This is a genomic window from Pseudomonas sp. JR33AA, from assembly GCF_021378985.1.
In the GTDB taxonomy this organism is placed as follows: Bacteria; Pseudomonadota; Gammaproteobacteria; order Pseudomonadales; family Pseudomonadaceae; genus Aquipseudomonas; species Aquipseudomonas alloputida.
In genome coordinates, this window is record NZ_JAJSAW010000001.1 from 57,672 (window position 1) to 114,372 (window position 56,701).

General features: G+C 63.2%; 55 protein-coding genes (1 of these 55 running past the window's edge). 29 read left to right on the forward strand and 26 right to left on the reverse strand.

Annotated features, from left to right (window positions below; translation table 11 throughout):
• Window positions 1-42, forward strand: partial view of an HlyC/CorC family transporter gene (locus LVS58_RS00250; RefSeq protein ID WP_003249762.1) — the end only. Its footprint begins 798 nt before the window's first position; the window shows 42 of its 840 coding nt (coding positions 799-840); its start codon lies off the left edge, out of view; the stop codon is at window positions 40-42.
• Between the two features lie 8 nt (window positions 43-50).
• Window positions 51-1,568: an apolipoprotein N-acyltransferase gene (gene lnt / locus LVS58_RS00255; protein ID WP_233689428.1), complete on the forward strand. Its 1,518-nt coding sequence runs from the start codon at window positions 51-53 to the stop codon at window positions 1,566-1,568.
• Window positions 1,569-1,714: 146 nt separating this feature from the next.
• Here lnt and LVS58_RS00260 read toward each other — a convergent pair whose 3' ends face one another.
• A complete protein-coding gene (locus tag LVS58_RS00260; protein WP_233689429.1) occupies window positions 1,715-2,476 on the reverse strand; it encodes a YdcF family protein in 762 nt (253 codons plus the stop codon).
• 134 nt (window positions 2,477-2,610) lie between these two features.
• Window positions 2,611-2,925, reverse strand: a complete 315-nt coding sequence (locus LVS58_RS00265) for a hypothetical protein (RefSeq protein ID WP_233689430.1) — start codon at window positions 2,923-2,925, stop codon at window positions 2,611-2,613.
• 227 nt (window positions 2,926-3,152) lie between these two features.
• Between LVS58_RS00265 and leuS the strand changes: the two genes are divergently transcribed.
• The 5 genes from leuS to LVS58_RS00290 all read left to right on the forward strand — a co-directional run bounded on the left by leuS (window position 3,153) and on the right by LVS58_RS00290 (window position 9,257).
• On the forward strand, window positions 3,153-5,759 hold the full coding sequence (gene leuS / locus LVS58_RS00270) for a leucine--tRNA ligase (RefSeq protein ID WP_233689431.1): 2,607 nt from the start codon (window positions 3,153-3,155) through the stop codon (window positions 5,757-5,759).
• A 61-nt stretch (window positions 5,760-5,820) separates the two neighbouring features.
• Entirely contained in the window at window positions 5,821-6,426 is a 606-nt protein-coding gene (locus tag LVS58_RS00275) for an LPS-assembly lipoprotein LptE (RefSeq protein ID WP_233689432.1), read from the forward strand.
• Between the two features lie 39 nt (window positions 6,427-6,465).
• Window positions 6,466-7,503: a DNA polymerase III subunit delta gene (holA, locus tag LVS58_RS00280; RefSeq protein ID WP_233689433.1), complete on the forward strand. Its 1,038-nt coding sequence runs from the start codon at window positions 6,466-6,468 to the stop codon at window positions 7,501-7,503.
• A gap of 212 nt (window positions 7,504-7,715) precedes the next feature.
• Entirely contained in the window at window positions 7,716-7,880 is a 165-nt protein-coding gene (arfA, locus tag LVS58_RS00285; protein ID WP_003249747.1) for an alternative ribosome rescue factor ArfA, read from the forward strand.
• Window positions 7,881-7,940: 60 nt separating this feature from the next.
• Window positions 7,941-9,257, forward strand: a complete 1,317-nt coding sequence (locus tag LVS58_RS00290) for a lytic murein transglycosylase (protein ID WP_233689434.1) — start codon at window positions 7,941-7,943, stop codon at window positions 9,255-9,257.
• A 30-nt stretch (window positions 9,258-9,287) separates the two neighbouring features.
• Here the strand turns inward: LVS58_RS00290 and LVS58_RS00295 are convergent, their stop codons facing one another.
• From LVS58_RS00295 to LVS58_RS00360, 14 genes are all read right to left on the reverse strand, one after another.
• Window positions 9,288-10,226, reverse strand: coding sequence for a S66 peptidase family protein (locus LVS58_RS00295; protein ID WP_233689435.1), 939 nt, complete (start codon window positions 10,224-10,226; stop codon window positions 9,288-9,290).
• Between the two features lie 98 nt (window positions 10,227-10,324).
• Complete coding sequence (lipA, locus tag LVS58_RS00300; protein ID WP_003249742.1) at window positions 10,325-11,341, reverse strand: lipoyl synthase; 1,017 nt, start codon at window positions 11,339-11,341, stop codon at window positions 10,325-10,327.
• A gap of 2 nt (window positions 11,342-11,343) precedes the next feature.
• On the reverse strand, window positions 11,344-11,991 hold the full coding sequence (gene lipB, locus LVS58_RS00305) for a lipoyl(octanoyl) transferase LipB (protein WP_233689436.1): 648 nt from the start codon (window positions 11,989-11,991) through the stop codon (window positions 11,344-11,346).
• Window positions 11,991-12,266 (reverse strand): DUF493 domain-containing protein, encoded by a 276-nt coding sequence (locus LVS58_RS00310; protein WP_233689437.1) that lies wholly within the window; start codon window positions 12,264-12,266, stop codon window positions 11,991-11,993. Before LVS58_RS00310 ends, lipB begins: the two co-directional genes overlap by 1 nt.
• 73 nt (window positions 12,267-12,339) lie before the next feature.
• Window positions 12,340-13,500, reverse strand: coding sequence for a D-alanyl-D-alanine carboxypeptidase family protein (locus tag LVS58_RS00315; RefSeq protein WP_233689438.1), 1,161 nt, complete (start codon window positions 13,498-13,500; stop codon window positions 12,340-12,342).
• Between the two features lie 220 nt (window positions 13,501-13,720).
• Window positions 13,721-14,722: a septal ring lytic transglycosylase RlpA family protein gene (locus LVS58_RS00320; protein ID WP_233689439.1), complete on the reverse strand. Its 1,002-nt coding sequence runs from the start codon at window positions 14,720-14,722 to the stop codon at window positions 13,721-13,723.
• Entirely contained in the window at window positions 14,722-15,732 is a 1,011-nt protein-coding gene (gene mltB / locus LVS58_RS00325; RefSeq protein ID WP_233689440.1) for a lytic murein transglycosylase B, read from the reverse strand. The genes LVS58_RS00320 and mltB overlap by 1 nt, the downstream gene beginning before the upstream one ends.
• Window positions 15,733-15,749: 17 nt before the next feature.
• On the reverse strand, window positions 15,750-16,853 hold the full coding sequence (gene rodA, locus LVS58_RS00330) for a rod shape-determining protein RodA (protein ID WP_233689854.1): 1,104 nt from the start codon (window positions 16,851-16,853) through the stop codon (window positions 15,750-15,752).
• 38 nt (window positions 16,854-16,891) lie between these two features.
• Window positions 16,892-18,781, reverse strand: a complete 1,890-nt coding sequence (gene mrdA / locus LVS58_RS00335; protein ID WP_233689441.1) for a penicillin-binding protein 2 — start codon at window positions 18,779-18,781, stop codon at window positions 16,892-16,894.
• A 16-nt stretch (window positions 18,782-18,797) separates the two neighbouring features.
• A complete protein-coding gene (gene rlmH, locus LVS58_RS00340; protein WP_003249722.1) occupies window positions 18,798-19,265 on the reverse strand; it encodes a 23S rRNA (pseudouridine(1915)-N(3))-methyltransferase RlmH in 468 nt (155 codons plus the stop codon).
• Window positions 19,266-19,275: 10 nt separating this feature from the next.
• Window positions 19,276-19,695 (reverse strand): ribosome silencing factor, encoded by a 420-nt coding sequence (gene rsfS / locus LVS58_RS00345; RefSeq protein ID WP_233689442.1) that lies wholly within the window; start codon window positions 19,693-19,695, stop codon window positions 19,276-19,278.
• A 43-nt stretch (window positions 19,696-19,738) separates the two neighbouring features.
• The gene (nadD, locus tag LVS58_RS00350) at window positions 19,739-20,431 is read right to left on the reverse strand and encodes a nicotinate-nucleotide adenylyltransferase (RefSeq protein WP_233689443.1); all 693 of its coding nucleotides are present in this window, start codon (window positions 20,429-20,431) and stop codon (window positions 19,739-19,741) included.
• Window positions 20,400-21,671, reverse strand: a complete 1,272-nt coding sequence (locus LVS58_RS00355; RefSeq protein ID WP_233689444.1) for a glutamate-5-semialdehyde dehydrogenase — start codon at window positions 21,669-21,671, stop codon at window positions 20,400-20,402. Before LVS58_RS00355 ends, nadD begins: the two co-directional genes overlap by 32 nt.
• 201 nt (window positions 21,672-21,872) lie before the next feature.
• Window positions 21,873-23,303, reverse strand: a complete 1,431-nt coding sequence (locus LVS58_RS00360; RefSeq protein ID WP_233689445.1) for a hypothetical protein — start codon at window positions 23,301-23,303, stop codon at window positions 21,873-21,875.
• Between the two features lie 169 nt (window positions 23,304-23,472).
• Here LVS58_RS00360 and LVS58_RS00365 point away from each other — a divergent pair, with 169 nt between their 5' ends.
• Window positions 23,473-24,162: a DNA-3-methyladenine glycosylase gene (locus LVS58_RS00365; protein WP_233689446.1), complete on the forward strand. Its 690-nt coding sequence runs from the start codon at window positions 23,473-23,475 to the stop codon at window positions 24,160-24,162.
• A 2-nt stretch (window positions 24,163-24,164) separates the two neighbouring features.
• Window positions 24,165-25,481, forward strand: coding sequence for a bifunctional DedA family/phosphatase PAP2 family protein (locus LVS58_RS00370; RefSeq protein WP_233689447.1), 1,317 nt, complete (start codon window positions 24,165-24,167; stop codon window positions 25,479-25,481).
• A 94-nt stretch (window positions 25,482-25,575) separates the two neighbouring features.
• Here LVS58_RS00370 and LVS58_RS00375 read toward each other — a convergent pair whose 3' ends face one another.
• The 3 genes from LVS58_RS00375 to LVS58_RS00385 are packed head-to-tail and all read right to left on the reverse strand — an operon-like array spanning window position 25,576 to window position 27,251.
• The gene (locus LVS58_RS00375) at window positions 25,576-26,166 is read right to left on the reverse strand and encodes an LON peptidase substrate-binding domain-containing protein (RefSeq protein WP_233689448.1); all 591 of its coding nucleotides are present in this window, start codon (window positions 26,164-26,166) and stop codon (window positions 25,576-25,578) included.
• A 9-nt stretch (window positions 26,167-26,175) separates the two neighbouring features.
• Window positions 26,176-26,892: an LrgB family protein gene (locus LVS58_RS00380; RefSeq protein WP_233689449.1), complete on the reverse strand. Its 717-nt coding sequence runs from the start codon at window positions 26,890-26,892 to the stop codon at window positions 26,176-26,178.
• Window positions 26,889-27,251 carry a CidA/LrgA family protein gene (locus LVS58_RS00385; RefSeq protein ID WP_233689450.1) on the reverse strand — a complete coding sequence of 121 codons (363 nt, stop codon included), beginning with the start codon at window positions 27,249-27,251 and terminating at the stop codon, window positions 26,889-26,891. Before LVS58_RS00385 ends, LVS58_RS00380 begins: the two co-directional genes overlap by 4 nt.
• 143 nt (window positions 27,252-27,394) lie before the next feature.
• On the opposite strand from LVS58_RS00385, the gene LVS58_RS00390 reads away from it, so the two are divergent.
• The 9 genes from LVS58_RS00390 to LVS58_RS00430 all read left to right on the forward strand — a co-directional run bounded on the left by LVS58_RS00390 (window position 27,395) and on the right by LVS58_RS00430 (window position 38,487).
• Window positions 27,395-27,850 carry a MaoC family dehydratase gene (locus LVS58_RS00390; RefSeq protein ID WP_233689451.1) on the forward strand — a complete coding sequence of 152 codons (456 nt, stop codon included), beginning with the start codon at window positions 27,395-27,397 and terminating at the stop codon, window positions 27,848-27,850.
• 116 nt (window positions 27,851-27,966) lie between these two features.
• Window positions 27,967-28,845, forward strand: coding sequence for a 50S ribosomal protein L11 methyltransferase (gene prmA, locus LVS58_RS00395; protein WP_233689452.1), 879 nt, complete (start codon window positions 27,967-27,969; stop codon window positions 28,843-28,845).
• Window positions 28,846-28,887: 42 nt separating this feature from the next.
• A complete protein-coding gene (locus tag LVS58_RS00400; protein ID WP_233689453.1) occupies window positions 28,888-30,249 on the forward strand; it encodes a DUF3426 domain-containing protein in 1,362 nt (453 codons plus the stop codon).
• Window positions 30,250-30,456: 207 nt separating this feature from the next.
• On the forward strand, window positions 30,457-31,470 hold the full coding sequence (dusB, locus tag LVS58_RS00405; protein WP_233689454.1) for a tRNA dihydrouridine synthase DusB: 1,014 nt from the start codon (window positions 30,457-30,459) through the stop codon (window positions 31,468-31,470).
• Window positions 31,467-31,787 (forward strand): DNA-binding transcriptional regulator Fis, encoded by a 321-nt coding sequence (fis, locus tag LVS58_RS00410; RefSeq protein WP_012274390.1) that lies wholly within the window; start codon window positions 31,467-31,469, stop codon window positions 31,785-31,787. Before dusB ends, fis begins: the two co-directional genes overlap by 4 nt.
• A gap of 81 nt (window positions 31,788-31,868) precedes the next feature.
• Window positions 31,869-33,476: a bifunctional phosphoribosylaminoimidazolecarboxamide formyltransferase/IMP cyclohydrolase gene (gene purH / locus LVS58_RS00415; protein ID WP_233689455.1), complete on the forward strand. Its 1,608-nt coding sequence runs from the start codon at window positions 31,869-31,871 to the stop codon at window positions 33,474-33,476.
• Between the two features lie 136 nt (window positions 33,477-33,612).
• Window positions 33,613-34,908, forward strand: a complete 1,296-nt coding sequence (gene purD / locus LVS58_RS00420; RefSeq protein WP_233689456.1) for a phosphoribosylamine--glycine ligase — start codon at window positions 33,613-33,615, stop codon at window positions 34,906-34,908.
• A gap of 135 nt (window positions 34,909-35,043) precedes the next feature.
• Entirely contained in the window at window positions 35,044-37,815 is a 2,772-nt protein-coding gene (locus LVS58_RS00425) for a hybrid sensor histidine kinase/response regulator (RefSeq protein WP_233689457.1), read from the forward strand.
• A gap of 75 nt (window positions 37,816-37,890) precedes the next feature.
• Entirely contained in the window at window positions 37,891-38,487 is a 597-nt protein-coding gene (locus tag LVS58_RS00430) for a MarC family protein (protein ID WP_010955434.1), read from the forward strand.
• A gap of 17 nt (window positions 38,488-38,504) precedes the next feature.
• Here the strand turns inward: LVS58_RS00430 and LVS58_RS00435 are convergent, their stop codons facing one another.
• The 7 genes from LVS58_RS00435 to cobG all read right to left on the reverse strand — a co-directional run bounded on the left by LVS58_RS00435 (window position 38,505) and on the right by cobG (window position 45,057).
• Window positions 38,505-39,161: a hypothetical protein gene (locus LVS58_RS00435; protein WP_233689458.1), complete on the reverse strand. Its 657-nt coding sequence runs from the start codon at window positions 39,159-39,161 to the stop codon at window positions 38,505-38,507.
• The gene (locus tag LVS58_RS00440) at window positions 39,154-39,843 is read right to left on the reverse strand and encodes a hypothetical protein (protein ID WP_233689459.1); all 690 of its coding nucleotides are present in this window, start codon (window positions 39,841-39,843) and stop codon (window positions 39,154-39,156) included. Before LVS58_RS00440 ends, LVS58_RS00435 begins: the two co-directional genes overlap by 8 nt.
• 51 nt (window positions 39,844-39,894) lie before the next feature.
• Window positions 39,895-40,578 carry a hypothetical protein gene (locus LVS58_RS00445; protein ID WP_233689460.1) on the reverse strand — a complete coding sequence of 228 codons (684 nt, stop codon included), beginning with the start codon at window positions 40,576-40,578 and terminating at the stop codon, window positions 39,895-39,897.
• A gap of 112 nt (window positions 40,579-40,690) precedes the next feature.
• Entirely contained in the window at window positions 40,691-42,388 is a 1,698-nt protein-coding gene (gene cobJ, locus LVS58_RS00450) for a precorrin-3B C(17)-methyltransferase (protein WP_233689461.1), read from the reverse strand.
• Window positions 42,376-43,110, reverse strand: coding sequence for a precorrin-2 C(20)-methyltransferase (locus LVS58_RS00455; protein ID WP_233689462.1), 735 nt, complete (start codon window positions 43,108-43,110; stop codon window positions 42,376-42,378). Before LVS58_RS00455 ends, cobJ begins: the two co-directional genes overlap by 13 nt.
• Window positions 43,107-43,733, reverse strand: a complete 627-nt coding sequence (locus LVS58_RS00460) for a precorrin-8X methylmutase (protein ID WP_233689463.1) — start codon at window positions 43,731-43,733, stop codon at window positions 43,107-43,109. The genes LVS58_RS00455 and LVS58_RS00460 overlap by 4 nt, the downstream gene beginning before the upstream one ends.
• Complete coding sequence (gene cobG, locus LVS58_RS00465; RefSeq protein ID WP_325175971.1) at window positions 43,726-45,057, reverse strand: precorrin-3B synthase; 1,332 nt, start codon at window positions 45,055-45,057, stop codon at window positions 43,726-43,728. The genes LVS58_RS00460 and cobG overlap by 8 nt, the downstream gene beginning before the upstream one ends.
• A 243-nt stretch (window positions 45,058-45,300) precedes the next feature.
• On the opposite strand from cobG, the gene cbiE reads away from it, so the two are divergent.
• The 11 genes from cbiE to cycA all read left to right on the forward strand — a co-directional run bounded on the left by cbiE (window position 45,301) and on the right by cycA (window position 56,516).
• Window positions 45,301-46,512, forward strand: a complete 1,212-nt coding sequence (gene cbiE / locus LVS58_RS00470) for a precorrin-6y C5,15-methyltransferase (decarboxylating) subunit CbiE (protein WP_233689465.1) — start codon at window positions 45,301-45,303, stop codon at window positions 46,510-46,512.
• Window positions 46,505-47,599: a cobalt-precorrin-5B (C(1))-methyltransferase gene (locus tag LVS58_RS00475; RefSeq protein WP_233689466.1), complete on the forward strand. Its 1,095-nt coding sequence runs from the start codon at window positions 46,505-46,507 to the stop codon at window positions 47,597-47,599. The genes cbiE and LVS58_RS00475 overlap by 8 nt, the downstream gene beginning before the upstream one ends.
• Window positions 47,596-48,315 (forward strand): cobalt-precorrin-6A reductase, encoded by a 720-nt coding sequence (locus tag LVS58_RS00480; RefSeq protein WP_233689467.1) that lies wholly within the window; start codon window positions 47,596-47,598, stop codon window positions 48,313-48,315. Before LVS58_RS00475 ends, LVS58_RS00480 begins: the two co-directional genes overlap by 4 nt.
• Before the next feature lie 124 nt (window positions 48,316-48,439).
• Window positions 48,440-48,877, forward strand: a complete 438-nt coding sequence (locus LVS58_RS00485) for an NfeD family protein (RefSeq protein ID WP_233689468.1) — start codon at window positions 48,440-48,442, stop codon at window positions 48,875-48,877.
• Window positions 48,878-48,903: 26 nt separating this feature from the next.
• Window positions 48,904-49,758 (forward strand): SPFH domain-containing protein, encoded by an 855-nt coding sequence (locus LVS58_RS00490; RefSeq protein WP_233689469.1) that lies wholly within the window; start codon window positions 48,904-48,906, stop codon window positions 49,756-49,758.
• 200 nt (window positions 49,759-49,958) lie between these two features.
• The gene (locus tag LVS58_RS00495; protein ID WP_233689470.1) at window positions 49,959-50,348 is read left to right on the forward strand and encodes a DUF2946 domain-containing protein; all 390 of its coding nucleotides are present in this window, start codon (window positions 49,959-49,961) and stop codon (window positions 50,346-50,348) included.
• Window positions 50,349-50,395: 47 nt separating this feature from the next.
• A complete protein-coding gene (locus LVS58_RS00500; protein WP_233689471.1) occupies window positions 50,396-50,881 on the forward strand; it encodes a copper chaperone PCu(A)C in 486 nt (161 codons plus the stop codon).
• Between the two features lie 22 nt (window positions 50,882-50,903).
• A complete protein-coding gene (locus LVS58_RS00505) occupies window positions 50,904-51,335 on the forward strand; it encodes a DUF2946 domain-containing protein (RefSeq protein WP_233689472.1) in 432 nt (143 codons plus the stop codon).
• Between the two features lie 66 nt (window positions 51,336-51,401).
• Window positions 51,402-53,468, forward strand: a complete 2,067-nt coding sequence (locus tag LVS58_RS00510; protein WP_233689473.1) for a TonB-dependent copper receptor — start codon at window positions 51,402-51,404, stop codon at window positions 53,466-53,468.
• A 58-nt stretch (window positions 53,469-53,526) separates the two neighbouring features.
• Window positions 53,527-54,894 carry a PepSY-associated TM helix domain-containing protein gene (locus LVS58_RS00515; protein ID WP_233689474.1) on the forward strand — a complete coding sequence of 456 codons (1,368 nt, stop codon included), beginning with the start codon at window positions 53,527-53,529 and terminating at the stop codon, window positions 54,892-54,894.
• Window positions 54,895-55,109: 215 nt separating this feature from the next.
• On the forward strand, window positions 55,110-56,516 hold the full coding sequence (cycA, locus tag LVS58_RS00520; protein WP_233689475.1) for a D-serine/D-alanine/glycine transporter: 1,407 nt from the start codon (window positions 55,110-55,112) through the stop codon (window positions 56,514-56,516).
• Window positions 56,517-56,701 lie beyond the last annotated feature (185 nt).

The following is a 56,701-nucleotide window of genomic DNA, read 5'->3' on the forward strand; positions in this document are numbered from 1 at the left end:
CGGCGGATACACTTGCTGCGCCTGACCCCGATCACCCGTTAAGGACAAACATGCGTTGGATCACCCGCCCCGGCTGGCCCGGTAACCTGCTGGCCCTGGCGGCCGGTGCTTCCACCCTCCTGGCCCTGGCGCCGTTCGACATCTGGCCGTTGGCGGTGTTGTCCATCGCGGTGCTCTACCTTGGCCTGCGCGAGCTCAGCCCGCGCCAGGCCATGTGGCGCGGCTGGTGGTTCGGGTTTGGCCTGTATGGCGCCGGTACCTGGTGGATCTACGTCAGCATGAACACCTACGGCGGCGCCTCGCCGCTGCTGGCAATCGTGTTGTTGCTGGCGTTCTTCGCCGCACTGGCCTGGTTCTTCGCCCTGCCCACCTGGCTGTGGGCGCGCTGGCTCCGCCGCAACGAAGCGCCACTGGCCGACGCCCTGTGCTTCGCCGCCCTCTGGCTCCTGCAAGAGGCCTTCCGCGGCTGGTTCCTGACCGGTTTCCCCTGGCTCTACGCCGGCTATAGCCAACTGGACGGCCCGTTGGCCGGCCTTGCGCCGCTGGGCGGCGTATGGCTGATTTCCCTCACCCTCGCCCTCACCGCCGCCCTGCTGTGCAACCTGCACCGCCTGCGCTCCCGCCCTTCGTTCCTGGCCGTGGCCAGCGTGCTGTTGCTGGCCCCCTGGGGGCTGGGCCTGGCGCTCAAGGGCCATGCCTGGACCAGTCCGGCAGGCGAGCCGCTGAAAGTGGCGGCGATCCAGGGCAACGTCGAACAGGACTTGAAATGGGACCCTGCGCACATCGACGCGCAACTGGCGCTATACCGTGACCTGAGCTTCAGCTCCAGGCCGGTGGACCTGCTGGTGTGGCCGGAAACCGCCGTTCCGGTGCTCAAGGACCAGGCCCAGGGCTACATCGACGTGATGGGCCGCTTCGCTGCCGAGCGCCATTCGGCGCTGATCACGGGCGTACCGGTGCGCGAGGAAATCCACCACCAGCGCCGCTACTACAACGGCATCACCGTCACTGGCGAAGGCGATGGCACCTACCTCAAGCAGAAGCTGGTGCCATTTGGCGAGTATGTGCCGCTGCAAGACGTGCTGCGTGGCGCCATCGAGTTCTTCAACCTGCCGATGTCGGACTTCGCCCGCGGCCCGGAAGATCAGCCGCTGCTGCAGGCCAAGGGTTACCAGATTGCGCCTTACATTTGCTACGAGGTGGTCTACCCCGAGTTCGCTGCCGGTCTGGCTGCGCGCAGCGACCTGCTGCTGACCATCAGCAACGACACCTGGTTCGGCAAATCGATCGGCCCCTTGCAGCACCTGCAGATGGCGCAGATGCGCGCGCTGGAGGCCGGCCGCTGGATGATCCGCGCCACCAACAACGGCGTGACTGCGCTGATCGACCCGTTTGGCCGCATTACCACGCAGGTTCCGCAGTTCCAGCAGGCCGTGCTGTATGGCGAGGTGGTGCCGATGCAGCAGTTGACGCCTTACCTGCAATGGCGCTCATGGCCGCTGGCAATTGTCTGTGCATTGCTGCTGGGCTGGGCGTTGCTGGCAGGGCGTATCGCAAAAACCGTCTGATTGGCGATATGCGGCCACTGTAGGAGCGGGTTTACCCGCGAATACGGTGGTGGCGGCAACGGTGAACGGCCGGTGGAGATTGCCCAGCAGGGCAGGCCCTTTCGCGGGCAAGCCCGCTCCTACAGGGGATTATGTAAACCGGTGAATCAGTAGAACACCCGATACCCCACCAGCCCCACCACTTCATTGAACAACTGCCCGCTCTGCCACATCGCCCGGCTCTCGGGCAGCAGCCCGCCAAACGGCCGCGCATGATCGCGCCCAAGGAACCCCACCGGCGCCGGCACCACCTCGAACCCCGCCTGTTCAAAACTCCAGCGTGAGCGCTGCATGTGCCAGGCCTGGGTCACCAGCACCACCCGGCGAAATCCCAGAGGCTGCAGCACCTTGGCCGTCAGCTGGGCATTTTCCCAGGTCGTGCGGCTGGCCTCTTCGCGCCATTTCACCTCGACAGCGAAATCTTCATGCAAGCGTTCCGCCATTAGCCTCGCCTCGCTGGGCGGTGTGCCGTAATGCAACCCGCCACTGGTCAACACCGGCAGGCCCGAGGCCTTGGCCAGCCGCGCGGCAAAGCGCATACGTTCCAGTGCCGTGGCAGTGGGCTGATCACCACCACCCCAGGCCGGGTCACCGCGCTCGCGGCCGGCGCCCAGCACCACAATGGCATCCGCCCGGCTCGCCAGGCCGGCCCAGTCGCTCACCGCCAGCGGCGGCTCACTTTCCAGCACACGGGCGGTTTCCTGCACCACCAGCGGCAGGCTCATCAACCACAGGCCACCCAGCCCTGCCGCAAAGCAAAGCGCCGCCAACCGCGGCCGCCGCGTACGCAGCCACCAGGCCGCAAGCAGCAGCAAGAACAGCACGCCGGGCGGCATCAGCCATTGTTTGATGAAGAATCGGATCGGCATCGGCCACACCTCCTTGGCAGGCGTGCAGCCTAGAAGGATCGACGCCGGTCAACAAGTGCGTACCGGCGTCGATCTTGAGTTGTGGGATTGTGAAGAACCGGCGCGCGATGGCCTGCGCCTGGCGTCCTGAACGGCTAGCGATGTGGCAGCGTCCTGGATCTCGCCGTACTGGCGGGGCGTTTCTTGTCCTTGAGCCAGATGATCTTGGCCGATGTCGGCTCCGCTTGTGGGTAACTGCCGACAGAGGCATTGTGGCGCTCCGGGAGGGCATCCAGGTAGGCCTTGATCACTTCGAACTCTGCGTGGCTCAAACCACGCAACTCAAGCTCAGCTGGCATCTCGTCGCGCAATCGAACCGAGGTCCTGGCGGTTTCCAGTGCCAGGCCAAGACGGTCGATCAGGCGCTCGTAAAGCTCCGGTCTGATTGCGGGTAGCTGCGTCTCTCCCATCCGTTCACCTCATTGAAGGTAAGAATATCTCCCCCCACACCTGAGCTTAGCGTCGCTGCAAAAAGCAGCCGTGCGCCGCGACCAGCGGGCATTCGCAACGAAGGTTTCCCACGATGCGCGGCGCTGCTGTATGCTACGGCGTTCACTCTAAACGACACCGGAGTGCCGGACGCAGCGAGGTTCCGCTGCCTGGAACAAGGTCTCTTCTCTCTCAGCCAAAAGTAGCCATGCACGAACAATACACGCCCCGTGATATCGAAGCCGCCGCCCAGAAGTTCTGGGACGAGCAACAATCGTTCGCTGTTACCGAACAGCCAGGCAAAGACACCTACTATTGCCTATCGATGTTCCCGTACCCGAGCGGCAAGCTACACATGGGCCACGTGCGCAACTACACCATCGGTGACGTGATTGCCCGCTACCAGCGCATGCTGGGCAAGAACGTCCTGCAACCGATGGGCTGGGACGCTTTCGGCATGCCCGCGGAAAATGCGGCGATGAAAAACAACGTCGCCCCGGCCAAGTGGACGTACGAAAACATCGACTACATGAAGACCCAGCTCAAGAGCCTGGGCCTGGCCATCGACTGGGCACGTGAAGTCACCACCTGCAAGCCCGACTACTACCGTTGGGAGCAGTGGCTGTTCACCCGCCTGTTCGAAAAAGGCATCATCTACCGCAAGAACGGTACGGTGAACTGGGACCCGGCGGACCAGACCGTACTGGCCAACGAACAAGTCATCGACGGCCGTGGCTGGCGTTCGGGCGCGCTGATCGAGAAGCGCGAAATCCCGATGTACTACTTCCGCATCACCGATTACGCCGACGAGCTGCTGGAGAGCCTCGACGAGCTGCCGGGCTGGCCTGAGCAGGTCAAGACCATGCAGCGCAACTGGATCGGCAAATCGCGCGGCATGGAAGTCCAGTTCCCGTACGACCAGGCCAGCATCGGCCACGAAGGCGCCCTCAAGGTCTTCACCACCCGCCCGGACACGCTGATGGGCGCCACCTACGTCGCCGTCGCCGCCGAGCACCCGCTGGCCACCCAGGCTGCGCAGGGTAACCCGGCGCTGCAGGCGTTCATCGATGAGTGCAAGAGCGGCAGCGTTGCCGAAGCCGACATGGCCACCCAGGAGAAGAAGGGCATGGCCACTTCCCTGCTGGTCGAGCACCCACTGACTGGCGAGAAGCTGCCAGTATGGGTCGCCAACTACGTGCTGATGCACTACGGCGATGGCGCGGTTATGGCCGTGCCGGCCCACGACGAGCGCGACTTCGAGTTCGCCCACAAGTACAACCTGCCGGTCAAGGCCGTGGTGCGCACCAGCGCTGGCGATGAAGTCGGCAGCGAGTGGCAGGCCGCCTATGGCGAGCACGGCCAGCTGATCAACTCCGCCGAGTTCGACGGCCTGGACTTTGCTGGCGCCTTCGACGCCATCGAAGCGGCCCTGATCCGCAAGGGACTGGGCAAATCGCGTACCCAGTTCCGCCTGCGCGACTGGGGTATCAGCCGCCAGCGCTACTGGGGCTGCCCGATCCCGATCATCCACTGCCCGTCCTGCGGCGACGTCCCGGTGCCGGAAGACCAGCTGCCGGTCACCCTGCCGGAAAACGTGGTGCCGGACGGCGCCGGTTCGCCACTGGCGCGCATGCCCGAATTCTACGAATGCAGCTGCCCGAAATGCGGTGCTGCGGCCAAGCGCGAAACCGACACCATGGACACCTTCGTCGAGTCGTCCTGGTACTTCGCCCGCTACGCCTCGCCCAACTACGACAAAGGCCTGGTCGACCCCAAAGCCGCCAACCACTGGCTGCCGGTGGATCAGTACATCGGCGGTATCGAACACGCGATCCTGCACCTGCTGTACGCGCGCTTCTTCCACAAGCTGATGCGTGACGAAGGCCTGGTCACCTCGAACGAGCCATTCAAGAACCTGCTGACCCAGGGCATGGTGGTCGCCGAGACCTACTACCGTGTTGCCAGCAACGGCGGCAAGGACTGGTTCAACCCGGCCGATGTCGAAATCGAGCGTGATGCCAAAGCCAAGATCATTGGCGCCCGCCTGAAGACCGACGGCCTGCCGGTGGAAATCGGTGGCACCGAGAAGATGTCGAAGTCGAAAAACAACGGCGTCGACCCGCAGTCCATGATCGAAGCCTACGGCGCCGATACCTGCCGCCTGTTCATGATGTTCGCCTCGCCGCCCGACATGAGCCTGGAATGGTCCGACTCCGGCGTCGAAGGTGCCAGCCGCTTCCTGCGCCGTGTCTGGCGCCTGGCTCAGGCTCACGTCAGCCAGGGCCTGCCAGGCAAGCTGGATGTCGCCGCCCTGGACGACGCGCAAAAGGCCATCCGCCGCGCCATTCACGCGGCCATCAAGCAGGCCAGCACCGACGTGGGCCAGTTCCACAAGTTCAATACCGCCATCGCCCAGGTGATGACCGTGATGAACGTGCTGGAAAAGGCCCCGCAAGCCACCGAACAGGACCGCGCCCTGCTGCAGGAAGGCCTGGAAGCGGTCACCCTGCTGCTGGCGCCGATCACTCCGCACATCTCTCACGCGCTGTGGCAGCACCTGGGCCACGCAGGCTCGGTGATCGATGCCGCCTGGCCAAGTGTCGACGAACAGGCGCTGGTTCAGGACTCCATTACCTTGGTGGTTCAGGTCAACGGTAAACTGCGCGGTCAGATCGAGATGCCTGCCGCTGCCAGCCGCGAAGAAGTCGAAGCCGCTGCCCGCAGCAACGAGAATGTCCTGCGCTTCATCGATGGCCTGACCATCCGCAAGGTCATCGTGGTACCGGGCAAGCTGGTCAACATCGTCGCCAACTGATGAAAACGCCCACCGGCATTGGCTACGGGTGGGCGGAACAGGCCCAAAAGGGAGCAACAACATGATCAAACGCAATTTGCTGGTAATCGGCCTGGCGGTCATGCTCAGCGCCTGCGGTTTCCAGCTGCGCGGCACCGGCGCCACCGAGCTGAGCGTGAAGGAAATGGACGTCAGCGCGCGCAATGCCTATGGCCCGACCGTGGTCCAACTGCGTGAAGTGCTGGAACGTAGCGGCGTCAACGTGCACGCCGGCGCACCGTATCGCCTGGTGCTGACCAACGAGCAGGAGCGCGAGCGCTCGGCTACCTACAACAGTGGCAACCGTACCGCCGAGTACGAGCTGACCACCAAGCTGGACTACAGCATCCTGGGCCTGAACAACCTGGAGCTGATGAGCGACAAGCTGGAGGTGCGCAAGGTCTACGTGCGTGACGGCTCGAACATCACCGGCTCCGAGCAGGAAGCCAAACGCGCCCGCGAAGAAATGCGCCGCGACCTGGTCAACGCCATGATCGTACGTTTGCAAATGCTGTCCCCGTCCCAGCTGGATGAGCTGCAGCGTAAAGCCGACGAGCGCGCCAAAGCCGAAGCTGACGCGCTGGAGGCTGCCCGCCGCCAGCAAGCCGAGACGCCTCAGCAATCGCCACTGGAAGTACCGGGCAACTAAGCCCGCGAGGGGCGCCCTCGGGCGCCCCGCCTGTTCCCCATGAAACTCGCCCCCGCCCAACTCGGCAAGCACCTGCAAGGCGCCCTGGCACCGGTCTACGTGGTCAGCGGCGACGACCCGCTGCTGTGCCAGGAAGCCGCCGACGCCATCCGCAATGCCGCGCGTCAGCAAGGTTTCGATGAACGCCAGGTATTCAGTGCCGACGCCAACTTCGACTGGGGCACCCTGCTCCAGGCCGGTGCAAGCCTGTCGCTATTCGCCCAGCGCCGCCTGCTGGAACTGCGCCTGCCCTCGGGCAAGCCCGGTGACAAGGGTGCCGCCGCACTGATGGAGTACTGCGCCAACCCCGCCGAAGACACGCTGCTGCTGATCAGCCTGCCCAAGCTCGACAGCAGTGCGCAGAAGACCAAGTGGGGCAAGGCATTGATCGAAGGCGCCCATTGCCAGTTCATCCAGATCTGGCCGGTGGATGTGCAGCAGCTCCCACAGTGGATCAACCAGCGCCTGCAACAGGCCGGCCTGTCAGCCCAGCGTGATGCCGTCGACCTGATTGCCGCGCGCGTGGAAGGCAACCTGCTGGCAGCCGCCCAGGAAATCGAAAAGCTCAAGCTGCTGGCCGAAGGCAGCCAGATCACCGTGGAAACCGTGCAGGCTGCCGTCGCCGACAGCGCCCGCTTCGATGTCTTCGGCCTGGTCGATGCCATTCTCAACGGCGAGGCTGCGCATGCCCTGCGCATGCTCGAAGGCTTGCGCGGTGAAGGTGTGGAGCCGCCAGTCGTCCTCTGGGCCCTGGCCCGTGAGCTGCGCCAACTGGCGGGGCTAGCCCAGCAATTCAGCCAAGGCGTGCCATTGGACAAAGCGTTCAGCCAGGCCCGCCCGCCCATCTGGGACAAACGCCGACCGCTGGTCAGCAAGGCTCTGCAGCGCCTCTCGGCGCAGCGCTGGGCGCAGCTGCTGCAGGATGCCCAGCGTATCGATGCGCAGATCAAAGGGCAGGCTGAAGGTTCGCCCTGGATTGGCCTGGCGCGGCTGTCGCTGTTGATGGCTGGCCAGCGCCTGGCACTCCCTCCCGAATAACTGCGGCCACTGTGTGCGGGCGTGTCCGCGAAGGGGCCGGGCCTGCTGGCCAATCTACACCCGCAGCTCACCGTTGCCGCCGCTACCGTATTCGCGGGTAAACCCGCTCCTACACAGGCACCAGAGCCTCGACCATATACACAATCAATTGGCCCCCACCCCTCGGGGGGCCTACAGTGCGCGCGAAACCCACCCAACCCGGGAACCCCGCCATGAGCAAAAAGCCGAAAAAGCACGGCCCCAACAAGGCCAAGTCCATCGTTGCCCAGCCACTGTTCCGCTGCCGCCAGGAACAACCGAACAAGGGCAAGGGCAGCTACCGCCGCGAAGCCTTCCAATCGAGAGATTGGGAGGCTTCCTACTTTTTGGCTGCATGAAAGCATCGCAAGCGCAGGCATGGTATGGTCGTCACCTGACCTGCAACTCTGGATCTGTGCATGCTCTTCCGTCTTATCCCCCGCTGGGAAACCCGCCAGCTGATCGCGGCCTCCAGCTTCATCCTGCTCGTGGCCTGTGCGGAAAAGCCCACCGCCGCCGACGCGCTGCCGCTGGCCCCTGCCCAACCCAATCCCGTGGTGACCGTGCCCGGCGCAACACCCGACGTCAGCACTGACATCCAGCCCCTGCAAACCTTCGCTCAATGGCAAGCGGGCTTTCGCGAGCAGGCCCTGCAAGCCGGCATTTCGCCGAGCACCTTCGACCGCGCCTTCCTCGGTGTCACTCCCGACCTGGACGTGATCAAGGCAGACCGCAGCCAGCCGGAGTTCACCCGCCCGGTGTGGGAATACCTCGAAGGCGCCCTATCGCCCCTGCGTGTGCGCAACGGCAAGAAGCTGCTTGAGCAGAACGCCGAGCTGCTGACTCGCCTTGAGCAACGCTATGGCGTGGACCGCCAGGTACTGGTCGCAGTGTGGGGCATGGAAAGCAACTTCGGCCAGTTTCAGGGCAGCAAGTCGGTGATCCGCTCGCTGGCCACGTTGGCCTATGAGGGCCGCCGCCCACAGTTCGCCCAGGACCAGCTGATTGCCGCGCTGCAGATCATCCAGCACGGTGACATCCAGCCTGAAGCCATGCGTGGCTCGTGGGCCGGCGCCATGGGCCAGACCCAGTTCATCCCGACCACCTACAACACCCATGCCGTGGACTTCGACGGCGATGGCCGCCGCGATATCTGGAACAGCACACCGGATGCCCTGGCCTCGACGGCGCATTACCTGCAAAGCTCCGGCTGGAAGCGTGGTCAGCCATGGGGCTTCGAGGTACAAGTGCCGGCTGGCTTCGATTTCTGGCAAGCTGATGGCGCGCTGCGCAAACCGGTCAGCGAGTGGCTGGCGATGGGTGTGACACTGCCTGCAGGCACGCAGTTGCCGGCCAACAGCAACCAGTTGTCTGCTGCCCTGCTGCTGCCGGCCGGGGCACGCGGCCCGGCGTTCCTGGTGCTGGACAACTTCCGCGCCATCCTCAAGTACAACAACTCGTCGTCCTATGCCTTGGCGGTGAGCCTGCTGGGGGATCGCTTCAGTGGTTGGGGCTTCATTGCCGGCAGCTGGCCGAAAGAGGATCTGCCGCTCAGTCGCAGCGAGCGCATGGAGTTGCAGAACTTGCTGAACAGCCGCGGGCATGATGCGGGTAATGCCGATGGCATTATCGGGGCCAATACCCGCAAGGCGATCCGCAATGCCCAGCAAGGGTTGGGGTGGCCAGCCGATGGCTACCCGACCCACAAGCTGCTTGAGAGCCTGCGTCAGCCGTGAGATTGCTGGGGGCGCGTTGCGCCCCTTTTCTCAAGCCTTGAACAGATCCTGCTCCAGCACCAGTGTTTGCTGAACACTGTCCAGCCTCACCCGAGCCCCCAACGGCAAGCATACATTCGGGTCACAATGCCCGCTGCGCCAGCCCGCCAGCACCGGCACACCCAGCGGTGCAAACGTGTCCTCCAGCAACGGCGTCAGCGCCGCGGTGGTAATCCCGGCAAAGTCGCCCACCAGCACGCCTTTGATCCCCTCCAGTTTGCCTGCCAGGCGTAACTGGGTCAGCAGCCGATCCACCCTGTACAACGGCTCGTTGACGTCCTCGATAAACAGGATGCAGCCCTGGGTATCCAGCTCGGCAGGCGTCCCCATGGTCGCCCCCAGCATCGACAGGTTGCCCCCCAGCAGCGGCCCGCTGGCCACCCCCGGCAGCACGCAATCCAAAGCGAAGCCCGCCGGGTGCACGACCTGCTCGCCTGCCCTCACATGCCCACCCAGTTGCGCCAGCAACGACGACTCGGTCGGTGGCAACTTGGCCCCCAACAGGTCGGCATTGAGCATCCCCCCATGGAAGGTCAGCAGCCCGGCATGCCGGTAGATCGCCGTATGCAGCGCGGTGATGTCGCTGTAGCCGATCAGCGGCTTTGGGTTGTGCCTGATCAGTTCAAAGTCGAGCCGGTCAAGCAGGCGCATGCTGCCGTAACCCCCACGCATGCACAGGATGGCGTCGATGGCCGGATCGGCAAAAGCGCCATGCAAGTCCTGCAGGCGTTGCTGGTCCGACCCGGCCAGGTAACCCTGCGCCTGCAGGGCACCTGGGTAGATACGGCAACGGTAGCCGCGGTCATCGAACCACTGGCTAACCTTGTGCGCATCAAGCCGCGCCGCGCCCGCCGGGGCGACAATGGCAAAACAGGCGTTGGCCGGCAGCGCGGCTGGCAGGATGGGTTGGAAGGTTTTGGCGCAGTACATCGCGGCTCCTTGCAGCGCATGGGACACAAACAAAAATGCCGATGCCGCCCTTGGGCGCGCATCGGCATCTGTGGCTCTGCTCTAGGCTAAAGCATAGCTCAGAGCTTGATTTTGGCTTCGTGAGCCTGCTGGTCGGCGTGGTACGAAGAACGCACCAGCGGGCCAGAAGCAACGTTCTTGAAGCCCATCTTGTAACCTTCTTCGGCGAACCAGGCAAAGGTGTCCGGGTGAACGAAACGCTGCACCGGCAAGTGGCTACGCGACGGCTGCAGGTACTGGCCAAGGGTGAGCATGTCGATGTCATGCTCGCGCATGCGGTGCATCACTTCGATCACTTCCTCGTCGGTTTCGCCCAGGCCGAGCATCAGGCCCGACTTGGTCGGTACGTGCGGCACCAACTGCTTGAACTTCTGCAGCAAGTCCAGCGACCAGTCATAGTCCGAGCCCGGGCGCGCGGCCTTGTACAGGCGCGGTACGGTCTCGAGGTTGTGGTTGAACACATCCGGCGGCTCTTGCGCGGTGATTTCCAGGGCAACGTCCATACGGCCACGGTAGTCCGGCACCAAGGTCTCCAACTGCACGCCCGGCGACAGCGCGCGGATTTCCCGGATGCAGTCAGCAAAGTGCTGGGCACCGCCGTCACGCAGGTCGTCGCGGTCCACCGAGGTGATCACCACATACTTCAGGCGCAGGTCGGCAATGGCAACAGCCAGGTTTTTCGGCTCGTCCAGATCCAGCGGCTTCGGTCGGCCGTGGCCAACGTCGCAGAACGGGCAACGGCGGGTGCAGATGTCCCCCATGATCATGAAGGTGGCGGTTCCACCCGAGAAGCACTCGCCCAGGTTCGGGCAGGAGGCCTCTTCGCACACGCTGTGCAGTTTGTGCTTGCGCAGCAGTTGTTTGATGCGGTCTACCTCGGGCGACACCGGGATACGCACGCGAATCCAGTCGGGCTTCTTTGGCAGCTCATCGGTAGGGATGATCTTCACCGGGATGCGCGCGACCTTGTCGGCACCACGCAGCTTGACCCCAGCTTCCACCTTCTTCGGCGCTGGGCGCGGGGTGGCATCCTGGGTAGGTATCAGGTTCGGCACGGCTTCTTGCACAGTTGTCATATTCAGTCGATTCCGCCCGTGAGGGTCGTCTGCTCAGCGTAGTCGAGGTGCTTGACCAGCTGTCCGCGCAGCCTTGTCCTGACCTCGTCGAGTTCGATCGGACCTGCCAGATCGCGCAGCTGGGTCATCGCCAGCCCCGCATAGCCGCAGGGGTTGATTCGGCGGAATGGCGCAAGGTCCATGTCCACGTTCAGGGCAAGGCCGTGAAACGAACGGCCGTTGCGAATTCGCAGGCCGAGGGAGGCGATTTTCGCTCCGTCGACATAGACACCCGGGGCATCGGGCTTGGCAGACGCCTCAACAGCATAGCTGGCGAGCAGGTCGATGAGGGCCCGCTCGATACGGCTAACCAGCTCACGCACGCCAAAGCCCAGCCGGCGCACATCCAGCAGCAGGTAGGCCACCAGCTGCCCGGGGCCATGGTAGGTGACCTGGCCGCCGCGGTCGGTCTGCACCACCGGGATGTCGCCCGGTACCAGCAGGTGCTCGGCCTTGCCAGCCTGCCCCTGGGTGAAGACCGCAGGGTGCTCGACCAGCCAGATTTCATCCTGGCTGTCCGGGCTGCGCTGCTCGGTAAAACGACGCATGGCCTCCAGCACTGGTTCATAGGGCTGCAGGCCAAGCTCGCGAAAACCGAGGCAGGTGGACATCAAAGCACCATTTTCACGATGCCGGTAGCGCGCAGGGCGCTGTTGATATCGTGCAGTTGGTTCTCGCTTTCGGCAACGATGTGCAATTGCACGGTGGTGTACTTGCCTTCCTTGCTCTGGCGTTCGGCCAGGGTGGAAAGGTCGACTTTGGCGTGCTTGCTGAGAATCTCGATGACCGTGTCCCTGAAACCGACAACGGTGTCACCAATGACCTTGATCGGGTAATCGTCGCAAGGGAATTCGATCTTGTGCGACTTGACGTCTGCTTCGCTCATGGCGGAAACGGCCTCGTAAGCCGTGGCAACAACAACACCCCCGCGGTATGCGCGGGGGCATGCAGGTCACGTATCAGTTGAACAACCCGTAGAAGAATAGACGGATGCTATCCCACATACGGCGGAAGAAACCACCTTCCTCGACGCCATCAAGGGCAATCAGGTCGGCGCTGTGAACCACTTTCTCGTCCAGTTTGACTTCCACTTTGCCGATCACGTCACCTTTGGCGATCGGTGCAGTGAGCTGCGGGTTCATGGTCATCGAAGCCACCAGACGTTTAAGCTGGCCTTTAGGCATGGTCATGGTCAGGTCGTCAGCCAGGCCAGCCTTGATCTGGCTGGTTGCGCCCTTCCAGACCGGGGCCTGGGTCAGCTCGGTGCCCTTCTGGTAGAAGGTCTGGGTTTCGAAGAAGCGGAAACCGTAGGTCAGCAGCTTCTGGGTTTCGGCTGCACGCGATTGCTCGCTGTTGGTACCGAACACCACGGCGATCAGGCGCTGGCCGTCACGAACGGCCGAAGCCACCATGCAGTAGCCGGCTTCGTCGGTGTGACCGGTTTTCAGGCCATCGACGGTCTTGTCACGCCACAGCAGCAGGTTGCGGTTGGGCTGCTTGATGTTGTTCCAGAAAAACTCTTTCTGCGAGTAGATGGCGTAGTGGGCCGGGTCGACGTTGATGATCGCCCGGGCCAGGGTTGCCATGTCGTGCGCCGACGAGTAGTGCTCGGGGTGCGGCAGGCCAGTCGGGTTCATGAAGTGGCTGTTGGTCATGCCCAGGTCGGCAGCCGTCTTGTTCATCATGTCGGCAAAGGCGTCTTCGCTGCCGGCGATGTGCTCGGCCAAGGCGACCGAGGCGTCGTTACCGGACTGGATGATGATGCCGTGCAGCAGGTCGCTGACCGTTACCTGGCTGCCAACCTTGATGAACATGCGCGAACCGCCGGTACGCCATGCGTTTTCGCTGACGGTAACCGGGTCGCTTTCACCGATCTGACCGCGGCGGATGTCCAGGGTGGCGATGTAGGCGGTCATCAGCTTGGTCAGGCTGGCTGGCGGCAGGCGCTCGTCACCGTTGTTCTCGACCAGCACGTTGCCGCTGGACGCGTCCATGAGTACGTAGGACTTGGCTGCCAGTTGCGGTGGCGCAGGCGTCATCTGCTCCGCCGCGAAGGCGGCAGGCGTGATCAGCAGCAGTACAGGCAGGCAAAGTCGTTTGGCAAGGTTGGTGATGTTCATCCGTCTCTCGAAAATCGCTAATGGTCTGAGATGTTCCCTGGGCAAGATCGTGTGCCCAGCGCCAGTCAGTCTAGTTTTATGGCCTTAGGCCTGGCCCGCGAACGTGCGGCGTTATGTCGCTGCGGGCAAAAGCGGTCATTGTACATGGCCGCGACCGGCAATTCATGACAAAACCGACAGTTTGGTGTTGCCGTCCTTGCAGACGCGCCCGCTCCCACAGTCAGTCTGCTGTGACCAGCTTTGCCTGCCCCAAGTTCGCCAGGCGAATGCTGTCCTGTGCTTGCTGGATCTCGCCCTGGCTGCCGATCGGCCCCAGCCGCACGCGGTGCAGGGTCTGCTGGTTACGCACGATCGAGCTGATGAACACGGGGGCATTGACCATGGTGCTGAGCTTGGCGCGCAGCAACTCGGCAGCGTCCGGGTTGGCGAACGCGCCTACCTGCAAGAAACTGCCACCGTTACCGCTGGGCACGTTGTTGCCACCCAGCTGCACCGGTACCACGGGCGCGGCGTGCTGCTGTGGCGGCGGGGTCCATTGCTCTACACGCCCGGTACTGGCCGGTATCGCCTGGGTCTGCGCCACTTGCGGCTCTTTGAGCACCATAGGCGGGGTCTGGCCACGTTGGGCCCACCACTGCTGCGGGTCGATGCCCTCGACGCGCACGTGCGCGGTACCGATCTCGGCATAACCGAGCTTTTTTGCCGCGGCGTAGGACAAATCGATGATGCGGTCTGAATAGAACGGGCCACGGTCGTTGACCCGCAGGATCACGCTGCGGTTATTGGCGAGGTTGGTGACCTTGACGTAGGCCGGCAGAGGCAGGGTCTTGTGAGCCGCGCTCATGCCATACAGGTCGTACAGTTCGCCGTTGGCGGTGTTCTGCCCATGAAACTTAGTGCCGTACCACGACGCCGTGCCCTCGGCGCGGTAGTTGCGCGAGTCCTGCATCGGGTAGTAAGTCTTGCCAAGCACCGTGTACGGGTTGGCCTTGTAGTTGCCGGTGTGCACGGTCGGGGTGGCATCGGGGATCTTGTTGACATCCACGTCCCACCACGGTGCGCCGTCCTTGTGCGCCCGGTTGATGTCCAGGCCCGGCTGGCTGCGCACGACGTTACCACTGCTTTTCGGGGCCGGGCGGTTGGAAGAGCAGCTGGCCAGCGCCACACCGACGGCGAGGCAGGTGAGCAGCTTGAAAGCGTTGCCAGAGATGATTGCGCGCATTACTTGACGCCCCGTACTTGAACCAGCTGTTCCGCAAGCTGATGTACCGCCATGGCATACATCACGCTGCGGTTGTAGCGAGTGATCGCGTAGAAGTTCTTCAGGCCCATCCAGTACTCGGGGCCGCTCTCGCCCTCGAGACGGAAGGCGGTAACCGGCAGATCATCGCGCAGCGAATCATGAACCGACCAGCCAAGCGTACGCAACTCCCCAACCGTTTTCACCGGCTCGATGCCGGTGGTCAGGCCTTCGTCGGCGCGCTTGCCGTCCACCCAGGCGCGACTGACCACACCCTCACCAGCCACCCAGCCGTGGCGCTTGAAGTAGCTGGCCACGCTGCCGATGGCATCGTCAGGGTTGTTCCAGATATTGATATGGCCGTCCCCGTCGAAGTCAACCGCGTAGTTGCGGAAGCTGCTTGGCATGAACTGCGGCAGCCCCATGGCGCCGGCGTACGAACCCTTGAGCGTCAAGGGATCGAGCTGCTCGTCGCGGGCCAGCAGCAGGAACTCACGCAGCTCCTTGCGGAAGAACTCGGCCCTTGGCGGGTAGTCGAAGCCCAGCGTCGACAGGGCGTCGATCACCCGGTAGTTGCCGGTATTGCGGCCAAAGAAGGTTTCCACGCCGATGATCGCGACAATGTACTGCGCAGGTACGCCGTATTCCTGCTCGGCACGTGCCAGTACAGCCTCGTGCTGGCGCCAGAAATCCACACCCCGAGCGATACGCGCATCGGTGATGAACATCGGCCGGTAGTCCTTCCACGGTTTTACCCGCTCGGCCGGGCGCGATATGGCGTCGAGGATCGACTGCTTGCGCTGCACTTCACGAAACACACCCATCAGTTGCTCAGGCGCAAACCCATAGTCGCGACTCATTTCGCCAACGAACGCGGCGACCTGGGGCGAGCCTTCGTATTCGCCGGCATGGGCCAGCTGTACAGCGCCGAACAGGCCCACCGCGCCGATCCAAGGCGCACAACGGGCAGCCCAGTTACGCACTGCTTGCATGAAATTGTTCACCTTATTCAAACCTGCGCGATCCATTTGCGGTGCGTATGGATCGACATCAAAACGCCAAACGCTGAGAGCAGCGTCACCAACGATGTTCCGCCGTAGCTGATGAAGGGTAGCGGCACGCCCACCACGGGAAGAAGGCCGCTAACCATTCCGATATTGACGAACACGTATACAAAAAAAGTCATGGTCAGGCTGCCCGCAAGCAGCTTGCCGAACAGGGTCTGCGCCTGGGCGGTGATCACCAGGCCACGGCCGATCAGCAGCAGGTAGACAATCAGCAGCAGGCAGATGCCGACCAGGCCGAACTCCTCGCCGAGCACGGCGATTATGAAGTCGGTGTGGCTTTCTGGCAGAAAGTCCAGGTGCGACTGTGTGCCAAGCAGCCAGCCTTTGCCAAACACCCCGCCCGAGCCGATCGCCGCCTTGGACTGGATGATGTTCCAACCGGTACCCAACGGGTCGCTTTCAGGGTCGAGGAAGGTCAATACCCGCTGCTTCTGGTAGTCGTGCATGACGAAGAACCACATTGCCACCGCCACTGGCACTGCTGCCGCCAGCACGCTGACGATCCAGCGCCAGCGCAAGCCGCCCATGAACAGCACGAAGGCACCGGAGGCCAGGATCAGCAGCGCGGTCCCCAGGTCGGGCTGACGTACGATCAGCATGAACGGCACGCCGATCAGTACCAGGCTGATCGCCACATGCTTCAAATGGGGCGGCAAGGTGCGCTTGGAAAGGTACCAGGCGATGGTCGCCGGCATGATGATCTTCATGAATTCCGAGGGCTGGAAGCGGATCACCCCAGGAATGTTGATCCAGCGTGTGGCACCCATGGCGTTGTGACCCATCACGTCCACCACCACCAGCAGCAGCACCCCGACCAGGTAGGCCAGTGGCACCCAACGCGCCATGAAGCGCGGCTCCAGCTGGGCGATGACGAACATCGACACCAGACCGATGCCAAACGAGGTAGCTTGCTTGAGCAGCAGGTCCCAGTTCTTGCCACTGGCCGAATACAGTACGAACAGGCTGCCGGCTGCAAGGGTCAGCAGAATGATCAGCAAGGGGCCGTCGATATGGATGCGTTGCAGAAAGCTCGCACGCCGACGCATCACATCCTCGCTGGAGAGCATGCGATCGAAATTGTTCATCACAGGGCCGATTCCTGGGTAACGGTGGCGGGCGCGAACTCGGGTTTGAGTCGGCCATTTTCGTCGAGCAGCCAGGCGTCCATGATCTGGCGTACCACCGGAGCGGCGACACCCGAGCCGGACTCACCGTTCTCGACCATCACCGAAACCACGATTTTCGGGGCTTCGGCCGGTGCAAAAGCGACGAACAGGGCATGGTCGCGGTGGCGCTCCTGAAGTTTGTTGCGGTCATACTTCTCGCCCTGCTTGATCGCCACCACCTGGGCGGTACCGCTCTTGCCGGCAATGCGGTACTGGGCACCAGCAGCTGCCTTGCGCGCGGTACCGCGGGCGTTGTGCATCACCTGTTCCATGCCATGGGTGACCTTGGCCCAGTCGGACTTGTCACGCAACACGATGTCTTCCATCGGGTTGTCGTCCACCGGCGGCAGGCCTTCGATGGTCTTGGCCAGGTGTGGGCGGTTCCACACACCTTTGTTGGCGATCAGTGCAGTGGCCTGGGCCAGCTGCAGCGGTGTGGCCTGCATGTAACCCTGGCCGATGCCGAGAATCAGGGTTTCGCCGGGGAACCAGGCCTGGCGACGTGTGGCACGCTTCCATTCGCGCGACGGCATCAACCCGGCAGACTCCTCGAACATATCGAGGGATACCCGCTGGCCGATACCGAACTTGTTCATGTAGCTGGACAACCGATCGATGCCCATCTTGTGCGCAAGGTCATAGAAGTAGGTGTCGTTCGAGCGCATGATGGCGGTGTCCAGGTCGACCCAGCCATCACCGGAGCGGTTCCAGTTACGGTATTTATGGTCGTAGTTGGGCAGCTGGTAGTAGCCAGGGTCGAACACCCTGCTGCTGGCATTCACGACACCACTGTCCAGACCGGCAATAGCCACCGCCGGCTTGATGGTCGACCCCGGCGGGTACAAGCCGCGCAGCACGCGGTTGAATAGCGGCCGATCGATCGAATCACGCAATTCGGCATAGGCCTTGAAGCTGATGCCCGTGACGAACAGGTTGGGGTCGAAGCTAGGCTGGCTCACCATCGCCAGCACCTCGCCGGTTCGCGGGTCGAGCGCAACCACGGCACCACGTCGCCCTCCCAGGGCGGCTTCAGCGGCCTCCTGCAGCTTGATGTCCAGGCTCAGCACAATGTCCTTGCCCGGCTTCGGGTCGGTGCGCTTGAGCACCCGCAGTACTCGGCCACGGGCGTTGGTCTCGACTTCCTCGTAACCCACCTGACCGTGCAGGGCGTCCTCGTAGAAGCGCTCGATGCCGGTCTTGCCGATATGGTGGGTACCGCTGTAGTTCACCGGGTCGAGCGTTTTCAGCTCTTTCTCGTTGATTCGCCCTACATAACCCACCGAATGGGCAAAATGCGCACCCTGCGGGTAATGCCGCACCAGCTGGGCCACCACCTCGACACCCGGCAGGCGGAACTGGTTTACCGCCACGCGGGCGATCTGCTCTTCGTTGAGCTCGAACAGGATCGGCACCGGCTCGAATGGCCGGCGGCCTTGGCGCATGCGCTTTTCGAACAGGGCGCGATCGTCAGCGGTGAGGTCCAGCACTTCGACGATGGTATCCAGCACTTCCTGCCAGTTACCCGCACGTTCGCGGGTCATCGACAGGCTGAAGCTGGGCCGGTTGTCGGCAACGATCACCCCGTTGCGGTCGAAGATCAGCCCGCGGGTCGGCGGGATCGGCTGCACATGCACCCGGTTGTTCTCCGACAGCGTGGAGTGGTAGTCGTACTGGATGATCTGCAGGTAGTACAGCCGTGCGATCAACACGCACACAAGCAGCATGATCGCGACTGCGCCGACCACGACGCGGTTGCGCACCAGGCGGGCGTCTTTCTCGTGGTCCTTGAGACGGATCGGCTGCGACATCGGACTGCTTACAGGCTCATTTGTGGTAAGGGTGCCCGGACAACACGGTCCAGGCGCGGTAGATCTGCTCGCCGATGAGTATCCTTACCAACGGGTGCGGCAAAGTCAGCGGCGACAGCGACCAACGTTGCTCGGCGCGTGCGCAAACCTCAGGCGCCAGGCCCTCCGGGCCGCCCACCATCAAATTCACCGTGCGCGCATCCAGGCGCCAGCGGTCCAGCTCGGTGGCCAGCTGCTCGGTACTCCAGGGCTTGCCATGGACCTCGAGGGTGACAATGCGTTCCCCAGGCTGCACCTTGCTCAGCATGGCTTCGCCCTCCTGACGGATCAGGCGGGCGACGTCGGCATTCTTGCCACGGGTGTTCAGCGGGATTTCCACCAGCTCCAGCGACAGCTCGGCGGGCAGGCGCTTGGCATATTCATGCCAGCCTTCCTCGACCCACTTCGGCATGCGCGAGCCGACCGCAATCAGGCGCAGACGCACAGCGCTTTCCTTATTCGCGGTCTTTGAGCTTGTCGGAGTACTCGTGGACATGGTCCGGGCTGTGGTGCTTGCCATCGGCAGCACGGCTTTGCTCGGCACCCTGCCACAGGCGCTCAAGGTCGTAGAACTGGCGGGCAGCGGCGGTCATCATGTGCACGATGACGTCGTTCAGGTCCAGCAGCACCCAATCGCTGTCGCCCTTGCCTTCTTCACCCAGTGGCTGGGCGCCCTTGGCCTTGACGGCTTCGCGGACCTTTTCGGCCATCGCGTTGATCTGGCGGTTGGAGGTACCGGTGGCAATGATCATGTAGTCGGTCAGGCTGTGCTTATCGCGCACGTCGATGACCTGGATATCCTGGGCCTTGACGTCTTCCAGCGCGGCCTTGGTCACTGCGACCAGTTCTTCGCCGTAAATTTTCTGCTTGGTCATATAAAACTCGTTCAACTCGTTGGATGAGGCGCCAGAGGCACCGTCAGTTGGGCGCACGATACAGTTCGTGCGCCTCGATATAGGCCAGTACGGCGTCCGGCACCAGGAACCTCACCGATCTGCCGCTGGCCAGCAGCTGTCGGATCTGTGTAGCCGACACCGCAAGCGGCGTCTGCCAGACGAACGAAATATTTCCCGCCGGGCCGGACATGGCGGTGGGATCGCTCTCCGAGCGCGCAGCCAACAGGTTGCGCAACTCGTCAGGGGGTTCTACGTCGGCATCCGGACGTTGCAGTACCAGGATGTGACAGTGTTGCAGCAATTCTTCCCAGCGATGCCAGGCGGGTAGGCCACAGAAGGCATCCCAACCCAGCACCAGGAACAACTGGTCGTTGCAGGACAGTTCGGCGCGGATCGATTCCAGCGTATCGATGGTGTACGACGGCTTGTCACGTTCCAGCTCGCGGGCATCGACACTCAGGCAAGCGACGCCCTGCACCGCTTCACGGACCATGGCCAGGCGATCCTGCGCGGCCACCTGTGGCGTGTCGCGGTGCGGCGGCCGGGCATTGGGCAACAGGCGTAGCTCATCCAGCCCCATGAACTCGGCCACTTCAAGCGCGCTGCGCAAGTGGCCGATATGCACGGGGTCGAAGGTCCCCCCTAGAATGCCGATGCGCCGGACTGCCTGGGCCTTGCTCAACTCAGCAAGACCCCTGGCCGCGCAACTGGCCATCGCCGATCACCACATACTTCTCGCAGGTCAGGCCTTCCAGGCCGACTGGGCCGCGGGCATGCAGCTTGTCGGTGGATATACCGATTTCCGCACCCAGGCCGTACTCGAAGCCGTCGGCAAAGCAGGTCGGGGTGTTGAGCATGACCGACGCCGAATCCACCTCAGCGATGAACTGACGGGCTTCACCCTGGTGTTCGCTGATGATCGAGTCGGTGTGGTGCGAGCCATAGTGGTTGATATGCTCGATGGCCTGGTTCAGGCCGTCGACCACGCGAATCGACAGGATCGCATCGAGGTATTCCGTGTGCCAGTCGGTTTCGGTAGCCGGTTTGGCGCTGATGATCGCCTGGGTACGCTCGCAACCGCGCAGCTCCACGCCCTTCTCCACGAAGCGGCGGGCCATTTCTGGCAGGAAGCGCTCAGCCACGTGTTGGTCGACCAGCAGCGTTTCCATGGCACCGCAGATGCCGTAACGGTAGGTCTTGGCGTTGAAAGCCACATTCCAGGCCTTGTCCAGGTCGGCATGCTGGCTGACATAGATGTGGCAGATGCCGTCCAGGTGCTTGATCACCGGTACGCGCGCATCGCGGCTGATACGCTCGATCAGGCCACGGCCTCCGCGCGGCACGATCACATCGACGAATTCCGGCATGCTGATCAGCGCGCCCACGGCCTCGCGGTCGGTGGTTTCGACCACCTGCACCACCGCCGCCGGCAGGCCGGCTTCGGCCAGGCCACGCTGAATGCAGGTGGCAATCGCGCGGTTGGAGTGGATGGCTTCGGAGCCGCCACGCAGGATGGTTGCATTTCCCGACTTCAGGCACAGGCTGGCGGCATCAATGGTCACGTTTGGGCGCGATTCATAAATGATCCCGATCACCCCCAGCGGGGTACGCATCTTGCCTACCTGAATACCCGATGGGCGGTAGCTCATGTCGCGGATGGCACCGACCGGGTCTGGCAGGCTGGCCACCTGGCGCAAGCCGGTGATCATGCCGTCGATACGCGCCGGGGTCAGCGCCAGACGGTCGAGCAGTGCAGGCTCCAGGCCACTGGCGCGGCCGGCAGCCAGGTCCAGCTCGTTGGCAGCGGTGAGTTCGGCACGGGCAGCGTCCAGCGCATCGGCGGCGCCCTGCAGGGCGCGGTTCTTCTGCGCAGTGCTGGCACGGCCAATCACCCGGGAAGCCTCACGGGCAGCGCGACCCAAGCGGGTCATGTAGTCAAGAACGGACTCAGTCATGGGTTCGGTGTCTTGGCGAAGGGGAAATCGGCTGATTATAACTGCCGCGCAGGTGTACGCCCAGCGGCGGGTGGCGGATGGTAGAAAATGGTGGGCGAGATAAGCGACGAATTGTAACCGTACAGTGCCGACGATGCAGAGCATCCGCAGCGCCAGCTGACGATTGAGGGCAAACTTGCAACGGTTCGACGCAGTTCAGCGCTATTCGAGAATCTCCAGCGCTTTGTCAAGCGTGACCAGATTGCAGGGGATGGTGATAACGGCGAAGTACCAAAATCTTTCATCGGTAGTATCAATGGCCAGCACCGTGGTGAATGGGGCGCTATCGCCTGCTTTGAACACCCCGCTCACCATTGAACCGCTACCTTCAAGTATTACCCACTGGATGTGCTCAATACTCACCTCGACTTCACCCTCTCCCCAGGACTGATAGAACATCCTGAGTCTCAACCCGTCCTGCGCCTTCGACACCTTGAAGTAATAAGTCGGCTCTGTGTTGAATATCACGAATGCACAACGGGCGCGGGAGCCCAGGTCGACTACATCCAGCTGAACACCGGGCAACGCACTGGACCTGAGCAGTGCGCTGACTTGGGTCTTGCAGTTTTGCGCGTCGTACTCCAGGACGCTGTCAACGCGTGCAGGTGGCGTGTAGACCATCCCAGCCAGAGTCCCCGACTGATCCCCGCGAAGCGTTGTGGAAACGGTTTCAGTTGCCTTGATGGTAATGGGACTACCACCACGCGACAAATGCATCAGCAGAGGCGCTGCCTGGAGTTCTTCTACCGCATCCAGAGCTTCCCTCTCCTGGGGAAGGGAGCCCTTGGCGTTGCCTCGACGATGCATCCAGCTCCATTTTTCCCCTTCGCCAAAATCTGATGGATCATTGGTAACACCCAAAAGGAGTCTACCCAAATGTTCGGACCCTCTCAGGAGTAGGCTATGCTCCGAATGTTCTCCAAAAAGCTCATCTCTAGCCCAATTGATCTCCCACGGCCTGCCCGAGCTACCAACTCGCCCAATGTGGAGGGGCCCCTGGCTGGCCCCCCGCTTGCAAAATGCAAGCTGCACAAGCCCAGGATCCGTCTCCAGAAAATGCCCCTCGATCAATTTGGGAATCATTCTAGGAACCTCTGGCCAAAGCTTGAGCTTTCCGTCGCTAATGAACAATGACTCGAAGCGCCGCGCCCCGGACGCATCTTCTGTACCATCCTTATCACGTAGTACAGCTTCCATATTTGCAGACTGCATCCAAAGGATATTGGATTGCGCAGCTATGACTGTGCCTGCGTAAGGAACCTTGTGAACCAGTTCCCTACCTACAATTAGCGTCGCGCCAATTTCCTCCACCCTCCGTGCAGACGACCCAGGCGCTTGCCTGCACTTGATCTCCGAATAGTCGGTAAAACGCCTCACAACCCATAGCTGCGTAGGCATCGCCTTCAGAAAGGGGGGCCTCACCGAAATTGCCTCTACCCGGGTGTAGCCATTTTCAGTTGGAAGGTCTCGGTCATAGCGAACAACCGTTGTATCGAGCGGATGAATGTCCCCAGTCTGAAGCACGGAATGCTCCAAGGTTACACAGCCAGTCCAACCGCCTAGATCTTTCTCGATCTTCTTGAAGTCCGTCATCTTGATAAACTCGCCAGAGAATGCAGCGCCTATATTCGCCCCGCGCAGTGGCCGCGCCTACTGACAAAAATACCAGGCCTCCTGGTTTCAAATTCGGTAACAAATACCCGCATACGGGCAGGCTCGACGATTTTGATATGATGGGGACTTTTCACCCTGTGAGACCGGTATGGCGAGCACTGCTCATTCAACCTGCGCCCTGCCCGACGATTTCTTCAACCGTGATGCACAACTTCTGGCCAAGGCCCTACTGGGCAAGGTAATCCGCCACCGCCACGGCGACCTGTGGCTGGCCGCGCGCATCATCGAGACCGAGGCCTACTACCTTACCGACAAAGGCAGCCACGCCTCGCTCGGGTACACCGAAAAGCGCAAGGCCCTGTTTCTGGATGGCGGGCACATCTACATGTACTACGCCCGCGGCGGTGACTCGTTGAACTTCAGTGCCCATGGCCCTGGCAACGCGGTGCTGATCAAGTCCGCCTATCCTTGGCAGGACGCCCTGTCAGGGCCGAACAGCCATGCACAGATGCAACTGAACAACCCCGACGCCAGCGGCAACCTGCGCCCCGACGAACGCCTGTGCGCCGGACAAACTCTGCTGTGCCGGGCACTGGGCCTGAAAGTGCCGCACTGGGACGCACAACGCTTCGACCCCGAGCGCTTGTACGTGGAGGATTGCGGCCTTGCCGTGCCGCGGATTATCCAAACCGCACGACTGGGCATCCCCCATGGCCGCGACGAGCACCTGCCGTACCGTTTTGTCGATGCCGAGTACGCCCGTTTCTGCACACGGAACCCGTTACGTCGCGGCCAAGTCGAAGGCCGTGATTTCTTCATTCTCGAACAAGGAAGCTGAACATGGGCCAATGGCTCGACAGCCTGACTGGCTGGCTCAGTGCCAACCCGCAGTGGCTTGGCCTGGCGATTTTCCTGGTGGCCTGCATCGAGTGCCTGGCCATCGCCGGCATTATCGTGCCGGGCACCATACTGCTGTTCACCGTTGCGGTACTGGCAGGCAACGGTGCATTCAGCCTGGGCGAGACGCTGCTCCTCGGCTTTCTCGGCGGCCTGCTGGGCGACGCCCTGTCTTACGCAGTGGGCAAGTACTTCCACCAGAACATTCGCCGCCTGCCGCTGCTACGCCACCATCCGGAATGGATCGGCAGCGCCGAAAGCTACTTCCAGCGTTATGGCATCGCCAGCCTGCTGGTAGGCCGTTTCATCGGCCCGCTGCGGCCGATGCTGCCAATGGTCGCCGGCATGTTCGACATGCCCCTGCCGCGCTTCATTGCCGTCAGCCTGCTGGCGGGTGCCGGCTGGTCGGTAGCCTACCTGCTACCCGGCTGGGCCACCGGCGCCGCCATGCGCCTACCCTTGCCGGAAGGCTTCTGGCTGGACGCCGGGATCCTCGCCGGCGCCCTCGCGGTGCTGATCGGCCTGAGCCTGAATACCAGCCTGCGTGACCAGCGCCACGGCACCCGGCTGGTTGCCGCGCTCAGCTTCATCACCCTGGCCGGTGTATTCCTCGGCTGGCCCTACCTCCATGAGTTCGACCAAGGCGTGATGACACTGGTCCAGGAGCATCGCAGCCAGGCCATCGACAGCACCGTGGTGGTGGTGACACGGCTCGGCGATTTCCGCACCCAGTTGTTCCTCGGTGGCCTGCTGACCGGCCTGCTGCTGCTTGCCCGTCAGTGGCGACACGCGTTTTTCGCCGCTGGCGCGCTGATGGGCACAGCGATCGCCAACGGCACACTGAAATGGCTATTTGCCCGGGCCAGGCCGGAAGTACTGACCGACCCACTGACCAGCTACAGCATGCCCAGCGGGCACAGCTCGGCATCGTTCGCGTTCTTCCTGGTAATGGCCGTACTGGCGGGGCGTGGGCAGCCACCACGCATGCGCCTGACCTGGGTGATGCTGGGGTGTATTCCAGCGCTGGCGATTGCCCTGTCGCGGGTGTACCTGGGGGCGCACTGGCCAACCGATATCCTGGCCGGGGCCCTGCTGGCCTGTTGTGTGTGCGCGCTTAGCCTGACCCTGGTGCAACACCGACAGACACTGCCTGCATTACCGCAGCGCGTCTGGTGGCTGGTATTGCCGGCGTGCGTGGCGTTGCTGGCGTTCTTTGCCATGCATGCGTTGCCGCAGGCATTGGCCAGGTATCAATATTGATGTTGCCTGTGCCGGCCTGTTCGCGGGTAAACCCGCTCCTACACAGGGTATCGGGTAATTCACAGGGTACGCCGGCACAGGCAATACAGAACCATCAGGCAAACAACTCACCCTGAATCCGCTCCAGCAGTTTCTGAATCTCGCCTAGTCGCTGCTGCGGCGAATCGAGGGTCAGCAGGGCCACCTTGTCTTCTTCCATGAAAGGCAACAAGTACGCCAGCTGATTGGCCAGCGCCTGACGCCCGTCCACCGGGCGCGGCATGCCCAGCGCTTCGACCATGGGGTGCTCACCCAGGGCCACCAGCAGCGCCAGCAGGTCGTCATCGGCTTCCAGCAATGGGCTGTCTGCCTGCTCCGGCAGCCATTGCACCTGGCCCACCAGCAACTGGTCCTTCTGCACCTCGGAGCTTTCCAGTTTGAAGCGCCGCACGCCCTCGACGCGAATACCCAGCAAGCCATTATCCTGCTGCACGAAGTCGCGGATCACCGCTTCACAGCCGATCGAAGCGACCCCCGACGGCGCCTTGCCAACTTGTTCGCCCTCAACGATGCACACCACACCAAACCCTTCGCCCTGCTTCATGCAGCGCCCGATCATGTCCAGGTAGCGCGCCTCGAAAATCTGCAAATCGAGGAAGCAGCCAGGAAACAGCACGGTATTGAGCGGAAACAGCGGTAGCGTCATCACGATTCCTCAAGCCACCAGGCTGACCGCCAGCGGCAGGAACACCGCTGTAGCCACCCCCATCAGGCTCATCGCCAGCGCGGCAAAGGCGCCGCATTCGTCACTTTCCTGCAGGGCCACCGAAGTGCCTACTGCGTGTGCAGTCACGCCCAGCGACATGCCGCGCGCCTCAGGGCTGTGCACACCGAAGCGGCTCAGCAACGCCGGGCCGAAGATCGCCCCGATCACCCCGGTAATCAACACGAACACTGCGGCCAGGGCCGCCACGCCGCCAATCTGCTCAGCCACCAGCATGGCGATCGGCGAGGTGACGGACTTCGGCGCCATGGTCATCAGGATCATGTGCTCGGCACCGAACCACCAGCCCAGCACCAGGCAGCAGAACGTGGCGAACAGGCCTCCGATTACCAGCGTAGTAAATGTAGGCCAGAACAGTTGGCGGATACGCCGCAGGTTGAGATAGAGCGGCACAGCCAGGGCCACCGTAGCGGGCCCCAGCAAGATGTTCATGATTTCGGTGCTTTTGCGGTACTCGCTGTAATCGATGCCGCACAGCAGCAACACACCGATCACCAGCAGCATCGATACCAGTACAGGTTGCAGGAAGATCCAGCGGGTCTTCTCGTAGGCTGCCAGCACTACCTGATAGGCCCCCAGCGTGATGCCGATACCGAACAATGGGTGATGAATGACCGCATCGAGCGCGCCCTGCCAGTCGAGCATCATGGCTGCTCCTCACGCTTGCCCTGGCGCTGGATGAGCTTTTGCATCAGCACACCGACAAACACCAGGGTCACCAGACAGGAGATCAGCAAGGCCCCGACAATCGCCCAGAAGTCGGCAGCAATGTCCTTGGCATATACCATCACCCCGACTGCCGGCGGCACCAGCAGCAGCGGCAGATAGCGCAGCAAGCTGCTGGCGGCCTCGTTCAGCGGCTTGCCGACCTCACCGCGAGCCATGAGAAAGAGCAGCAGCAACAGCAGGCCGATGATCGGCCCGGGCAAAAACGGCACAAGCAGGTGATTGATCGCCGTCCCCAGCAGCTGGAACAGCACCAGCCAGGTCAAACCACGCAACAGCATAAGCATCTCCCTCGGGCATGGCGGCCATTATAAGCACGCTCAGGCAGAGACCGATATTCGCCGAAAAGCGGGCAACTTGACTGAAACGGTTCGCCGTGCTGATCTTGTACTTTCGTACCAACTGACAACCCGGAGAGTCCGCGATGCCCCATGTACCGGTTACAGAGCTTTCGCAGTACGTTGGCAAGGAGCTGGGCCACTCTGAGTGGTTGATGATCGACCAGCAGCGCATCAACCTGTTCGCCGAGGCAACCGGCGATTTCCAGTTCATCCATGTCGACCCTGAGAAGGCAGCAAAAACCCCATTTGCCGGCACGATCGCACATGGCTTCCTGACCTTGTCGCTGATCCCCAAGCTGATCGAGGACATCCTCGTCCTGCCGCAAGGGCTGAAGATGGTTGTGAACTACGGGCTGGACAGCGTGCGCTTCATTCAGCCGGTCAAGGTCGACAGCCGGGTTCGGCTGAAGGTAAAACTGGGCGAGGTGGCGGAGAAAAAACCGGGGCAGTGGCTACTAAAGGCGATTGCCACACTGGAGATTGAGGGTGAAGAGAAGCCTGCTTATATAGCCGAGTCGCTGTCGCTCTGTTTTGTCTGATCCATGCCCGGGGACTGCGGTGCAGCCCCCGATCCACAAATCCCCCGCACTCGCGTAAACTGCCAGCCTTCGCGCAGCCTAGGGCTGCCCCTGTCGATTTATCAAAGGTGCCCGCCATGCCCTGGCTGCAAGTACGCCTGGCCATCAGCCCGGAACAAGCCGAAACCTATGAAGATGCGCTGCTTGAAGTAGGCGCCGTCTCGGTCACGTTCATGGATGCCGAAGATCAACCGATCTTCGAACCCGACCTCAACACCACCCCGCTGTGGTCGCACACTCACCTGCTGGCGCTGTTCGAGGCCGATGCCGACCCTGAACAGGTGTTCGCCCACCTGCGCCTGCTGACCGGCGCCGAGCTGCCCGAACACCAGGCCGAAGTGATCGAGGACCAGGACTGGGAACGCAGCTGGATGGACAACTTCCAGCCGATGCGCTTCGGCCGCCGCCTGTGGATCGTGCCCAGCTGGCACGATGCCCCGGACAAGGACGCCGTGAACCTGCTGCTCGACCCGGGCCTGGCCTTTGGCACCGGCACCCATCCCACCACGGCCCTGTGCCTGGAATGGCTCGATGGCCAGCAGCTTGAAGGCACCCAGGTGCTGGACTTTGGCTGCGGCTCAGGCATCCTGGCCATCGCTGCGCTGCTACTGGGCGCTCGCGAAGCGGTAGGTACCGACATCGACGTGCAGGCCATCGAGGCTTCGCGCGACAACGCCCAACGCAATGACATTGCCGACGAGAAACTGGCGCTGTACCTGCCCGAACACATGCCGGCAATGCAGGCCGACGTGCTGGTTGCCAACATCCTCGCCGGCCCGCTGGTGTCGCTGGCGCCACAGTTGTCCGGCCTGGTTCGTCCAGGTGGCCTGCTGGCGTTGTCGGGCATCCTCGCCGAGCAAGGTGAAGACGTGGCCGCCGCTTATGCCGCCGACTTTGAACTGGACCCGATCGTCGTACGCGACGGCTGGGTGCGCATCAGTGGTCGGCGTCGCTAAGCGGGCCTAGAATACTTTTCTGCACAGCTCCCGGATCGCCGCATGACCGACAGTTTCGTCACCCAGTGCCCGCATTGCCAGACCAGCTTTCGCGTCACCCACCACCAGTTGGGCGTGGCCCGTGGCGTGGTGCGCTGCGGCCACTGCCTGCAGGTATTCAATGCCGCCAAGCAGCTGCTGGAGCAAAACCGCGCCGCTACCACCAGCGCCTCCGTGGTGCCGCCATCGGTACCTGCAGCACCTGCCGAGCCGCTGGCCGAGCCGGCGCCAGCGCCAGCGCCTGCCACCAGTGCACGCGGCGCCCCTCCTGACCAGGACTGGGCGCTGACTGCCCAGGCGCTGGACGAGCTCGACCTCGACAAGGAACTGGAGCGCCTGGAGCGTCGCGGCCAACCGGCCCCGCCCCGCCCGGCCAGCCAGGATGAAAAGCTGCAGGCCCGGCGCGATGAACTTCACCCGGACGAGCACGCAGAAGACCTTTTCGGCACGGCTACCGATGAGCCCTACGCGCCGCAGGAACCGGCAGAGCCAACCCCGGTGCTGATGGAACCGGAACCTTTGGAGCTGGACCTGGAGCCTGCACCCGGCGAGCGCACCGAGCCTACCCTGGGCAGCAACCTTGACCTGGACATCGATGGCGAGCCGCCCGTGCAACGTGCGGCCGAACGCGATGACCAGCCCGCATTCAGCGAACCGCTGCGCATCAGCGATGACGAAACCCCGGAAAAAGGCCTGAGCGCCCGCGACGACGAACCACTGGCGCTGCGCCTGTCGGCGCATGACGACGACCACGTCGAGCCGCTGCCCGGCGAGCGCCTGGAACCAGGCTTTGCTGGCAAACCCGAGCGCCCCTCGCGCAAGGAGCCGCTGGTCGACGTGGTCGACGACCCGCTGCAACTAGGCTGGGAAAAACCCGCACCCAACTGGGGCAAGCGCCTGCTATGGGGCTTTCTGACCCTGCTGGCTGCCGGCCTGCTGGCATTCCAGTACGTATGGTTCCACTTCGACGAAATGGCCCGCCAGGACCAGTATCGGCCGATCTTCCAGCAGATCTGCCCGATGGTCGGTTGCCAGGTCCCTACCCGCGTCGATATCGCACGCATCAAGAGCAGCAATCTGGTGGTGCGCAGCCACCCCGACTTCAAGGGCGCACTTATTGTCGACGCAATCATCTACAACCGCGCGCCGTTCGCCCAGCCGTTCCCGTTGCTGGAACTACGCTTCGCCGACCTCAATGGCCAACTGATCGCCAGCCGTCGCTTCAAGCCGAGCGAGTACCTGTCGGGCGAACTGGCAGGGCGCGGCGAAATGCCCAGCCAGACACCCATCCACATTGCCCTGGACATCCTCGACCCTGGGCCGAAGGCCGTGAATTACAGCCTTAGCTTCCGCTCGCCGGAGTAAGCGACAAGCGGCCCGCAACAAGCGACAAGACAAGAAGCCCAAACCGCAACCGCTTTTTGTCCTGTCGCTTGCTGCTTGAAGCGTAATGGCATAAGCCGACAACTGTTCAGATTTTATCCAAATCCATCTTTATCCAGTCATCGAGAGCGGGTATCATGCCAACCCTTTTTCGAACTCCAAGATTCGGCCCCACAACAGGGATCACCTATGTCGGCGGTACGCATCGGCCAATACACATTACGTAACAACCTGATCCTCGCGCCCATGGCCGGCGTCACGGACCAGCCTTTCCGTACACTTTGCCAGCGCCTGGGCGCCGGCATGGTGGTGTCGGAAATGGTCAGCAGCGACATGAGCCTGTGGAACAGCCGCAAGTCGAGCCTGCGCCGCATCCATGAAGGTGATCCCGAGCCACGCTCGGTGCAGATCGCCGGCGGTGATGCGCAGATGATGGCAGCGGCGGCAAGGGCAAATGTCGAAGCGGGTGCCCAGATCATCGATATCAACATGGGCTGTCCGGCAAAAAAAGTCTGCAACAAAGCCGCAGGCTCTGCTTTATTGAGAGATGAAGCCTTGGTCAGCGAGATCCTCCACGCCGTGGTCAGCGCCGTGGACGTACCGGTGACCCTGAAAATCCGCACCGGCTGGGACCGGGCGAACAAGAACGGCCTGAACGTGGCGAAGATCGCCGAACAGGCCGGCATCCAGGCGCTGGCGGTGCACGGCCGCACACGTGCCGACCTGTACACAGGCGTTGCCGAATACGACACCATCGCTGCCATCAAGCAGGCGGTGTCAATCCCGGTTTTTGCCAACGGCGATATCACCTCGCCAGAAAAGGCCCGGGCGGTGCTGGAAACCACCGGGGTCGATGGCCTGTTGATTGGCAGGGCTGCCCAGGGGCGGCCCTGGATCTTTCGCGAGATCGAGCATTACCTGCGCACTGGCGAACATCTGCCAGCGCCGCAACTGGACGAAGTGGAACGCATCCTGCTGGAGCATCTGGCCGCGCTGCATGCCTTCTATGGCGATGTGATGGGCGTACGTATCGCCCGCAAGCACGTTGGCTGGTACCTGGCAACACGACCCGGCGGCAAGGAGTTTCGCGCCCGGTTCAACGCTTTGGAAGACACACAAGCGCAGTGCGCCAACGTTCGCGCGTTTTTCAGCGAACGTCGACAGAGCCTTGAGACAGAGGACGGACAAGGGGTGGCCGCATGACGATGATGACCGAGACATTTGTGAGTGGAACAACGCCCGTGAGCGATAACGCCAACCTGAAACAGCACCTCAACACGCCGAGCGAAGAGGGCCAGACCCTTCGCGACAGCGTCGAGAAGGCGCTGCACAACTACTTCGCCCACCTGGAAGGCGCGACCGTGACGGACGTGTACAACCTGGTGCTGTCCGAAGTCGAGGCGCCCCTGCTCGAAAGCGTGATGAACTACGTGAAGGGCAACCAGACCAAGGCCAGCGAGATGCTCGGGCTGAACCGAGGCACCCTGCGCAAGAAGCTCAAGCAGTACGACTTGTTGTAAGCCAGAATCCCATCCAGAAAAGGCGACTCCCTGAACAGAGGCGCCTTTTTTGCTGACTCCACCGCGTTATTGGAACCCGAAATGACCGACCAGACTACCCGCCTGCCAGTCCGCCGCGCCCTGATCAGCGTCTCCGACAAGACCGGTATCCTCGAATTCGCCCGTGAGCTGCAGCAGCTCGGTGTCGAGATCCTGTCCACCGGCGGCACCTACAAGCTGCTCAAGGACAACGGCGTAAACGCGGTGGAAGTGGCCGACTACACCGGCTTCGCCGAAATGATGGATGGCCGGGTCAAAACCCTGCACCCGAAGATCCACGGCGGTATCCTCGGCCGTCGTGGTACCGACGACGCCATCATGAACGAGCACGGCATCAAGCCGATCGACCTGGTTGCGGTCAACCTGTACCCGTTCGAAGCCACCATTTCCAAGCCTGGCTGTGACCTGCCGACCGCCATCGAGAACATCGACATCGGCGGCCCGACCATGGTCCGTTCGGCAGCCAAGAACCACAAGGACGTGGCCATCGTCGTCAACGCCAGCGACTACGCCGGCATCGTCGAAGGCCTCAAGGCCGGCGGCCTGACCTATGCCCAGCGCTTCGATCTGATGCTCAAGGCATTCGAGCACACGGCTGCCTACGACGGCATGATCGCCAACTACATGGGCACCATCGACCAGGCCAAGGACACTCTGAGCACCGAGGCGCGCTGCGAATTCCCGCGCACCTTCAACAGCCAGTTCGTCAAGGCACAGGAAATGCGTTATGGCGAGAACCCGCACCAGAGCGCGGCGTTCTATGTAGAAGCCAAGAAAGGCGAAGCCAGCATTTCCACCGCTGTCCAGCTGCAAGGCAAGGAACTGTCATTCAACAACGTGGCCGACACTGATGCCGCGCTGGAATGCGTAAAGAGCTTCGTCAAGCCGGCCTGCGTCATCGTCAAGCACGCCAACCCGTGCGGCGTGGCGGTTGTACCGGAAGACGAAGGCGGCATCCGCAAGGCCTACGACCTGGCGTACGCGACCGACACCGAATCGGCGTTCGGCGGCATCATCGCCTTCAACCGTGAACTGGACGGCGAAACCGCCAAGGCCATCGTCGACCGCCAGTTCGTCGAAGTGATCATCGCCCCGAAAATCTCCCAGGCCGCCCGCGACGTGGTGGCTGCCAAGCAGAACGTACGCCTGCTGGAGTGCGGCGAGTGGCCAGCCGAGCGCGCTGCCGGTTGGGACTTCAAGCGCGTCAATGGTGGCCTGCTGGTGCAAAGCCGCGATATCGGCATGATCACCGCCGATGATCTGAAGATCGTCACCAAGCGTGCCCCGACCGAGCAAGAGATCCACGACCTGGTGTTCGCCTGGAAAGTGGCCAAGTTCGTCAAGTCCAACGCCATTGTCTACGCCAAGCAGCGCCAGACCATCGGCGTCGGCGCCGGCCAGATGAGCCGCGTCAACTCCGCCCGCATTGCTGCAATCAAGGCCGAGCACGCTGGCCTGCAGGTGCAGGGCGCGGTCATGGCGTCGGATGCATTCTTCCCGTTCCGTGACGGCATCGACAATGCAGCTAAAGTGGGTATCAGCGCCGTGATCCAGCCGGGTGGTTCGATGCGTGATGCTGAAGTCATCGCTGCTGCCGACGAGGCCGGCATCGCCATGGTCTTCACTGGCATGCGCCACTTCCGCCACTAATTTCAGCTGGTCGAGCGAACCTCGGCCCCTGTAGGAGCGGGTTTGCCCGCGAATACGATGGTGGATTCACCGCCGCATTCGCGGGTAAACCCGCTCCTACGGGGGCCGAGGTTCGCTGCCAAACAGAGGTTTTGACATGAAAGTTTTGATTATCGGCAGCGGCGGCCGTGAGCACGCCCTGGCCTGGAAAGTCGCCCAGGACCCACGCGTCGAGAAAGTCTTCGTTGCCCCGGGCAACGCCGGTACCGCCATTGAAGCCAAGTGCGAGAACGTCGCCATCGACGTGTGCGCTCTGGAGCAACTGGCCGACTTCGCCGAGAAAAACGTCGACCTGACCATCGTCGGCCCGGAAGCCCCGCTGGTTATTGGCGTGGTCGACCTGTTCCGCAGCCGCGGCCTGGACTGCTTCGGCCCAACCAAGGGCGCGGCCCAGCTGGAAGGCTCCAAGGCCTTCACCAAGGACTTCCTGGCGCGTCACAAGATCCCGACCGCCGACTACCAAAATTTCACCGAGATCGAGCCTGCGCTGGCCTATCTGCAGGAAAAAGGCGCGCCGATCGTGATCAAGGCCGATGGCCTGGCGGCAGGCAAGGGCGTGATCGTCGCCATGACGCTGGAAGAAGCCGAAGCCGCCGTGCGCGACATGCTGGCTGGCAACGCCTTCGGTGAAGCAGGTTCACGTGTGGTGATCGAAGAGTTTCTCGACGGCGAAGAAGCCAGCTTCATCGTCATGGTCGACGGCCACAATGTGCTGCCCATGGCCACCAGCCAGGACCACAAGCGCGTCGGCGACCAGGACACCGGCCCGAACACGGGCGGCATGGGTGCCTACTCACCTGCCCCGGTCGTTACCGCCGACGTGCACCAGCGCGTGATGGACCAGGTGATCTGGCCAACCGTGCGCGGCATGGCCGAGGAGGGCAACGTCTACACCGGGTTCCTCTACGCCGGCCTGATGATCGACAAGGCAGGCAACCCCAAGGTCATCGAGTTCAACTGCCGCTTCGGCGACCCGGAAACCCAGCCGGTCATGCTGCGCCTGGAGTCGAGCCTGGTACTGCTGGTGGAAGCTGCATTCGCCAAGGCACTGGACAAGGTCGAAGCACAGTGGGACCCGCGCCCGAGCCTGGGCGTGGTCCTGGCAGCTGGCGGTTACCCGGGTGACTACGCCAAGGGCGACGTGATCAACGGCCTGGACGCTGCCGCCAAGATCGAAGGCAAGGTATTCCATGCCGGCACTGCGCTCAAGGATGGCAAGGTAACCACCAACGGCGGGCGCGTACTGTGTGCCACCGCCATGGGCAGCACCGTTGCCGACGCGCAGCAGCAGGCTTATCGCCTGGCCAAGGAAGTCAGCTGGAACGGCAGCTTCTACCGTTCCGACATCGGCTATCGGGCCATCGCCCGCGAGTGCGGTGAGCACCAGCAGTAAGTACTACCGGTATGCCGTAGCGGTTTCAGCCTACGGCATCCGGCTCGTCGACAGGGCCCGGCATAGGCCTTGCCTTCGACTTGGCGCGCCGCGCATAGTGAGTACCCGGCACATCGGCCAAGAAGGGATTTCGTAGTGCGTCGGCTTCGGATTGCCTCAGCTCTGATCGTCAGCTTGCTGACCCTGCTCTGCATGTTTCCGGCTGCGGCCGAACATGACGGAGGCTGGACCGTTCTGCTCGACGAACAGGCCAACCTGCAACTGAGCGATGTGCGCTCCGAGCGCTATCGCAACCAGTTCAGCCCACTGCCTCTGGCCGACCTTGATGCTGCCCCGGCTGGACAGGCCTTGTGGCTGCACTATCGTCTGGCGCCAGGTGACCAGGAGCAACTGCTGCGGGTATTTGCCCCGGACCTCTCTGGCCTGGACCTCTACGCCCTCGAAGGCGAGCAACTTCTGCGTCAGCTGCACCACGGGCGCCAGGCCGGCAATGCCAGCCCGACTCTGCGTGGCAGCGACCATGTATTGCCCCTGCCCAACAGCAGGCAACCGCTGGACATCTACTTGCGCCTGGTTTCAGAGCACCAGTTGCGTCCGGCCATCAGCCTTGAGCCTGCGGCCCAGGCTGCCTCGGACCAACGCCAGCCGCTGCTGTTCGGCATGCTGTTCGGCGGCCTGATCATGCTGATCATGCACAACCTGATCCGCTTCCTCTACACCCGCTCCAGCACCACCCTGATCCTGGCGCTGTACCATGGCCTGATGCTGCTCAGCGGCCTGATCCTGCTGAACCTCAGCGGCCCTTGGTGGCATGTGTGGCACAGTGCGCAAACGCCCGCCGCCTACCTGACGCTGGTCCTGGCCGGTCTGTCCGGGTTGTATTTCACCCAACATTTCTTTTCGCCGTGCAATTCGCCACGGCTTAACCGCCTGCTGCAAGGTGAGATGCTGCTGGTCGGGCTCAGTGGCCTGGTGCTGCTGTTCGTCGATACCCTGCCACTGAACCTGATGACCTATGCCCTGATGGCGCTGGGCAGCGTGAGCATGCTACTGGTCAGCAGCTACCACTGGTACAAGGGCTATGCGCCCGGACGCCTGTTCAGCCTGGCCATGGTGGTGTTCAACCTCGGTGGCCTGGTACTGCTGCCAGCCTTGCTAGGCCTGACACGCACCTCCACACCCTGGCTGCTGTGCATCCTGCTGGGCCTGACCGTGGTCAGTGGCCTGCTGCTCAACCTGGCAGTCAGTGAACGGCTGCGGCGCATAAGCGAGGAGCGTTTCAGCGCCAGCCGTGCACTGGCCGCCAGCGATGCGGAAATCAATGCCAAAGCCGAGTTCCTGGCCAAGATCAGCCACGAAATCCGCACCCCGATGAACGGCGTGCTAGGCATGACTGAACTGCTGCTGGGCACCCCGTTGTCGGTGAAGCAACGGGATTATGTGCAGACCATCCACAGCGCCGGCAACGAGCTGCTGACGCTGATCAACGAAATTCTGGACATTTCCAAGCTGGAATCCCGGCAGATCGAGCTCGATGATGTGCAGTTCGACCTTAACGCGCTGATCGAGGATTGCCTGAACATCTTCCGCGCCAAGGCCGAGCAACAGAACATCGAGCTGATCAGCTTCACCCAGCCACAAGTCCCGCGGGTGATCAGCGGAGACCCGACGCGCCTGCGCCAGGCCTTGTCGAGCCTGCTGGAAAACGCCCTGAAAAATACCGACCAGGGCGAGATCCTGCTGGTGGTGGCGCTGGATCAACGTGGCGACGTGCCACGCCTGCGTATCGCCGTGCAGGACAGCGGCGAACCGTTACCCGCTGCCGACCGTGAAGCCTTGCTGCAGGCCGAGTTGCACAGCCACCACTTCCTTTCCAGCAACAAGCTGGGCGGCCATCTGGGGCTGGTTATCGCCAAACAGCTGATCGGCCTGATGCAGGGCGAGTTCGGCATCAAGAGCAACACCGGCATGGGCAACACCCTGTGGCTGACCTTGCCGCTGGACCCTTCACGCCTGGAACAGCCACCGGCAGACCTCGACAGCCCGCTGCGCGATGCCCGTGTGCTGGTGGTGGACGACAACGACACGTGCCGCAAGGTGCTTGTACAGCAGTGCAGCGCCTGGGGCATGAACGTCAGCGCGGTGCCGTCGGGCAAGGAGGCTCTGGCCCTTTTGCGCACCAAGGCGCACCTGCGCGACTACTTCGACGCGGTGCTGCTGGACCAGAACATGCCCGGCATGACCGGCATGCAGCTGGCCGCCAAGATCAAGGAAGACCCGAGCCTGAACCATGACATTCTGGTGGTGATGCTCACTGGCATCAGCAATGCGCCGAGCAAAGTCTTCGCGCGCAACGCCGGGGTCAAGCGAATACTGGCCAAGCCGGTGGCCGGTTATACATTGAAGACCACCCTGGCCGAGGAGCTGGCCCAGCGCGGCCGCGAACAGGCGATGCCCGCCAGCCTGCCTGGCGTCCCGCAGGCGCTGGACCTGCCAGGCGACTTCCGCGTGCTGGTCGCCGAAGACAACAGCATCTCGACCAAGGTGATCCGCAGCATGCTCGGCAAGCTCAACCTCAAGCCCGATACCGCCTGCAATGGCGAAGAGGCCTTGCAGGCGATGAAGGCGCAGCATTATGACCTGGTGTTGATGGACTGCGAGATGCCGATACTGGACGGTTTCTCGGCCACTCAGCAGTTGCGGGCCTGGGAAGCTGACAACCAGCGCCAACGCACGCCGGTGGTGGCACTGACTGCGCACATACTGGCCGAACACAAGGAACGCGCGCGGCTGGCAGGCATGGACGGCCACATGGCCAAGCCGGTGGAGTTGTCGCAGTTGCGCGAGCTGATTCAATACTGGGCCAATCACCGGGAAGCCAAGGCGGACCCGGCACATACGTCCTGACCGATATCCATTGCCCTTGCAGGGGCGGTCTGGCGACACAAGGCCGCGCCGGCATAAACCCAAGGAACACTGCTCATGCTCCATGAGTTGTTCAGCGTCTACCTGAAAATGCTCGTGCTCTACAGCCCGTTCTTCGTGCTGTCGTGTTTTATCAGCCTGACCCGTGGCCACTCCAGCAAGGAGCGCAAGCAACTGGCCTGGAAGGTCGCGTTCGCAGCCCTGGTCGCCAGCGTGTTGCTGTACCTGTTCGGGCGAGCGATCTTCGGAATTTTCGGCATCACCGCCGATGCCTTCCGCATCGGTGCCGGCAGCGTCCTGTTCATTTCGGCACTGGGCATGGCCCAGGGCAAGCCGGCGGTACAGGCCGACAACGTTCAGCAGGATGTGACCATCGTACCGCTGACCATTCCGCTGACCGTTGGCCCCGGTACCATCGGTGCCCTGTTGGTGATGGGGGTAAGCCAGCCGCACTGGGATGAAAAACTGCTGGCCATCGTCAGCATTGCCCTGGCCAGCTTTACCGTAGGCCTGGTGCTGTATCTATCGCACGGTATCGAGCGCCTGCTCGGTGACCAGGGCTTGCAAATCGTCAGCCGCCTGATGGGGCTGTTCGTGTGTGCCCTGGCAGCCCAGATCATCTTTACCGGGATTCGCGGTTACCTGCTGCCCTAAGCTTTCCACGCTGAGGCCTACAATTGCAGCTCAAGGATAGCCTTGCCATTTTGCTTGTCGACACTGGCCTGGGCCCGCTTGCGGTAGTCTTCGCGGAACCCCTGCAAGTTGAAGTGGATCACTTCGACACGCATGTCCAGGATTTTTACTTCACTGTTCAGCTGCATGAACAAGAAGTCCTTGGCGGTCTTTTTCATCGACATTTCCATATGGACCAACACCATGTCGATGAAGCCGCTCGACTGCTGTGAGCAAGGCAGCAACTGAAAGCGCCCGACCGCTTTGGAGACTGCCCTGGATTCGAACGCGGTCAATGCCTGGCTGTCCTTGCGCAGCGCCTGAAGCGACGACTGGGCAGACTGGTAATGACCGGCGGAGCCTTTCTGACGAATCTGGGCAAGCGCCTGCTCGGCAAGGCTGGCCCTGTCCGCCCCCGGTCGAGTCGCAGTGGGCGCGAGCTTGCCATCAAAGCCCAGAAACGCAAGATTACGCCAGTAGTTCCTGAACCAGTCCTGCTCCAGGCCTTCGTTAAAGTCTCCCCAAGCTACTTGCTGGGCAAATGCATTGGCCAACAGGATGTCGTCACGGGCTTCGCGGCTAACACCTGGCAAGAATGACAGCAGGCTGCTGTGGACGAGTTTGCCACTGGCAGCACCTTGATTGAATTCACTCATTTTCGACTCCTGATATTTTCGCAAATTTGACTTGGCTGCGGTACTGCAATTGCTTGACCTTGATGGAGTCATGCAAGCCCGCACTTATCGAACTGATCACTTTTTCATGGATGAAATAATTGGCATCGAACTGCTGAGTAGCATGGGCACTGGCAAGATTCAGTGGCTGCCACAGCCAATCCGTCGCCAGGTGCTCTGTTGTGCTAAAGGCCAACGCGGTAGTGATGACACCTGCATCGGCCAGTATCAGGCGCAACTCCATACGTACATGGCTCACGCCTTTATCGTCCGGGGGCCGAACACATTCCGCCCATAACAACTGTTCTATGGCATCGTCTGGTTGGCAGGAATAAGCGTCGAGGCATGTGGCTACCGGCCCCTGCAGGGCGCTGGGCATGCCAGCCAAGAGGTTGGCCCGCAGCACCTTCCACGGTTCACAGGCCACTGCAGGTGCAGCGGGCACGGCGCTGGCGTGCAAGGTCGCGAGCGTGCAGCCGAAGTTACCCTGAATTCGCAGATATTCCTTTTGCCATACAGCGTCCTGAATGGCATGACCCTTGTTAGCGGTCAGGTAGGCGGCCAGCTGAACATCCAACAGCGCCTCTGCGCATGAAGCAGTGATGGAGTTGTCGATCAATACCAGGCTATTGCCGTTCAACCACAAAGTGTAATTGGCGTGCATCAGAATGCCCTCCAGGCCCGTCGACGCCATGTCGACAGGCCAACTTCATAGTCAGAGTTCCAGCGCCAGCAGGACCTGCAGGGCATTGTCGTCAAGTTTGGTTTCTACAAGGGCGCGAACTTTGTCGTATTGGCGCTTATCGAAATTCAACACCGCACCACAGGCAAAATTGGAAGTGCCGTTGCTTTCCCACTTGACCAGCAGATAGTTGGCAGCCTTGTCAGGCTTGGCGTCGGTCTGGATCGCGCTGACAAGCATCGCCACCTGGCCGCCGTCCGTCTGCTCGCACTTGGTAAGGCTCAGCCCGGTTCGGTCATCTTCCACCGACTTGCGGTCGAGCAACTCGACGTTCTTGGTGCTGGCGGCCAAGGCTGAAACAACCGTTTTGCCGAGATTGTCCAGGGCAGTTGCCACGTCACCCGTGAAAGCGCCATATGCCGCCTGCAGGCCCTTGCCCAGCAAGTTGCTGATCTCAAGGCGCATATTGCGTTCGGTGATCTGCTGTACATCGACATTGGTCGGCGCCCAGCCCATCTTGGACATCAGGTAGATGTAGTGCTTGAACCAGAGCTGCGTTTCACGGATAGGGTCATGCTGCTTGTTGGCACCTTGCGTTGCCAGGGCATGACAAGCCTTTGCAGCATCGCGGTTTTGCTCACCCATCAGGTCGGGGAACACGAACAGATTCTTGTCCGGCAGAACCTGAAGCTGCAGCTTCTCTTTATCGGTCGTCATGGGAAAGTCTCCAGGAAGGGTTGAAGCCGGATGGCTCCAGCCGCAAACCTACCTGTGACCTTTGCATCAATCTGCCACGAAGCAGTTCCTCACCTGCCCGGGCTGCCGCCGCTCAAGGCTTTGCGCCATACCAGCGAGGGGTATAGACCCAGACCCCACCCGCTGCGCGGTCGAACGTGCAGGTAGTGGAAGAGCCAACCAGCACCATGGTGCGCATGTCGACCATTTCTGGCAGCAGTTCGGCCAAGGTGACTACCTTCAGCGTCTGCCCCGGCCTACCGATGTCACGGCCAAGGACTACAGGCGTGTTCCCGTCACGGTGTCGGCGCACAACCTCCAGGGCCACACCGAGCTGGTACGGCCTGGCCTTGGAGATCGGGTTGTAGAAGGCCAGCACCAGGTCGGCCTGGGCAGCCAGGTCCAGGCGCTTTTCAATGATCGACCAGGGCTTGAGGTTGTCCGACAGCGACATCACGCAGAAGTCATGCCCCAGCGGTGCACCTGCCTGGGCGGCGGTTGCCAGCGAGGCTGATACCCCCGGCAAAATCTGCAGGTCGACGCGATGCCAGGCAGGGTCACTGGATTCGTGCAATGCTTCGAGCACCGCAGCGGCCATGGCGAAAACGCCCGGGTCCCCCGACGACACCACCACCACCGAACGGCCTTGGGCCGCCAGTTCGAAGGCATGTCGGGCGCGCTGCATCTCTTCGCGGTTGTCGGTGCAGTGCAGCACCTGGTCACTGCGGAACGGGCCAGCCATGCGCACGTAGGTTTCGTAACCAAGCACATCTTCGGCCTGCGCAAGTTCGGCCTTGACCGCAGGTACCATCAGTTCCGCCGCACCTGGGCCAAGGCCGATGACCGCCAGGCGACCGCGACGGCGGCCGACCTGCGCTACGTCGACCGGGGCAGGCGCCACTGCGACCACGACCTCTTCAAGCGCTATCACCTCGGCATCGGGCACCGCCGCAGCGACCATGCTGGTCACATCGCCTGGGCGGGGGGCGAAGCGCAAAGGGACACCCAGGGCCCGCGCAGCTTCGTGCAAGGCGCTGTCGGCCATGTTTCGCTCGTCGGCCAACACGCAGGCTAGCGAGGGCTCGGCGATGCCGGCCTGCAGCAGTGCTGCGCGAATACTGTGCAGATTGCCACCTGCAACGCCCACCACCACCTGGCGCGGGTGGATCAGCAGCTCATCACGGTTGGCCGGGCGCGCCTGATGCCCCACATGGATGGTGCGCTGCGCCGCTTCGCTGGCAGGCAACTGCGCCAGCTGCAGCCAGGGTGCGTTGCCTTCGATACGCACGGACTCACCCGCCAGCAGGTCGGATACAAAGCGCTTGCCTTGCTCGATGTCGGCCAATGCATAGCCCTGCGGCGGGTTCAGCAGGCAAGTACCGAAGCGCAGCTCACCACTGGTGGTGATGGCCGCGGGAACGCCCAGCGCATCGGCGATTTCCCGCGCCATCACGTTCACCCCGCCGAGGCCTCCGAGCAACGGCACCACCGCGCTACCATCCTCGGCCACGGCCAGTACCGGCGGCTCGCTGCCCTTCTCGCTGAGCAGACTGGCCAAGCTGCGGATAACGATACCCGCGGCGCACAACGCGATGATCGGCGTGTCTTGCTGGTACAACCCGCGCAGGGTATCGCCGAACGACGCGTACGACTGGTCCGCACCCTCGACACGCCCCTCAAGGCCATGGATCGTGGCCTGGGGATAACAGGCCTGGATACGCTGCGCCGTCATCAGGCTGCCCGGGCCGAGAATGACGATGGCCGGTGCTCTGTGCATGTTCATCCCTGCCATTTTTCCCCCGGCACGATGATCAGCGAGAAGTAGGGCGACGACTGCGGGTCGACCTGGTCCAGCGGAACGATCTTCTGGTTGGCCATCGTCGCCCGTTCCACATACAGCGCACGCCCATCCAGGCCCAGTTCGGCCAGCACTTCGCGCACCTTGGGGAAGTTGCGCCCAAGCTTCATGATCACCGCTGCATCGGCGTCGGCCAGGCGGCGCTTGAGCTCTTCAGCGGGCAACACGCCGGACAACACCGACAGGCTCTGGTTGCGGTACACCAGCGGCGCACCCAGCACCGAAGCGCCACCGAGCATGGAGCAGACACCGGGAATCACTTCTGCCTCATAGCGCTGCGCCAGACGGTCATGCAAGTACATGTAGGAGCCATAGAAGAACGGGTCGCCTTCGCAAATCACCGCCACGTCACGGCCGGCATCCAGGTGCTCGGCCACCTGGACGCTGGCTTCGTCGTAGAAGTCGCTGATCACTTGCTCATAGGACAACGGCGCCGGCAGCACTTCGGTGGTGACCGGGTAGACCAGCGGCAGCAGGGTCTGATCGGGCTGCAGGTGCGCCTCGATAATGCCGAAGGCATTGCCACGCTTGCCCTTGGCCACGAAGTAGCCGACCACCGGCGCCTCGCGCAACAGGCGCAGGGCCTTGAGGGTAATCAGTTCAGGATCGCCAGGGCCCACGCCCAGGCCAAGCAGTCGTCCGCGCGGCGCCATCATTCCACCTCCGTGGCCAGGGCGTTGACCGCCGCGGCGGCCATTGCGCTGCCGCCCAGGCGGCCTTGCATGATCACGAACGGCACGCCGCGGCTGTTGGCGGCGAGCATGGCCTTGGACTCGGCAGCGCCGACGAAACCGACCGGGAAACCGAGGATCAGTGCAGGCTTTGGTGCTCCGGCGTCGAGCATCTCCAACAGGTAGAACAGCGCAGTAGGGGCGTTGCCGATCACCACCACGCTGCCCTCCAGGTAAGGGCGCCACAGCTCCAGGGCTACAGCGGAGCGTGTGTTGCCGGCGTCTTTGGCCAGGCCCGGCACGCTGGGGTCACGCAGGGTGCAGATGACTTTGTTGTCAGCTGGCAGGCGGGCCCGGGTGATGCCTTCGGCTACCATGTGCGCATCGCACAGGATCGGTGCGCCGTTAAGCAGCGCCTCACGCCCGGCCCGGCCGGCCCCCTCGGAGAACTGCAGGCCATCGATGGCGTCGACCATGCCACAGGCGTGGATCACGCGCACGGCGAGTTTTTCAAGGTCTGCGGGGATCCGCTCGAGTCGGGCTTCCTCACGGATGATCCGGAAAGAATTGCGATAGATCTCCTGACCATCGCGGATGTAGTCAATCATCAAGGTGCTCCGTCGGCAGGTCGAGCATGGCGCCTGCTTCATTCAAGGTAAGGTCGGTGGCGCGCAGGGCACCGAAACCCGGCTGGCGCGCATCACGCAGGTACAGGTCGTAACGGCCCGGCGAACGGGCCAGCAAGGTGGCCGGGGCAACGTGGGCCACAGCGCAGGAACGGGGGCAGCCGGACAGGTGCACGCTGGCCGGCACGCCAGGGCCCAGCAGCGCGGCCAGGACAACGGCGTCGGCCTTGGTCTCGGCAAGGGCCTTGGCGCAACCACTGGCACCGGTGCAGGCACTGATACGCGCCAGGGGTTCATGGTCGTGGCACAGCAACCCCAACGCAGACAGTTCGGCCAGGGCCTGATCGATGTGCTGCGCTTGCAGGTTGGTCAGCACCAGGCTTTGCCAGGGGCTAAGGCGCATGCTGGCATCGCCCATTTCACGGGCTATACGTGCGGCGCCACGCAGCATCGCGGGGGTCAGGCGGCCTTGCGGCGGGGCAACGCCAAGGGCAATACCCTGCGCCTGGGGCAACCTGCCCAACCACGAGGCGTAGTGCTGTTCACGCCGCCATGTGAGCACGGCGGCATCGCGGCGGATGTTCAGGCCGAGCCCAGCGACAAACTCGGCGGTCGGGTACACCTCAAGCAGCTGGCGCATGCGCGTCTGCGTCGGGGATGCCAGGTCAAGGAAGCGTTCCAGCACGGCACGCACCAGCATCAGGCCCTGCGCCAGCGGCACCGCACCGAGCGCCTGGCCCTCTGCCGGGCAACCTGCCAGGCCAAACGCCAGCCAGGTCTGCTGGTCCAGGTGCAGGGGCGACAGCCACAGGTCATGGGGGTGTTCGAGCATCGCCAGGCGCTCGCCTGCATCCAGCTGCACAGCGAACTTGGCCGACAACTGGTGAAAGCGCGGAGTGCCTTCCAGCAGGTCGAGGATCTGCCCGGCCAGCGGCCTGGCGTCCAGCAGCATGAGCGGGTCATGCCCGGCCAGCGGGCTGAGCATCAGGTTGCGCACATCGTCGCCCGCAGCGTCGCGTGGTCCCAGGCCGGCTGCGAGCAGTGCCTCGACCAAAGCGCGATGCTCGCTGCCAATGCCGCGAATCTGCAGGTTGCCACGGTTGGTGGCTTCGATCACGCCGCCAGCGAAACGCTCGGCCGCCGCCGCCACGGCTTCGGCCTGTTCGGCCAGCAGCAGGCCACCCGGCAGCTTGATGCGGCAGATACCGCCATCACGGGCACTGACAATGCGCCACAACCCCGGGCAGGCCGAGGGGCGGGGTGATACGTGGGGGGCATGGGCCTGCGTCAAAGGGGCATCCGGCAGTCTGTGAAAATGCGCTTGAGTGTAGAAGGCGCGGTATTATGCCTGCTTTGTCCGGCGGCATGAAAAGCCGGTGGTCGCGCATCCTCGGCGCTCAAGTAGAAATTCAGGACCGCGTCGCCTTCTTCGCGGGCTCGCCCGCTCCCACAGGTTCACTGCAGGCTGCACATGCTGCACGGTATCGGTAGGAGCGGGCTTGCCCGCGAAGGGGCGCGAAGCGGCCCCAAAAATGGCGGAATGAAATTCATGGCACCCTGGCTGACAGTAGTAGGCATCGGCGAAGACGGCTTCAGTGGCCTGGGCAAACAGGCCCGGCGCGCCCTGCTGGGCGCTGGGCGGGTCTTCGGCAGCCCGCGCCAGCTGGCCTTGCTGCCACGGTGCGTGACCGCTGAACGGCTGGCCTGGCCCAGCCCGTTCTCGCTGGCCCCGGTGCTGGCCCTTCGCGGCGAGCCAGTGTGCGTGCTGGCCAGCGGCGACCCTATGTTCTACGGCGTCGGCGCCAGCCTGGCGCGCCAGGTGCCTGCTGCAGAAATGCGCGTGCTGTCGATGCCCTCTTCCTGCGCCCTGGCCGCTGCCCGCCTGGGCTGGCCGCTGCAGGACCTGCAGGTGGTGTCGCTGGTGGCCCGTCCCCTGGCAGCGCTCAATGCCCACCTGCACAGCGGCATGCGCCTGCTGGTGCTGAGCAACGATGGCGACAGCCCGGCGGCAATTGCCGCACAGCTGCGCGGGCAAGGCTTCGGCCCAAGCCGCCTGCAGGTGTTCGAGCACCTGGGGGGCGTGCACGAACGTGCACTGGCCGGCACCGCCCAGGACTGGCCACACACCGGTATCGCGGCGCTCAACCTGGTCGCCATCGAATGCCTGGCTACGCCCGATGCGCCCCGCCTGCACCGGCTGGCGGGGTTGCCAGACGCCGCATTCCGGCACGATGGCCAGTTGACCAAACGTGATGTCCGCGCCATCACCCTGGCGCGCCTGGCACCGCAGCCCGGCGAACTGTTGTGGGATGTAGGCGCGGGCTGCGGTTCGATCGGCATCGAGTGGATGCGTGCCCACCCGGCATGCCGCGCCCTGGCCATCGAGGCCGACGAAGGCCGCCAGGGGTTGATCGAGCATAACCGCGATGCATTGGGGGTACCCGGCCTGCAACTGGTGCGCGGCAAGGCGCCAGCGGCGCTGCAAGGCCTGGAACAACCGGATGCGATCTTCATCGGAGGCGGCGTTACCGGCGCAGGTGTACTGGACCTGTGCTGGGCAAGCCTGCGCCCCGGCGGCCGCCTGGTGGCCAACGCCGTCACCCTGCAAAGCGAACTGGCCCTGGCGCACTTTCGCGAACAGCACGGTGGTGAGCTGACCCGCATCCATGTCGCCCATGCCCAGCCCTTGGGTGCGTTCGACACCTGGCGCCAGGCACTGCCGATCACCCTTCTGGAAGTACTGAAACCCGCCGATGCGTGAAGAAACCCGCGAACAGCCCGCGCCTCTGCGCAGCGGCCTTACCACCGGCAGCTGCGCCACCGCCACCAGCCTGGCTGCGGCCAAGCTGCTGCTCACCGGGCAGCGTGATGATGCGGTGGACATCACCCTGCCCAAAGGCAAGGTCGTGCAGATGCGCCTGGAATTCTGCCGCCTGATTGGCGACTGCGCCGAAGCCGGTACCCTCAAGGATGCGGGTGACGACCCGGACGTGACCCACGGCGCCCTGCTCTACAGCCAGGTGCGCCTGCTGGCCGAACCTGGCATTGGTTTTGTCGCCGGCAGCGGCGTGGGCACGGTAACCCGGCCGGGGCTGGTGCTGGCTGTGGGTGAACCGGCCATCAACCCGGTGCCTCGGCGCATGATCAGTGAACACCTGCAACGCCTGGCCGACGCGTGCGGCTACCTGGGCGGCTTCGAGGTCACGGTCAATGTGCAAGGTGGTGAGCAACTGGCGCTGAAAACCATGAACCCGCGTCTGGGCATCCTCGGCGGGCTGTCGATCCTCGGCACCAGCGGAATCGTCCGGCCGTTCTCCTGCGCAGCCTACATTGCCTCGATCCACCAAGGCATCGACGTGGCCCACACCAACGGTTACACGCACATAGCCGCGTGCACCGGCAATGCCAGCGAAGACACCATGCGCCGCGTCTACGGCCTGCCGGAAATCGCCCTGATCGAAATGGGCGATTTCGTCGGCGCGGTGCTCAAGCACCTGCGCAAGGTACCGGTGCCGCGCCTGACCCTGTGCGGCGGCTTCGGCAAGATCAGCAAACTGGCCGCCGGGCACATGGACCTGCACAGTCGTCACTCCAGCATCGACTTGCCGCAACTGGCAGGTTGGGCCGCAGACATTGGCGCTGACGAGGCGTTGCAGGCTGCCATCCGCGGCGCCAACACCAGCCAGCAAGCGCTCGCTCTGGCTCATGCGGCCGGCATTGCCCTGGGTGACGCGGTGTGTGCCCACGCCCTGGCCTTCGCCCGTAGCGTCGTGCCGGCGCAGGTGCACGTGGAAGTGTTCGCCATCGACCGCCAGGGCGGCATCGTCGGCCAGGCGGGTGTGCAATGACTGCGCGCATCCTGTTGCTGGGGGGGGTCACTGAAGCCCTGGCCATGGCCCGTCGACTCGGGCCTGAACATGTCTACAGTCTGGCCGGTATCGGCCGCGTGCCGCAGGGCTTGCGATGCCAGGTACGGGTCGGGGGTTATGGCGGTGTCGAGGGCCTGACCCGCTACCTGCGCGAAGCGGGTATCACCCTGCTGATCGACGCCACCCATCCCTATGCCGCGCAAATCAGCCGCAATGCCGCCAGCGCCGCACGCAACGCCGGCATCCCGTGCTGGGCCTTGCGTCGTCCCGCCTGGCAGGCACAAGCAGGGGACGACTGGCGAGAAGTCGAGGATTGGGCAGGGTTGATCGAAGCACTGAAGCCGTTCCGCAGGCCACTGTTCACGCTAGGGCGCGAGCCGCTGCAGCACCTGGACGAGATTCCGCCGGAGCAGTTCTGGACCTTGCGTGCGCTGGAGGCGTGCCCTGGCAACGCGCGCTGTGAAGTGATTGGCGCACGTGGGCCATTCCATATCGAGGATGAGCGGGCGTTGTTCCAGCGCCGCCACATCGATGTGCTGATCAGCAAGAACAGCGGCAGTGTGGCGACCGAGCCGAAGCTGGACGTGGCGCGGGAGCTTGGCGTGCCGGTGCTTGTCCTGAAACGTCCGACACTGCCGGAGGTGGACCGGGCATTCGCCTCACTGACGGACCTGGCAACAGCGCTCGCCCTCTAGGCGCTGCCCTTTCGCGACAGGCACGCCTACAAAGATTTCAGACTTTTCTACCAACGAACCCAGTGGCCCGTTGCCGCTCTACTGCCTTAAACTCGACACCCCTCCCCCGGAAGGTTTCACCCATATGGAAATGCAATGGTGGATCTGGCTGGTCTTCGGCATCGCGCTGATCCTGCTTGAACTGGTCCTGCCAACGTTCTTCATCCTCTGGTTCGGCATCGGCGCCGTGCTGGTCTCGCTTATCTCGCTCGCCGCATCCAGCCTGCAATTGGACATGCAGGTCCTGCTGTGGGTACTGCTGTCGTCGGCCACCACTGTGCTGTGGTTCAAAGTGTTCCGGCGCAAACAGCCGGACGTGCGCTGGACCGCCGCCAGTGTGATCGGCGAAGTGGGCCTGCTGACCGCTCCCGTGTCGGAGTTCCAGAAAGGCCGCGTACGCTTCCAGAAGCCGATCCTGGGCAACGAAGAGTGGACCTGCATCGCCGATAGCCAGATCGCCGCCGGCGAGCGGGTACGCCTGACCGCCATCGAGGGGAACACCGCCCGCGTTATCCGGGCCTGAATCCGCATTAAAAGGAATTTTGCAGCATGACCAGCCTCATCGTCGTCGGCGCCATCGCCCTGTTCGTCCTGATCACCGTGTTCAAGGGGGTACGCATCGTGCCCCAGGGCGAGGAGTGGATCGTCGAACGCCTGGGCCGCTACCACAGCACCCTCAAGCCGGGCCTGAACATTGTCATCCCCTACATGGACGTGGTCGCCTACCGCCTGCCGACCAAGGACATCATCCTTGATGTGCAGCAGCAGGAAATCATCACCAAGGACAACGCGGTGATCGTGGCCAACGCCCTGTGTTTCGCCAAGGTAGTCGACCCGCAGAAAGCCTCGTATGGCGTGCAGGACTTCTCGTTCGCCGTCACCAGCCTGACCATGACCTCGCTGCGCGCCATCGTCGGTGCAATGGACCTCGACGAGGCGCTGTCCAGCCGCGAGCAGATCAAGGCCCGCCTGCGCGATGCAATGTCCGAGCAGACCGAAGACTGGGGCGTGACCGTGCGCTCGGTGGAAATCCAAGACATCAAACCTTCGGAAAACATGCAGCTGGCCATGGAACGCCAGGCCGCAGCCGAGCGTGAGCGCAAGGCCGACGTCACCCGCGCCGAAGGGGCCAAGCAGGCGGCGATCCTCGAAGCAGAGGCGCGCCTGCAGGCGGCCAGGCTGGATGCCGAGGCGCAGATCAGCCTGGCCGAGGCCTCGGCGCGGTCGATTTCGCTGGTGAAGGAAGCGGTGGGCAACGAGACAGTGCCGGCGATGTACCTCTTGGGCGAACGCTATGTGGGCGCGATGGAGAACCTGGCGGGGAGCAGCAATGCCAAGGTGGTGGTGTTGCCGGCTGACCTGCAAGAGACCGTGCGCGGGTTGATGGGCCGCAACAAGCTTTGAGAGTGTCGGGGGCGCTTTGCGCCCCTACCGCGACACAAGGCCGCTCTCACAGGACAGCGCAGTATTCGACGGCCTTGTGTCGCGATTGGCTGCACAGCAGCCCCCATTACCCAGCCACCTGCGTCACTTCACCGCACCCCACCATTTTTACCTATACTCCGCCTTACAATAGCCACCACGATTCCTGACCGGATCTCTCCATGCCCCCACGTCGGCACATTGCCTGGATAGCCTGCCTTGCAGTGCTGTTCAACCTGCTGGCCATGCCGCTGTCTTCTGCTGCGCCCAAGGGCCCGGCTGAGCAGCTGCTGTGGGGGGCTTTCTGTTCCAGCATGGCCAACAAGGCCAACGTCGATGTTCAGGCCCTGGCCAAGATCGACCTCGGCCCGCAAAGTGACGACAGCGCCGGCATGATGAACTGCTGGTGCTGCTCCGGTGCCGTGCCGCTGCTGGCCCTGCCCGGCTACCCACCACAGTTGCACAACCCGCCCACACTGCTCAGCGGGCTGCTGCCGCCACCTGCCAAGTACCACCCCACGCCGCGCCAGCTCTGGCCTGCGCTAAACCCCCGTGCCTCTCCGCTAACCTGAGTTCTTAAAGCTGTCTGCCTGAACCAGAATGGAAACGGAGATTCACCATGCTCAAGCACGCCCTCGTCATGGCCGCCCTGCTGCTGCCTGGCGCCTTTGCCAATGCCCACGAATACAGCGTGGGTGACCTGCATATTGCCCACCCGTGGTCGCTGCAACTGCCACCCAACGCGCCTAACGTCGCTGCGTATTTCGTGGTGCACAACAATGGCCAGGCCGATGACCGCCTGCTCGGCGTCGACAGCCCCATCAGCGATGACGCGCAACTGCACGAGCATGCCATGAGCGCCAGCGGCGCCATGAAGATGCAACAGGTGCCCAGCGTGGTAGTGCCTGCCGGCAAGGACCTGACCTTTGCCCCCGGCGCCTACCACGTGATGCTGATGCAGCCCAAGGACCGTAGCCTGCTCGGCGACGGCAAACGCTTCCCGCTGACCCTGCACTTCGAAAAGGCCGGCGACATCACCGTCGAAGTGGCTGTGCAGAAGCAGGCGCCAGCGGACCAGCCGCAGGCCCACGAACACGCGCACTGATACCTGCTGACAGGCACGCGCCATGAGCCTGCCGCGCCACAGCATCGGCCGTACCACCCGCCCTGACCTCAGGCGCGCCGGTGGCGGATGGCTGAGCCTGTTCGCCATGTGGATGATCTTCATCGGCCCACTGATTTCCCAGTCGATGCCGATGGACCACCACGCGGGCATGAACATGCCGATGGACATGCCGATGGCAGCTGCCCATCAGCACGGCGGCGACACCCATCACGGCCACGGCGGCGATGGCCAGCTGCATGTGATGTGGGAAAAGTGCGGTTACTGCAGCCTGTTGTTCAACTGTCCGGCCCTGCCCCAGGCCCTCAGCCCGCTCAGCGCCGGCAGCCCCCTCCCCACCACCCACCTGCTTGCACCAACGCACCAGGGCCATGCCCGGCAGGCTGTATTCCCTGGTGCGCGCAGCCGCGCCCCGCCTTATTCGATCAACGCCTGAAACCACATTTTGCGCACGAAGCCAGGAGGCTTCGCGCTGACTCATGACTGATCGACTGGAATCATTATGTCCGGCTGCACCCCTGTTTTTGCCTTGTCCCTGCGTGGGACCATCGCCGCCCTGTGCGGCTCGCTGCTCGCGCCCATGGCCCTGGCCGCCGACCCTGGCCATGAAGGCCATGGGCACGACGCACCCGAGCTGAGCCCGACGGTGATCACCGCCGTGGCCCCGAGTTCGCCGCTGACCGTGGTCACCAACCCGAAAGACCCGCGCCAGCCCGTGCCGGCCAGCGACGGAGCCGACTACCTGAAGACCATCCCCGGCTTTTCGGCGATCCGTGCCGGCGGTACCAACGGCGACCCGGTATTGCGCGGCATGTTCGGCTCGCGCCTGAACATCCTCACCAACGGTGGCTTGATGCTTGGCGCCTGCCCCAATCGCATGGACGCGCCCACGTCCTATATTTCGCCAGAAACCTACGACCGCCTGACTGTGATCAAAGGCCCGCAGAGCGTCATCTGGGGGCCCGGCGGCTCGGCAGGCACTATCCTCTTCGAGCGCGAACCGGAGCAATTCGGCACCCTCGGCAGCCGCGTCAACGCCAGCCTGCTGGCCGGCTCCAACGGCCGCTTCGACAAGGTGCTGGATGCCGCGGCCGGCAACAGCCAGGCCTATGCCCGCTTCGTCGGCAACCAGTCACGCTCGGACGACTACCACGACGGCAACAACGACACCGTGCCGTCGCGCTGGGATAAGTGGAACGGCGATGTCGCCCTCGGCTGGACACCCGACCAGGACACCTTGCTGGAGCTGACTGCCGGCAAGGGTGATGGCGAAGCCCGCTACGCCGGTCGCGGCATGGACGGCTCGCAGTTCAAGCGCGAAAGCCTGGGCCTGCGCTTTGAAAAGTCCAACCTCGGCGAGGTGCTCGACAAGGTCGAGGCGCAGGTCTACTACAACTACGCCGACCATGTGATGGACAACTACAGCCTGCGCACGCCGTCGGGTAGCGGCATGATGGGCATGCCGATGGTCAGCAACGTCGACCGCCGCACCCTGGGCGCACGCATCAAAGCCACCTGGCGCTGGGCCGACGTGCAGCTGATCAGCGGCATCGACGCGCAAACCAACGAACATCGCCAGCGTGGCGGTATGGGTGTGGACGCACACAAGGGCAAGGCCTGGACCAAGGACGCCGACTTCCACAACTACGGCGCCTTCAGCGAACTGACCTGGTACGTCAGCAGTGAGGACCGCCTGATTACCGGCGCCCGCCTGGACCGTGCCTCGGCGCGTGACTTCCGCAAAACCAGCGCCACCGAAGGCGACACCCGTGCCGATACCCTGCCGAGCGGTTTCATCCGCTACGAGCACGACCTGGCAGCCATCCCGGCCACCACCTACATCGGCCTCGGCCATGCCCAGCGCTTCCCAGACTACTGGGAGCTGTTCTCACCCAAAATGGCACCACCCGGCGCGGCCAACGCCTTCGACGGCATCAAGCCAGAGAAGACCACCCAGCTCGACTTCGGCATCCAGTACCGCACCGAGCGCCTGGAGGCCTGGGCTTCGGGCTATGTCGGGCAGATTCGCGACTACATCCTGTTCGACTACCGCACCGGCATGATGGGCATGAGTACCTCGCAGGCGCAGAACATCGACGCCCGCATCATGGGTGGCGAACTGGGCGCCGCCTACCAGCTGACTGAGAACTGGAAGGCCGATGCCACGCTTGCTTACGCTTGGGGCAAGAACAGCAGTGACGGCAAGGCGCTACCTCAGATGCCTCCCCTGGAAAGCCGCCTGGGCCTGACCTACAGCCGCGATGTGTGGAGCGTCGGCGCACTGTGGCGGCTGGTGGCGGCGCAGAACCGCATTGCCGAAAACCAAGGGAACGTCGTCGGCAAGGACTACGACAAGAGTGCCGGCTTCGGCGTGTTCTCCCTGAACGGCGCCTACAAGGTGAACAACAACCTCAAGCTCAGCGCAGGGGTCGACAACCTGTTCGACAAAACCTACGCCGAGCACTTGAACCTGGCCGGGAACGCCGGGTTCGGCTACCCGGCTACCGATCCACAGCCGGTCAACGAGCCAGGCAGGACCTTCTGGACCAAGGTCGATTTCAGCTTCTGACAACAACCACGGGCGCAGCTTCGGTTGCGCCCCTCTGCTGGTCAAACAGGAGGTTCCCATGAGAGGAACACGCATCAATTTCTATAACCTGGCCTGGCGTTGGCACTTCTATGCGGGGCTGTTCGTGGCCCCGTTCATGATCCTGTTGGCAATCACCGGGATCATCTACCTGTTCAAGCCGCAGCTCGACCCGCTGCTGTACCGCGACCTGATGGTGGTCGAGGCCGGCCACCACCGCCAAGGCGCAGACATGATGCTGGCTGAAGTGCGCCAGGCCTACCCCAAGGGCCACATCAGCCAATACCTGCCGCCACTGAATGCAGAGCGTAGTGCGCAGTTCGTGGTGCAGGACGGCGAGCGCGAACTGAACGTGTTCGTCGACCCATACAGCGGCAAGGTCCTCGGCGAACAGGACGGCAAGCAGAACCTGCAGGCCATCGCCCGCGCCCTGCATGGCGAGCTGATGGTCGGCACGGTCGGTGACCGGCTGGTGGAACTGGCTGCGGGCTGGGGCATCGTGCTGGTGGTGTCGGGCCTGTACCTGTGGTGGCCGCGCGGGCGCAGTGGCGCTGGCGTACTGTGGCCGAGGCTGTCAGCGCGCGGTCGGTTGCTCTGGCGCGACCTGCACGCGGTCACCGGCTTCTGGGGTTCGGCCCTGCTGTTGTTGATGCTGGTCAGCGGCATGACCTGGACCGGCTTGTGGGGCAAGCAATACGCAGATTTGTGGAACCGCTTCCCGGCAGCCATGTGGAACGACGTGCCCAAGTCGGACCAGCAGGCGCGTGAGCTGAACAGCGCACACCGCCAGACCGTGCCCTGGGCCATGGAAAACACGCCCATGCCACAGTCCGGTGCACACGCCGAGCACGCCGGGCACCACATGATGTCGGACATGCCCGCAGCGCCCCAGGTGAGTGTGCAACAGGTGGAAGACATTGCCACTTCGCGTCAGGTCGAGCCGGGCTACAGCATCACCCTGCCCACCACTGCCGACGGGGTGTTCACCATTGCCGTGTTCGCCGACGACCCGCGCAACGACGCCACCCTGCATGTCGACCAATACACCGGCAAGGTTCTGGCCGATGTGCGCTGGCACGACTACAGCCCGGTGGCCCGCGCCACCGAGCTGGGGGTGATGCTGCACGAAGGCAAGATGTTCGGGGCGCTGAACCAGATCATCATCCTGCTGGTGTGCCTGATGATTCTGCTGGGTTCGGTGAGCGGGCTGGTGATGTGGTGGAAGCGCCGGCCTGACGGCGGGCTGGGCGTACCGCCTTTGCGTCATGACCTGCCACGCTGGAAGGCGGCGGTGGCAGTGATGCTGGTGCTGGGGGTGATGTTCCCGCTGGTGGGGGTGTCGATGGTGGTGATGTGGGGGGTGGATAGTTTGGTGGTGAGGCGCCGCCGGGTCTTGGCCAGCGCTTGAGCCTTGTGTTGCCTGTGCTGGCCTCTTCGCGGGTAAACCCGCTCCTACAGGGGACCGCGTTGTAGGAGCGGGGTTACCCGCGAAGAGGCCGGTACAGGCGAAATGCTGAGCCACAACTGTAGAGTCGATCTGTCGCGCCCCGAACTGGAACGCGCGTGTTAGCCTAGCCGGCTACCTCTGACAAGAAGACTGGCCTTTACAAGGGAATGCTGCCTATGACGCAAACCTCACCCACAGCGACAGATGAACCGCACCTGCAACGCAACCTGACCAACCGCCACATCCAGCTGATCGCCATTGGCGGCGCGATCGGTACCGGCCTGTTCATGGGCTCGGGCAAGACCATCAGCCTGGCCGGGCCATCGATCATCTTCGTCTACATGATCATCGGCTTCATGCTGTTCTTCGTCATGCGCGCCATGGGCGAACTGCTGCTGTCGAACCTGAACTACAAATCGTTCATCGACTTCTCGGCCGACCTGCTCGGCCCCTGGGCCGGCCACTTTACCGGCTGGACCTACTGGTTCTGCTGGGTGGTCACCGGCATTGCCGACGTGGTCGCCATCGCTGCCTACACGCAGTTCTGGTTCCCCGACTTGCCGCAGTGGATACCGGCGCTGACCTGCGTAGGGCTGCTGCTGTCGCTGAACCTGGTCACCGTAAAAATGTTCGGCGAGCTGGAGTTCTGGTTCGCCCTGGTCAAGATCGTTGCCATCCTCGGCCTGGTCGCTACCGGCCTGTACATGGTCATCACCGGCTTCACCTCGCCCAGCGGGCGCACCGCCCAGCTGGCCAACCTGTGGAATGACGGCGGCATGTTCCCCCATGGCCTGATGGGCTTCTTCGCCGGTTTCCAGATCGCCGTGTTCGCTTTCGTGGGCATCGAGCTGGTGGGTACCACCGCCGCCGAAGCGAAGAACCCGGAGCGCACCCTGCCGCGGGCGATCAACTCGATCCCGGTCCGTATCATCGTCTTCTATGTACTGGCGCTGATCGCGATCATGGCCGTGACGCCGTGGCGAGACGTGGTGCCAGGCAAGAGCCCGTTCGTTGAGTTGTTCGTGCTGGCAGGCCTGCCGGCGGCAGCGAGCATCATCAACTTCGTGGTGCTGACTTCGGCGGCCTCGTCGGCCAACAGCGGTGTATTCTCCACCAGCCGTATGCTCTACGGCCTGTCGCAGGAAGGTGACGCGCCCAAGGCCTTCGAAAAACTGTCTAGCCGTTCGGTGCCGGCCAACGGCCTGTACTTCTCGTGCACCTGCCTGCTGCTCGGCGCGGTGCTGATCTACCTGGTGCCGAACGTGGTCGAGGCGTTCACCCTGGTGACCACCGTGTCGGCGGTACTGTTCATGTTCGTGTGGACGCTGATCCTGCTGTCATACCTGAAGTACCGCAAAAACCGTGCGGCACTGCACCAGGCATCGAACTACAAGATGCCGGGCGGGCGCTTCATGTGCTACGTGTGCCTGGCGTTCTTTGCGTTCATCCTGGTGTTGCTGAGCCTGGAAGCGGATACCCGTTCAGCGCTGGTGGTGACGCCGATCTGGTTTGTCGTGCTGGCGGTGACCTACCAGTTCGTACGCAGCAGGCGCCATCCCCGCACAGCTGTGCGTCACGGCTGATAGCTTAGGGGGCCGCACCGCGGCCCCAATCCTGTGCACACAAATCCATCAGGCACCAACCTGGATCCAACCTGCGCCCCAACACCTCGCACAGCCCCTCTAAACCGTACCTTTCGCCACTAGGCACACCCCTTGCAACGCCCTCCCCGCTTGCCCAACACCATAAAAAACTCAGCGGAGAGAGC

Coding starts and splice junctions, on each gene's coding strand:
- lnt (WP_233689428.1), top strand. CDS start 51: ATGCGTTGGATCACCCGCCCCGGCTGGCCCGGTAACCTGCTGGCCCTG.
- LVS58_RS00260 (WP_233689429.1), bottom strand. CDS start 2,476: ATGCCGATCCGATTCTTCATCAAACAATGGCTGATGCCGCCCGGCGTG.
- LVS58_RS00265 (WP_233689430.1), bottom strand. CDS start 2,925: ATGGGAGAGACGCAGCTACCCGCAATCAGACCGGAGCTTTACGAGCGC.
- leuS (WP_233689431.1), top strand. CDS start 3,153: ATGCACGAACAATACACGCCCCGTGATATCGAAGCCGCCGCCCAGAAG.
- LVS58_RS00275 (WP_233689432.1), top strand. CDS start 5,821: ATGATCAAACGCAATTTGCTGGTAATCGGCCTGGCGGTCATGCTCAGC.
- holA (WP_233689433.1), top strand. CDS start 6,466: ATGAAACTCGCCCCCGCCCAACTCGGCAAGCACCTGCAAGGCGCCCTG.
- arfA (WP_003249747.1), top strand. CDS start 7,716: ATGAGCAAAAAGCCGAAAAAGCACGGCCCCAACAAGGCCAAGTCCATC.
- LVS58_RS00290 (WP_233689434.1), top strand. CDS start 7,941: ATGCTCTTCCGTCTTATCCCCCGCTGGGAAACCCGCCAGCTGATCGCG.
- LVS58_RS00295 (WP_233689435.1), bottom strand. CDS start 10,226: ATGTACTGCGCCAAAACCTTCCAACCCATCCTGCCAGCCGCGCTGCCG.
- lipA (WP_003249742.1), bottom strand. CDS start 11,341: ATGACAACTGTGCAAGAAGCCGTGCCGAACCTGATACCTACCCAGGAT.
- lipB (WP_233689436.1), bottom strand. CDS start 11,991: ATGTCCACCTGCCTCGGTTTTCGCGAGCTTGGCCTGCAGCCCTATGAA.
- LVS58_RS00310 (WP_233689437.1), bottom strand. CDS start 12,266: ATGAGCGAAGCAGACGTCAAGTCGCACAAGATCGAATTCCCTTGCGAC.
- LVS58_RS00315 (WP_233689438.1), bottom strand. CDS start 13,500: ATGAACATCACCAACCTTGCCAAACGACTTTGCCTGCCTGTACTGCTG.
- LVS58_RS00320 (WP_233689439.1), bottom strand. CDS start 14,722: ATGCGCGCAATCATCTCTGGCAACGCTTTCAAGCTGCTCACCTGCCTC.
- mltB (WP_233689440.1), bottom strand. CDS start 15,732: ATGCAAGCAGTGCGTAACTGGGCTGCCCGTTGTGCGCCTTGGATCGGC.
- rodA (WP_233689854.1), bottom strand. CDS start 16,853: ATGCGTCGGCGTGCGAGCTTTCTGCAACGCATCCATATCGACGGCCCC.
- mrdA (WP_233689441.1), bottom strand. CDS start 18,781: ATGTCGCAGCCGATCCGTCTCAAGGACCACGAGAAAGACGCCCGCCTG.
- rsfS (WP_233689442.1), bottom strand. CDS start 19,695: ATGACCAAGCAGAAAATTTACGGCGAAGAACTGGTCGCAGTGACCAAG.
- nadD (WP_233689443.1), bottom strand. CDS start 20,431: ATGGCCAGTTGCGCGGCCAGGGGTCTTGCTGAGTTGAGCAAGGCCCAG.
- LVS58_RS00355 (WP_233689444.1), bottom strand. CDS start 21,671: ATGACTGAGTCCGTTCTTGACTACATGACCCGCTTGGGTCGCGCTGCC.
- LVS58_RS00360 (WP_233689445.1), bottom strand. CDS start 23,303: ATGACGGACTTCAAGAAGATCGAGAAAGATCTAGGCGGTTGGACTGGC.
- LVS58_RS00365 (WP_233689446.1), top strand. CDS start 23,473: ATGGCGAGCACTGCTCATTCAACCTGCGCCCTGCCCGACGATTTCTTC.
- LVS58_RS00370 (WP_233689447.1), top strand. CDS start 24,165: ATGGGCCAATGGCTCGACAGCCTGACTGGCTGGCTCAGTGCCAACCCG.
- LVS58_RS00375 (WP_233689448.1), bottom strand. CDS start 26,166: ATGACGCTACCGCTGTTTCCGCTCAATACCGTGCTGTTTCCTGGCTGC.
- LVS58_RS00380 (WP_233689449.1), bottom strand. CDS start 26,892: ATGATGCTCGACTGGCAGGGCGCGCTCGATGCGGTCATTCATCACCCA.
- LVS58_RS00385 (WP_233689450.1), bottom strand. CDS start 27,251: ATGCTGTTGCGTGGTTTGACCTGGCTGGTGCTGTTCCAGCTGCTGGGG.
- LVS58_RS00390 (WP_233689451.1), top strand. CDS start 27,395: ATGCCCCATGTACCGGTTACAGAGCTTTCGCAGTACGTTGGCAAGGAG.
- prmA (WP_233689452.1), top strand. CDS start 27,967: ATGCCCTGGCTGCAAGTACGCCTGGCCATCAGCCCGGAACAAGCCGAA.
- LVS58_RS00400 (WP_233689453.1), top strand. CDS start 28,888: ATGACCGACAGTTTCGTCACCCAGTGCCCGCATTGCCAGACCAGCTTT.
- dusB (WP_233689454.1), top strand. CDS start 30,457: ATGTCGGCGGTACGCATCGGCCAATACACATTACGTAACAACCTGATC.
- fis (WP_012274390.1), top strand. CDS start 31,467: ATGACGATGATGACCGAGACATTTGTGAGTGGAACAACGCCCGTGAGC.
- purH (WP_233689455.1), top strand. CDS start 31,869: ATGACCGACCAGACTACCCGCCTGCCAGTCCGCCGCGCCCTGATCAGC.
- purD (WP_233689456.1), top strand. CDS start 33,613: ATGAAAGTTTTGATTATCGGCAGCGGCGGCCGTGAGCACGCCCTGGCC.
- LVS58_RS00430 (WP_010955434.1), top strand. CDS start 37,891: ATGCTCCATGAGTTGTTCAGCGTCTACCTGAAAATGCTCGTGCTCTAC.
- LVS58_RS00435 (WP_233689458.1), bottom strand. CDS start 39,161: ATGAGTGAATTCAATCAAGGTGCTGCCAGTGGCAAACTCGTCCACAGC.
- LVS58_RS00440 (WP_233689459.1), bottom strand. CDS start 39,843: ATGCACGCCAATTACACTTTGTGGTTGAACGGCAATAGCCTGGTATTG.
- LVS58_RS00445 (WP_233689460.1), bottom strand. CDS start 40,578: ATGACGACCGATAAAGAGAAGCTGCAGCTTCAGGTTCTGCCGGACAAG.
- cobJ (WP_233689461.1), bottom strand. CDS start 42,388: ATGGCAGGGATGAACATGCACAGAGCACCGGCCATCGTCATTCTCGGC.
- LVS58_RS00455 (WP_233689462.1), bottom strand. CDS start 43,110: ATGATGGCGCCGCGCGGACGACTGCTTGGCCTGGGCGTGGGCCCTGGC.
- LVS58_RS00460 (WP_233689463.1), bottom strand. CDS start 43,733: ATGATTGACTACATCCGCGATGGTCAGGAGATCTATCGCAATTCTTTC.
- cbiE (WP_233689465.1), top strand. CDS start 45,301: ATGGCACCCTGGCTGACAGTAGTAGGCATCGGCGAAGACGGCTTCAGT.
- LVS58_RS00475 (WP_233689466.1), top strand. CDS start 46,505: ATGCGTGAAGAAACCCGCGAACAGCCCGCGCCTCTGCGCAGCGGCCTT.
- LVS58_RS00480 (WP_233689467.1), top strand. CDS start 47,596: ATGACTGCGCGCATCCTGTTGCTGGGGGGGGTCACTGAAGCCCTGGCC.
- LVS58_RS00485 (WP_233689468.1), top strand. CDS start 48,440: ATGGAAATGCAATGGTGGATCTGGCTGGTCTTCGGCATCGCGCTGATC.
- LVS58_RS00490 (WP_233689469.1), top strand. CDS start 48,904: ATGACCAGCCTCATCGTCGTCGGCGCCATCGCCCTGTTCGTCCTGATC.
- LVS58_RS00495 (WP_233689470.1), top strand. CDS start 49,959: ATGCCCCCACGTCGGCACATTGCCTGGATAGCCTGCCTTGCAGTGCTG.
- LVS58_RS00500 (WP_233689471.1), top strand. CDS start 50,396: ATGCTCAAGCACGCCCTCGTCATGGCCGCCCTGCTGCTGCCTGGCGCC.
- LVS58_RS00505 (WP_233689472.1), top strand. CDS start 50,904: ATGAGCCTGCCGCGCCACAGCATCGGCCGTACCACCCGCCCTGACCTC.
- LVS58_RS00510 (WP_233689473.1), top strand. CDS start 51,402: ATGTCCGGCTGCACCCCTGTTTTTGCCTTGTCCCTGCGTGGGACCATC.
- LVS58_RS00515 (WP_233689474.1), top strand. CDS start 53,527: ATGAGAGGAACACGCATCAATTTCTATAACCTGGCCTGGCGTTGGCAC.
- cycA (WP_233689475.1), top strand. CDS start 55,110: ATGACGCAAACCTCACCCACAGCGACAGATGAACCGCACCTGCAACGC.